Below are 56790 nucleotides of genomic sequence, written 5' to 3' on the forward strand. Positions count from 1 at the left end.
GGTGGCGGTGGCGGTGGCGGTGGCGGTGGCGGCAGCATGTCCATCACGCCTGCGCCCATCAACATCACGCTCAACGCCAACGGCATCAACGACCCGGTCAAGCTGGCGCGGCTGATGGAGCCGGAGCTGAAAAAGATTGCCGCGCTGGCGCGCTAGCCGTTCTGAGTTCTTAAAGCGTTTTACGTAGGCCTTGCGCTGGGCGGCGCGCACAGTGGCGATCATGACTTCCGTGCAACGCTTTTTCTCTGGCCGCAACAATCTTGCCCGCAGCGCAGCACTGTCTGCCAGCAGCGTGCGCGCCAGTACGGCCATTGAGCGCGTGGCGGCCCGTCGCGCTGGCGGTGGCCGGGTGCGGCTGGCGGGTGAGTACACCGGCCACGAGGCGGCGCAGGTCGAGGTAGAGATCGTCGCCGCAGGCGGCACGCCGCGCGCCTCGGTACCGCAGTTTGTTGGCGTGGGCAATGGCCAGCTGGCGGTGCAGTCGGTGCAGGCGGGTGCCGCGCTGCAAGAGCTGACCCTGACGCTGGCCGATTTGGGCGTGCCCACCGAGCACGCGCGGCTGGATGCCCGCGAGGTGCAGATTCGGGCCCGCGCCAGTGGCGCTGCGGGCAATGCCATCCGCATCACGGTGCTGCCCCAGTTCACCCGCACGCTGACCGATTGGGCTTTGCTGGCCGATTGGTCTGCCGGCACGGCGGTGCAAACCGGTAGCCAGTGGGACTTTGGCGGCTTGCCGCTGTCGGCCAAGGGGGAGTTGGACGCGGCCAGTGCGCGCATTCAGTTTGGTTTTGACCCGCAGGTGTACCGGCCGTGGCGCCAGTTCAAGGACGGTGCTTGGCAGTTTGGCGTCTCGCCAGCGCTGGAGCGCAACCAGTCCAAGGGCACGCCGGTGTATGCCGTGGTGGGCGGCTATCTGGTCACGGTGACCGATGGCGTGGCCACCGAAACCTATGGTGATGTGGGTGCTGGTCAGCCTGCCATTACCGCGTTTTACGATTTATTGGTGGCGTTGCAGTCGTCTGGCTTGGTGACTGTCGCCGGTGTGGTGGCCGCTGACCGCACGGTAGGCGGCCAAGCAGCGATAGATGTTCCGCTGCGCACGCAGGCGTGGTTAATGGCACTGGGCGGCAAGGTGCAGTTGGCCGATGTCACTGTGCCGCCGCTGGCACCGACGCAAAACGTGTTGGTGCGCTGCATCAATGCCGATGTGGTGGGGCGTGAGCGCTGGAGCGTGGCGGGCGATGTGTCGGGCGCGCTGGCCGTGGCCGCTACGGGTGTGCCTTACGACAGCGCAGCCGCGCGCTTTACGGTGCCGACGATTGACCCGGCTACGGTGGGTAGCGGTGAGTGGTCATTCAAATATGAACCCGCGCCGCGCCCTGACGACGTGGGCGTGCCCAGCGTGTGCGTGCGCCCCTTTAAGTTGGGCCGCAACGCCAAGCCGCGCACGGTGACTTTTACGTACCGCAAGCGCCCGCCTGCGGATTGCAAATGCAGCGATATGCCGACGCCAAAGCTGTCGCTGAAATGTTTGGGCATTGGCCCCGAAGGAGGTGATATGGCCCTTGAGCCAGAGTATCAAACGCGCCTGATGGCGATGTACCAATGGCGCCGGATATTTCTTGATAGCAATACCGCCTTTGGCGATCTGGGCGAGTCAGCCGGCCGCTACGGCTACATCAAGAGCCATGTGCGCGAGGTCGAAATAGCCAACGGCATCACTAGCGAGCTGGCGCAAGCGCTGTCTGAAATTTATGAGGTGCAGGCCGCGCGTGACCAGTGGGACTTGGAGCTTGCTGGCGTCATCTCCATGATGACGCCGCTCGAAGGCGTTGCTGGTAGCGTGCAAATCAATTTGGCAGCAGATGTGAGCATCGAGCGCACGGTGCATTCAATCACTGATCCGGGCGCGAGCGAGGCGCACACAGTGATCAGTGTGCAGGTTAACTCGCGTGGCAACAGCTTTACTGTGTCCTCTACGGACGAAACTGAGCTGAAAGAAGGCGAGCTCAAAGCCCAATACATTGCCCCGCTGTCGGACACTTCGGCAGTGGTGGGCATGGTCTCGGCCCGCATGGACTACGTGCGCACCATCGCAGGCATCGTCCCAAAATCTGATTCCAGCAGCGGTGACGCGGGCGGCTGCTGGATTGACCACGGAGACGACCATTGGTGGGTCGATACCGATGGCTACTACTTGCCCGCATTCACCAATCAGGCCTATATCAGCGCCCGGCGCAACACCGACACCGGCAAGGCCTACTCCACGATGGAGTTTGGCTTTGGCTTGGTGGTGGCTTGCCCCGACAGGCTGAAGGTGGGCGACAGCCTGACCATCCGCATCAGCCAAGTCGATACCGAGCGCCCCTACCAAGTGGGCGACGAGGCCATCATCCAGACCGTGGCCGCTGGCCCGGCGTGGCTGGCGGGCGGTGTCGATGGCACCGATGTGCAGACGTGGCGTGTGGCGGGTGCGGTGTCGGGCGCGCTGCCCGATTACGTCGTGCCCACCGATGGCACGGCCGCGCCGGTGTACACGGCGGCCGGTGTGGTGCTGCAACTGGCGCTGGGCGGTATTCCTTTTGTGCTGGGCGACAAGTTCAGTTTGGCGATGGAGGCCGGACAGTGGCGCTGGCGCAGTGGTGCCGGCGCTTGGTCTGCGCTGGCGGATATCGCGCCCGATGGTCAGGCGCTGCTGGCCGATGGGCTGGTGGCGTACTTTGAGCCGGGCGCTGCGCCGTCGTTTGTACCCGGCGATGCCTATCTATTTGACGTGCACCAGCCGTGGGCGGTCAGCCATCTGCAGGATGCGCAGGCCACGGCGTGGGGCTGGGCGGGCGATGGCGGCGCTTTGGTGATTGACTTGGGCAGCACGCAGCCGCTGGGCGGCGTGGCGCTGGCGCGCTATCAGCTGCCCAGCAGTGCCAATGTGGCACTGGAGCTGTCGCAAGACGGCGCGGTTTGGAGCCTGCCACTGGCGCTAGATGTCAGCCGACCGGTGTGCGTGAGCCTGTTCCAGCTTGCGCTGAGTGCAAGGTTCTTGCGCCTGAGCGTGGCCGGTGCCCCCGGCGGCAGCATCGGCTGGCTGTGGTGCGGCGAGCCGTTGGCCACCGAGCACCACGCCAGCACCTGCCAGCGCCGGCGGCGTTGGGCGGCCACGCGCGGCGCCGGGTTGAATGCGCCGGCGCTGTATGCCGGCGCGGGCGATGGCTGGCAGTTGGGCTGGGAGAGTGTGCTGCTGGATGCCGATGCCGACGCACTGGTGCAGTTGGTGGACTGGGCGCAGCAGCACGATGAGCCGCTGGTGTTTGTGCCGCACCACTTGCACCCCGCCGATGCGGCGCTGGTGCGCTGCGCGGCGGATGCGCTGGATGTGAGCGATGTGCATGAATACCAGCCCGACAACAGCGCGCACCGCCTGCTGTCGGCGACGCTGGAGATGGAGCCGGTGTACGCATGATGACGCCTTGGATAGAGATCGATGCCGGCGGCGATGGCTGCCAGGTCAACTTGGTGCAGCCGGGCGGTATGCCGCCGGATTTGGTGGGGCTGACACTGCCGGTACTGGCGGCTTTGTCGAGTATTCAGCGCCCGCTGTCGATTCCCGGTATTGCCGCTGCACCAACGAGCAGCATGGAGGCGACGCTGGACAACGCCAATGGCGCGCTGGCGTTGTTGTGGGGGCAACGCCCGCCGATGCGCCGTGCGGTGCGGGTGCTGACAGCCAAGGGTACGCTGTTTGATGGCATTGCGGTGGGCTTGCAAGCGGGCACGGAGCTGCGCCTGAGCCTAGAGGCTGGCGCAGACAGGCCGCTATCGGACAACGTGCCGCTGCGCACCAGCGCGGTGTGGGGTGGCTGGCGCGATGTGAAGGTGTTGCCGTGGGCGTGGGGACTGGTGACGCTGGAGCCTATCCAGTACAGCGACGATCAGCGGGTGTTCTTTTTGGCGGATCACCCGATTGCAGGTGTGGATGCGGTGCTGCGCGACGATGTTCCGACCAGCGCTTATCACTTCTATAACGGCGTGGACAGCACCGGGCGCGCGGTGGCTTTTGTGGAGCTGGCCATGCCGCTAGCTGAGGGCGAGCGGTTAGCGGTGACGCTGCGCGGGCGCATTCATCCCAATTTGGGACATTTGCTGCAAACCCCCGCAGAAATTTTGCATGACGTGTTGGCCCATTTGGCGCGTGCGCCAGTGCAGTGGACTGACTTGGATGACTACCGCACCGAGACAGCCCACATCGTGCTGGGCGGGCTGCTGGCGGACAACAGCATCAGCATTCGCGCGGCGGTCGATGGCTTGCTGCAATCGTGCGGCGGCGCTTGGGCGGCCGCTATGCCGGGTGTGGCCATCACGTGGCCGCCGCTGCCCGACGATGCGGCACCGGCGCTGCGCGTGGACAAGCTGACGGCTCAAGGTGTGCAGGCCAGCACCAGCGCCACCGGGCTGTACACGGCGCTGCGCGTGCTGTATGACTATGACCACGCCGCCCAGCGCTACCGCCGCGCCATCCAACTGCAGGCCAGCGACGCCATCAAAGACTACGGCCTGCTGGAGCTGGAGTGGCCCGCACCGTGGCTGCGCACGCCGCGCCAAGCCGAGGAGCTGGGCCAGCGGATGTTGGCTTGGCTGGCACGGCCGCGCTGGCGGGTGACGTGGCAGCAGCAGTTTGCCGATGTGGCCACCGGTGCGTGGGTGGAGCTGGCACATCCGCTGTCGCCGGTGCAGGGCCGCCATCGGCTGGTCAGCGCCGAGCTGGATTTGTCATCGGCCAGCCTGACTTGCACCGTAGAAGCGCCGGTAGGGCCGCCACCAGCGATTGAGACGATTCGGCTATCGACGGCGTTTGACCCAGTGATTCAGCCCGGCATCACGGTGGAGGTGGCCAATGGCGAGATCATCTTCACGGCGCGCGATGAGCAAGGCCGCCCACTGGCAGGGGCAAAAATCACGCTCAACGGTGGTGCTGCGCGCATTGCCGACAGCATTGGCCGGGTCTCGTTCCCGGTGCAGCGCGGCCGCCATGTGCTGCTGATTGAGGCCCAAGGCTACCCGCCCATGGAAACGGTGGTGGTGGTATGACCCAGCGGCGCAGATTTTTTGCAGCGACACCAGTGCAGACCGTTCCGGGTCAGACGGTGGCGGTGGAGGTGCAGATGCGGCGCAATGCTTTGGCCCCAGTGTCAGCCCCAGTCTCTGTGCCAACTACCGCCACATGGCTGCTGCCGCAGGCGTTTGCATTCATACCGCTGGAAGAAGTTGACTGGGCACTAGAGCCATCGCAGGAAGGCTTGCCTTTCTATGACTTCTGGCTCTATCACTACGAAAAAAATTTTGGGCTATCAGCACGGTGGAAAGGCACGCCTGGCACAACCAACGCATCGGGCAACCCACTGCCTATACCCGGGGCCGACTTTGTGTGCCACGAGGTTACTGCTTCGACTTATGAAAATCGTTTGCGAGGTTCAGGCGCCGTGTTTTTTGGGGTGCTGCAAGGCGCAACGCTCGCTGATGTCCATTGGAAGCTGATGTGGAACACGCCTTGGGCCGGGCCTGATTTGACCGAGCACGGACTTGATTCGGTCGAGTACGAGCTTGATTTCGACCCAGAAGATGCGCGCTACGCCGTTTCTTTGCACGGCTCTCGTGCCAGCACCTGGGGCAACATGGTGATGGTCATCTTGCATCCGACAGGCAGTGGTGGGATGAGGGTGGATATGACGCTCACGGCCACTGCGTATTCAGCGGGCGTCGAAGTAGCAAAGCTGTCCTTTGTTGCCCAAAAAGATGCTTTCTAAAGAAGCCCTGACAACTGTCAACGCCTCCAACAGCATGACGTCCTGGTTACCCCCATAAAAAGACGGGCGACTTGGCCAGGTGCTGTAACACCAGGCCAAGCCCCCAACGTGCAGGAATGAGCTGCAAGCCAGGCAAGACCCGCCACCCTGTACAGAGTGCGGTGAGCCTATCAGAATTTTCGTACAGAGAAACAGGCTTGCAAATATGGAAGAAATACGATGCGGCGCATGTGCCCGCAAGCTCGGCGAGGGTGTTTACACCCAGCTAACCATCAAATGCCCGCGCTGCGGGGTGATGAATTCACTGAGGGCCCAGAGCCCCACCCCCGAGCGCCACGGAGCGTCAAACGCAATTGGAGCCCATCATGGCACCCATCATTCCTTGGATCGGCGGCAAGCGCCGCCTCGCCGAGCTGCTCCTGAGCCGCTTCCCACCCCATAGCTGCTACGTCGAGGTCTTTGCCGGTGGCGCGGCCGTATTTTTCGCTCGCCATCCGGCCGAGGTCGAGGTGCTAAACGACGTCAACGGCGATCTGGTCAACCTCTACCGGGTGGTGACCCATCATCTGGAAGAGTTCGTGCGCCAGTTCAAGTGGGCATTGTCAAGCCGGCAGATCTTCAAATGGGCACAGGAGACGCGCTCAGAGACGCTGACCGATGTGCAGCGCGCGGCCCGCTTCTTCTACCTGCAACAGGAGTCGTTCGGTGGCCGCGTGTCTGGCCAGACTTGGGGCACCGCCACAACGGCACCGTCCATCAACTTGCTGCGCATTGAAGAGAACCTGAGTGCTGCACACCTGCGCTTGGCTGGCGGTACATATATAGAGCAGTTGGACTGGGCGGCGTATATCGACCGCTACGACCGCCCACACACCTTGTTCTATTTAGACCCGCCGTACTGGCAGACCGAGGGATACGGCGTGCCTTTCCCTTGGGAGCAGTACGAGCTGATGGCCAACAAGCTGCGCGCGATCAAGGGCAAGGCCGTCATCAGCATCAACGACCACCCCGCCATCCGGGAGTGCTTCGCTGGCTACGACATGGAGGCGCTCAAGATTGACTACACGGTAGGCGGTGGCGCCAACCGGGTTGAGCGCGGTGAGCTTGTGATCTACAACTGGGATCGGGAGGCGGAGCCAGCTGGGCTGTTCTGACGTTTTCCGCAATTCCTTTGCAAGCAGCGAAAGTAAACTGCGGCTTATTTATCTCAGCGCTGTAGCTTCAAATATCGCAGCGCGCTTCAGCTGCAGGCGAAGGATTAAACACCCCGCCCCACCCATGCCCCTGGCCGGGTGCGGATAATCAGCCCCCTATGAAAAAGCAGCGCATCGTGGTCGGCCTGTCTGGCGGGGTCGATTCCGCCGTCACGGCCCACCTTCTCAAGCAGCAGGGCCACGAAGTGGTCGGCATCTTCATGAAAAACTGGGAAGACGATGACGACAGCGAATATTGCTCGTCGAACATCGACTTTGTTGATGCGGCCGCCGTGGCCGATGTGATTGGCATCGAAATTGAGCACGTCAACTTTGCTAGCGAATACCGCGACCGTGTGTTTGCTGAATTCCTGCGCGAGTACCAGGCCGGGCGCACGCCCAACCCAGATGTCCTCTGTAACGCCGAGATCAAATTCAAGGCCTTTCTCGACCACGCCATGCGCCTGGGCGCTGAAAAAATTGCCACCGGCCATTACGCCCGTGTGCGCCAGAACACCGCTACCGGGCTGTTTGAATTGCTCAAGGGGCTGGACCCGTCCAAAGACCAGAGCTACTTTCTGCACCGCTTGAGCCAGGCACAGCTGGCCAAGACGCTGTTCCCGGTGGGCGAGCTGCATAAAACCGAGGTGCGCCGCATTGCGGCAGAAATCAATCTGCCCAATGCCAAAAAGAAGGACTCAACCGGCATCTGCTTCATTGGCGAGCGGCCGTTCCGCGAGTTTTTGAACCGCTACATCGCCCATGCGCCTGGCGCTATCCAGGACGAGCGCGGGCGCCAGCTCGGCAAGCACCTGGGCCTGAGTTTTTACACCCTGGGCCAGCGCCAAGGTTTGGGCATTGGCGGCGTCAAAGACAAGGGCGCGCAGCGCGGCGGCGGCGAGCACGCACCGTGGTTTGTCGCGCGCAAGGATCTGGAGAAAAACGTGCTGCGCGTGGTGCAGGGCCATGACCACCCTTGGCTGCTGTCACACCACTTGGTGGCGCAAGACGCCAGCTGGTGCGCCGGCCACGCACCCGCGCCGGGCGCGTACGCCGCCAAAACGCGCTATCGCCAACAAGACGCCGCCTGCACGCTGGCCACTGCGCCGGATGGCTTTGCGCTGCGCTTCCCCGACGCCCAATGGGCGGTGACGCCAGGGCAGAGCGCGGTGCTGTACGACGGTGAAGTGTGTCTGGGCGGTGGCGTGATTGCCAGCCTCGGCGCCCCGAGCGGCAGCTAACGCGGGCGGCCATTTCAATCGGCACAGGGCGCGGCAGCGCTTCCCGGCCCTTGCTCACTGCGCCGCGCCTCGATATAGATGCGGTTGATGCGCGGGTAGCGTGCGCCAATTTCACACTCGATGGCCTCGATCGTTCCCACGATGGTCTCGGCCGAGGTGCCAGCAAAAAATTCCACCTTCATAGCCAAAAACACCTCATCCCGACCGATATACATCGACAGCGGCGGTTGGGCGCGCGCCACCGAGGCGTGCGCTTGGGCCAGCGCCACGATGGCGTCGGCCGTATCACGTCGGATGCCTTCGCCAATCAGCAGGCCGTGCGATTCGCGCATCAGCAGCACCGCCACACTGGCCAGCAGCAAGCCAATGGCCACCGATGCTGCGCCGTCCAGCACCGGCATATCCAGCGCATGGCTGGCGAACACGCCCGCCGCAGCCAGCAGCAGGCCCAGCAGCGCGGCACCGTCCTCGGCCAGCACGGTGTAGACGGACGGGTCCTTGCTGGCGTGCAGCGAGCGCCAGAACGGCCGGCCTTCGGCTTCACTCTTGAACTGGCGCAGGGCAATGAAGAAGCTGGTGCCCTCAAACAGCGCGGCCGCGCCCAGCACTGCGTAGTTCCAGAACGGGTCGGTCAGGGGTTCGGGGTGCCGCATGTGCTGCACGCCCTCGTACAACGAGATGCCACCGCCCAGGCCAAAGACCAGCACGGCGACGATCAGACTCCAGAAATACAGTTCTTTGCCATGCCCGAACGGGTGGTCACGCGATGCCGGTTGTTTGCTGCGGTGCAGGGCGACCAGCAGCAGCAGGCCGTTGCCGGTGTCCACCGTGGAGTGCACCGCTTCGGACAGCATGGCCGAGCTGCCCGTCATGCCGGCGACGACGAACTTGGTGGTGGCAATGGCCACGTTGGCGGCGATGGCGCCATAAACGGCGGCTTTGGATTCGGCCATCAGACAAAACCTCCTGCGCTATTGCATGAATAGCTGCAGGCGCAGGCTGCACGCGCGCTGCAGGCCGTTTTGATACAAATCGGCCGACCGCCGCAGGACAGCGCCGATTTCCATCCAAAAAAAGTGTTTTTTCCGATTTAGAACGGAATGTCGTCGTCGATATCGTCAAAGCCCGAGCCGCCGGGTGCTGGCGGTGCTATCGGGGCAGGGGCTACGCGCTGCGCGGGCGCTGCATAAGCAGGCGCCGCTGGCGGGCGCTGCTGGGACGCAGACACAGCGGCGGGTGGTGCAGCGCGGCGGGGGGCATCGTAGCCACCGCCACCGCCTTGTTGACCGTAACCCGTTTGACCGCCGCTTGACTGACCATAACGGTCGTCGCCACCTCCTCCACCCATTTGATCACCGCCACCACCTGCGCGGCTGCCGAGCATTTGCATTTGATCCGCGCGAATCTCCGTGGTGTATTTCTCTACCCCTGCCTGATCGGTCCACTTGCGCGTGCGCAGGCTGCCTTCGACATACACCTGCGAGCCTTTGCGCAGGTACTGGCCGACGATTTCGGCCAAGCGGCCGTTGAACACCACGCGGTGCCATTCGGTGGCTTCGCGGGCGTCACCGGTCTGCTTGTCTTTCCACTTGTCGGTGGTGGCAATGGTGACGTTGGCCACCGCCTCGCCGCTGGGGAAAGTGCGCATTTCTGGGTCTTTGCCCAGGTTGCCGACGATGATGACTTTATTGATGGATGCCATGGCTTTACCTTGAAACAGGGTGGCGCTGGGTGCGCCAAACGGTTGATTGTGCCGCAAGCGCTGGCGCACTAGCGAGGTCTCAAAACGGCTTTGACGCAGCTTAATGCGGCGCGCGCCCGACCGGTTGCAGCGGCCAAGTGACGACCAGCCACAGCGCCGTCAGCGCCGCCGTGACGGCAAACAAGCCCGGCGCGCCGACCCATTTCAATAAAGCGCCGCCGAGCGCGCCACCGGCAAACAGGCCCAGCGATTGCAGCGTGTTGTACATGCCCAGCGCCGCGCCGCGCAAAGACGCCGGCGCCATGCGCGAGACCAAGCTGGGCTGGCTGGCTTCCAGCGCGTTAAAGCCACAAAAGAAGACAAACAGCAACAGGCCCAATGTCCACAGCCCCGGCGCCGGGCCACCGGCTGCCGCCCAGCTGACACCGCCCAGGCCCACTTGCACCAGCAGCACCAGCGCAATCGACAGCAGCAGCGCACCGCGCAAACGCCCCCGACGCTCGAAGGAAAAAATCGCGCCCATGAAGATGAACGACACCAGCACCGCCGGCAGATACACCTGCCAGTGCAGGTCTTTACCCAGGCCGGCGTGCACCAGCAGCGCTGGCACGGCCATCCACATGGCCATCTGCACGGTGTGCAGTACGAACACGCCCAGGTTCAGGCGCATCAGGTCAGCGTTCTTCCAGACATCGGCGATGCGCCCGCGCGGCGCATTTTTGTGCTGCGTCGGCTCGGCGGGCACCCACCAAACCACCACTGCCGCGCCCGCCAGCGCCAGCGCGCAAGTCAGCGTAAACAGTCCCGACAGACCGACATGCGCCACCAGCAGCGGCGCGGCCACCAGCGCTACGGCAAACATCAAACCGATGCTGCCGCCCACTAGCGCCATCGCCTTGGTGCGCACCACGTCGCGCGTCTGATCGGCCAGCAAAGCGGTGACAGCGGCAGACACCGCGCCCGCGCCTTGCAGCGCACGGCCCAGCAGCAGGCCAGTGAGCGAATCCGCCAGCGCCGCCACCAAGCTACCGGCCGCAAACACCAGCAGCCCCAGCACGATGACGCGCTTGCGGCCAAAGCGGTCGGACGCCATGCCCAGCGGCAATTGCAAGAAGGCTTGCGTCAGGCCATACATGCCCATCGCCAAGCCGACCAGCGCCGGGTCATCGCCACCGGGGTATTTGCGCGCTTCCAGGGCAAATACCGGCAGCACCAGGAACAGGCCCAACATGCGCAGGGCAAAGATCGACGCCAGCGAGAAGCTGGAGCGCCGCTCCAGCGGGGTCATGGCGGTGGCGGAGGAGGGCGCTGTTGCCGCGCCTGAGAAAGAGGGGGAAGAGTCCGACACAGTGGTGCGCTATGGCAAAGTAAAAAAAGGATTTTCACCCATTGCGTTGAACAGCCAGCAATCAAGGGCATACCGCTGGGCCTCGCGCCGCTTCCTGGGTCACGTCCCTAGCCTCTGTTCTATTGGCCAGCAGCCGCATCCAGCAAACGATCCACCCGCGCACATGCGGCGCTGGCCGATGTCGCATCGCTGCCCACATCAGATACCAGACCTGCCAAAACATTCCCATCGTGGATATCGGGTGCTGCACGGCCCAACTCTTCAGCGCGGGTCACAAAATAACGCGCCACCTTTTGACGGTTGTCCAACACCAAACGATCACTGCCCTCTGTACCGTCAAGGATGTTCATGGCAATCGAGGCCAGTGAATAGATCCCTGAAGCCAGTTTGGCCGTGTAAAAAACTGTACCCACCGCATCAGGCTCGCGTCCATACATCTGTTGATAGATATTGGCAATCAATTGCTCCCCCGCCATCTGGCCAAAGCGCTGCTGGAACTCCTGCGAGCGACCAAAAGCGTCGATGGTGCCGCCTACATATCGACGCTCGTTGGTCAAGTCAGTCACCCAATAAGCCAGCCCGCCCACGTCCGCCGGGCGGCCGTAATAGGCCAGGTACGCAGCCAGCACGCGCTCCTCATCGGCACTAAAGGCGCGCGCGCGGCAGGTGGTCACTGGTACGGTGCTGAACGTGGCCTGCACGGTCTCGTTGCTGCGCAGCGTGAGTGTGCAGGGCAACAGCCCCGAGCACGCACCCATCCAGCCGCTAAAGCGTGCACCCGGCTCAGGCTGGGGCGTGAGGGTGACGCTCTGGTCCTCGCTGTATTCCACCGTCGTGCTGCTGCCAAGCACGCCGACCACGCTGCCCGTCACCGAGCGCTGCACCGTGCCCGTGCCGCTAACCGTCACTTGCAGCCGCACTAGCGACGGGGGTGGGGGCGGAGGCGGCGGTGGCGCCGCCACCACTGCCGGACCACCCGGGTCATCGATGACGCTGTTGACTGTCAGGTCGTTGTCGCCCTCGCCACCATCCACGATGGTCAGCGTGATGGTGTTGCCACTGATGACCGCACCGCTGAACTCATACCAATGGTCGACCGGGTTGGCTGCCGTCTTGCCAAACTTGTAGTACTTGGTGCCTGCAGGCAGCGCTTGCGGATAGGTCAGTACCACGCTGGCGCTGGTACCCGCAGTACCTGTGACCAGCGTCAGATTTACCAGGCCGTGGGGCAAGTTCACGCCACTGGGGGCGCTGGTGCCGGTGCTGGCCACGGTGGCGGTGCTGGCATTTTGAATTACCCAGTTGTTGACACTTGGCTCCAGCACCAAGCCCAATCCTTGGCCCTGCTGCGCCCCCTGTGGAACGGTCAATCCGGTTTTTTCTTGCTGGAACAACGCCGCCGAAGTTTGGGGCGCATTCACGTTGGTCAGGCTGCACGCAGCTGCTTGGCCTGCACAAGCGCCCGTCCATTTCTGGAACACATAACCCGCGTTGGCCACCGTCGTACAAGCGGCACTGCTGCCCTCGCCCACACTGCTGGGCGTGCATGACACGGTGCCGCCCGCGCTGGGCTGGGCCGTGGCGGTGATGGCGTGGGCAATCAGCGCAAAACTGGCACTGACGGTGCAGTGGGCGGCCACCGCCCCGGTGGTGTAGGTGCTGCCCACCAGCGTGCCGCCGCAACCGCTCACACTGTCAATGCGGTACAGCACCGCTGGCGTGACGGTGAAGTTGGGTACAGCGTTGTAGGCCACGGTCTGCACCCCTGCCGGGGCAATGCTGCCGTTGGCCCCAGCGCTGGCCGTCACCTGGTACTGGCGCAGTGCACTGCACTGGGCGGTAGTGCCGCCGTTGCTGCCCGCACAATCCCAAGCGAAGGTGGCTGCTGCGCTGGTCACGCTGCTGGCCGTGCCCGGGCTGCACAAATTCATGCTGGGTGCAGTCAGCACAGCCACCCCATGGGCGCTGCCACAAATACCAGTGACTGGTACGGCTATGGGGGTGACGGCATTGGACGCTACCGATGCCCCACCCGTGCCCACGCTGTTGGTAGCCGTCACGGTGAAGGTGTAGGCCGTGCCGTTGGTCAGGCCGGTCACCGTGATGGGAGAACTGGTGCCCGTGCCAGTGAGGCCGCCGGGGCTGGATGTCACGGTGTAGCCAGTGATGGTCGCGCCGCCGGGGCTGGCGGGGGCGGTGAAGCTCACCGTGGCTTGCCCATTGCCCGCCGTGGCCGTTCCGATGGTGGGTGCGCCCGGCACCACAGCGTTCACCGCGAAAGTCTGGCTGACCTGCGCAGCGGCCAGAAAGCTGCCATCACCCACCTGGTCAGCGTTAATCGTGCAGCTGCCCACACTCACAAAGGTCAGCGCGCCGCCGGAGGTGATGGTGCATACGCCGGTAGTGGCAGACGTGAAGGTCGGCGTCAGTCCCGAGCTGGCAGTAGCTGTCAGCGTGGGGGTAGTACCAAAGTTCTGCGCGCCGGGGTTGTTAAAAGTGATGATTTGGCTGGCCTTGGGCGTGACGGCATTGGAAACACCTGATGCCCCACCCGTGCCCGCGCTGTTGGTAGCCGTCACGGTGAAGGTGTAGGCCGTGCCGTTGCTCAGGCCGGTCACCGTGATGGGAGAACTGGTGCCCGTGCCAGTGAGGCCGCCGGGGCTGGATGTCACGGTGTAGCCAGTGATGGTCGCGCCGCCGTTGCTGACCGGGGAGGTGAAAATCACGCTAGCCTGCGTATCGCCCGCTGTGGCGCTGACGCCGGTGGGTGCGCCGGGTGCAGTGATCGGTACGGCCATCGCTACCGAGTAGGCCCGTGCTCCGGTTGCGCTATTGGCATCGGTGGCAGTCACGGTGAAGTTGCTGGTGCCGCTAGCCGTTGGCGTGCCGCTGATAACGCCGCTGGAGGCGTTCAGGCTCAAACCAGCGGGCAGGCTGCCGGGAGTGATGGCGTAGCTGTAGGGCGCAGCGCCACCGCTGGCGCTGACAGTGGCGCTGTAGGCCACGCCCACGGTGCCACCACCCAATGTGGCAGGCGAGACGGCCAGCACCGGTGCACTCACGGTGAGCGTTACGGTGGCGGCTGCCGACGTACCGCCGGCGTTGGTGGCGGTGTAGGTAAAGCTGTCCGAACCGGAGTAACCCGCTGTGGGCGTGTACGTGATGCTGGTGCCGCTGGCCGTGGCCGTGCCATGGCTGGCGGCGCTGGACACGGCCACGCTGGTGGCAGCGCCGCCGCTGAGGTTCAGCGTGATCGAGTTGGCGCTGCTGTTGGCGGCCACGGTGGCACTGACAGCGCCAGCGGTGGGCGCGGGCAGCGCATAGGTGTAGCCGTTGGTCAACGTGGCGGTGCCGCCCGGCGTGGTGACGGCCACATTGACCGCACCTGCCGCATGGGCCGGGGTGGTGGCGGTAATTTGGGTGGCACTGTTGACCGTGACGTTGGTGGCTGCCGTGCCGCCAAACTGGACAGAGGTAGCACCGGTCAGGTTGGTGCCAGTCAGCGTGACCGATGTGCCACCTGCGGTGCTGCCGCTGCTGGGACTGACCGAAGTGAGGGTCGGAGTGGCTCCCGAGGCCGTGGAGTTGAACGTGAAAACGATGGTTCCATTGCCCAATTGGCCATTAGGGACATTGAAAGTCATCGTCTTGCCGCTGGCGCTTGCCGAGTAGCTCGCAGCGTTGCTGGCCGTTCCACCAATTCGCGTGATGCTCGTGATCTGGTTAAGCGTTCCACCGCTGAAAACAGCTTCGAATTGGGAAAGTTGCCATGAGAAGTCTCCACTCAAGGTCATAGTGACCGTTGAGGCTACCGGATCTACATCGAATAATGCATCGGTGAGTCCACTCAGGTCATGCTCTGTACCAGCGCCAACCGCTACCGCAGATAAGGCTGGCGAGCCGCCAACCGTAATCGCAACAGTGGCACCCACCGTACTGGCCTGCACGTTGACGCTAAATAGGCTAGCCAGAAAACCCAGAAACAGTGCAGCAGCCCAGCGGCGCATAAAGAAGCTCCAGCTTCTGTCTCGGTACGCCCAAGGCGTGGGAATAGTTGGTGACATGGTGGTTTTTCTTTTCAAAAACAATAGCTGCTAGCGCTTTCTGAATAAGGGCTAGCAGCAGATTTCATGCAGAAAATAGGCTCATGGCCGGACGGGGAATTCGCCGTTCAGGCAAATGCACAGGTTCAGCGCCAGATAGGGCTGCAGGTTGCTGTGCGGTTGGCCACCGCCCGGAAAAGGCGTCAACGCGGTGGGTGCCAGCGGGGTGTCCAGCGGAGCAGTCAGCGGCCCGGGCGCGTAGGTGGGTTGAGGCACCGTCCCAAAACCGGCGGGCTTGTTACCCACCGCCAGGAAATTGTCCGTGGGCGTATCTGCCGTGGCCTTGCCCACCAGCACCGCGATGGTGTGCCTATGCGGCGGCAGTTGCGCGGTCGTCAGGGTGACGGTGGCCGTGCCTGTCGCTTGGCCCACAGTGCGCGGCGTCAGACCGGGGCCACTGCCCTGGCCCATGGGCGCATGGCCCATCAGGTTGGGCAGCTTGAAGTTCTGGTTGGTCGTGCCGCCGTAGCGGTTGCCGATCACCGCGTACAGCGCTGGGTTCTGCTGCACCGTGATGCTCTGCCCGGTGCAAAAGGCCCAGTCCTGCGGGGCGTAGTCAAAGGCGAAGGCGCGGATTTCTCCGGTAAAGGGGTCTGCCATGATGTCTTCCTGAGGGGTTACTGGCGCGGGGGGAACAGGCCACTGATAGCGATGCACCAGTTCACGGCCAGCGAGGGCTGCATGTTCTGGTGCGGGGCACTGGCGCCGCTGGTGGATACGGCGGCGGTGTTGAGCGTGGTAGTGCCGGGCGCGGCGTAGGCGTTGGTGCCGGTGGGCAGGGTGGCCAGTGCGCCACCGGCGGGCGAGCTGGTGCTGGCGGCGGCGCTGGTGGCCAGCACCGTGTGGGTGTGCGGCGGCACCTGGGCGGCGTTGAGGGCGACGGTCTCTGAGCCCTCCTTGAGCCCCATGGCCATACCAGGGCCGTAGCACACGGGGGTGCGTCCGCGCAGGTCGGGCAGGTTGAATTTCTGGTTGAGCGTGCCGCCGTAGCGAGTGCCCAGCAGCGCGTACAGCGCCTGGTTTTGCTGCACATTCAACTCGCGCCCGTCGCAGGGCAACCAGCCATTGGGGATGCGACCAAAGGCAAAGGCACGGATTTCTCCGAGGAAGGGGTCCATGGCGTGTGCTCCTGTTTACGAAAAGTTGGGGTACATGCCCCACAGGCAGATGATGAAGCTGATGGGCATGGAGGGCATCACGTTGTTATGCGCCTGCGAGTAGCCCGGTGCGGGCTCCACGACATTGGAATCGAGCGAGGAACCCGAGGTAGCGGTGCCGGCGTAAAGCTTGAAGCCGCTGACGGTGCCAGGCACCATGCCCCCGAAGGGACTGTGGCTGGTGGCCGCACTGCCAACCGCAAAGGCGTGGCTGTGGGCAGGAAGGTTCGTTTCGGTCAGGGTGACAGCTTCCACCCCGGTCTGTTGGGCCAACGGGCGGTTGGTCAGCGCCGGGTTCTGGCCTTGGCCCATGCCGATGGCCAGGCGCCCGCGCAGGTCGGGCAGCTTGAAGTTGGTGCTCCCGTCACCGCCGTAGGTGGTGCCCAGCAGGCTGTAGAGCACCTCGTACTCGCTGATTTGCAGCGTGCGGCCATCGCACGGCGCCCAGTTCTCCGGGGCGTAGTCGCCCGCGAACATGCGGATTTCTCCGACATATGCGTCACTCATGGGGGGTGGTCTCCTCAGGGGGTGGTACCAGGCGGGTGAGAGTGGCCTGGTAGTGGATGGCCCCAGCCGCGCCGCCCATGACGGTGCCGAGGAACAACGGGAACCGGCCCAGCACAGGGTGGGCCAAGAGGTAGGTGGCATGTGCGGGGCAGCCAATGTCGGGCCCCGTGAAGTTGAGCGACAGGCTAAACGCAACCCGGCCCTGCCGGGCCGTGGCACGCTCCAGCCGCAGCGTGGCCAGCGGTGCGGTGCAACCGAGTTGGACGGGATCGTGCAGTTCGAAAGTGCTGCCCGCGCAGGCGGCGAAGGCATCCGACCCAGGCAGGCGCGGCGGCTGGGACGGGCGCTGCATATACAGGTACACGCCCCGGTCTTCGCGCACCTGTAGGCCCAGGCGCTCGTAGGCACCGAGGATGGGGTTGTTCTTTTCAACGTGCAGGCCCATGGGGATGCCGCAAGCGTCGGACTCTTCGGCCAGCGCACGCAGCAGGTGCCCACCCAGCCCCTGGCGCTGGTGCGCGGGCAGCAACGCGATGTCGATGATGCGAATTTCCGCCGGAATGCGATCCACATACAGACGCCCAGCGACTTCACCGCCGCGCAGCACGAGGCTGAATGTGGGGTTGGCATAGCCGCGTATGTATTGGGCGTGCTGCGCAGCGAATTGCTGGCAAACGAAGGCATCCCACTCGGGCCCGCTCCAGCCCAATTGCTGGCGCTCTGGCTCGCGCGTGGAAGCGAAGATAGCCAGCAATGCCTCCTCATCACCTGGTCGCAGGGGCCGCAGCGCAAGATCGGTGAATACGGGACAAGAAGCAGACATGGATGGTGGAGTGGATTGCTATTCGATGGGCCGTAACAACCAGCGCTTGCTGACTGGGTTTGCGCGGCCCAAAAAGGGCATACACGTAAATATATTAGTGGAATTGCAAGTTTTTGTGAACTATTAATTTGCACTATGTACAGCCTCCAGCACGCGTGGTAATTGCGCGGGATGTCGGTGCCGCGAAGCGCTGGCCTATCATGGTCAGTTCGACTTTTTCCGCGCTGCGCCGATGCCCGACACCCACCCCCCTCTTGACCCCCGCCCCGCCGAAGGCCGCCCACTGGCGCAGGCCCTGCGCGAGCAGCGCATCAGCATCCGTGGCGCACGCACGCACAACCTGAAGAACATCGACCTCGACATTCCGCGCAACCAGCTCGTCGTCATCACCGGGCTGTCGGGCTCGGGCAAGTCGAGTCTGGCGTTTGACACGCTGTACGCCGAAGGCCAGCGGCGCTATGTGGAGAGCCTGTCCACTTATGCGCGGCAGTTCTTGGGGCGACTGGACAAGCCCGATGTCGATTGGATCGAAGGCCTGTCACCGGCGATTGCCATCGAGCAAAAGGCCACCAGCCACAACCCGCGCTCGACCGTCGGCACGGTGACCGAGATCCACGACTACCTGCGCTTGCTGTATGCCCGCGCCGGCACGCCGTATTGCCCAGACCACCATCTGCCGCTGCAGTCGCAAACCGTCAGCCAGATGGTGGACACCGTGCTGGCCCTGCCCGAGGACACGCGCCTGATGGTTCTGGCCCCCGTGGCACGCGAGAAAAAAGGCGAGTTCACGGAACTGTTTACGCAGATGCAGGCGCGCGGCTATGTGCGCTTTCGGGTCGATGGTGCGGTGTATGCGCACGAAGACCTGCCGTCGCTGAAGAAAACCGAAAAGCACAACATCGATGTGGTGGTGGACCGCATCAAAGTCCGCACCGACGTACAGCAGCGCCTAGCCGAGAGCTTTGAAGCCGCCCTGCTGGTGGGCGGCCACGATGCCGGCGGGCGCGTGCTGGCCGTCGAGATGGACAGCGGCACCGAGCACCTGTTCAGCAGCCAATTTGCCTGTCCGCGGTGCAACTACGCCCTGCCGGCGCTGGAGCCGCGCCTGTTCTCGTTCAACTCGCCGCTGGGCGCCTGCCCGACCTGCGACGGCCTGGGCCAGAGCGATGTCTTCGATGCGGCGCGGGTGGTGGCCTTTCCGTCACTCAGTCTGGCTGCGGGCGCCATCAAAGGCTGGGACCGGCGCAACGCCTATTACTTCACGCTGCTGCAAAGCTTGGCGCAGCACTATGGTTTTGACATCGACGCGCCGTTTGAGGGGCTGCCAGAGCCGGTCAAAAACGCCGTGCTGCGCGGTTCAGGCGACGAAGCCATTGCCTTTAGCTACTTGGCCGACGGCGGCAAAGCGGTGGTCAAACAGCACCCGTTTGAAGGCATCTTGCCGAACATGGCGCGGCGCTACCGCGAGACCGATTCGACCGTGGTGCGCGACGATTTAGCGCGCCTGCGCAGCACCCAGCCTTGCCCCGATTGCCACGGCGCGCGCCTGCGCCGCGAAGCACGCCATGTATTTGTCGGCGAAGGCGCGCAAGCCAAAGCGATTTTTGACATCAGCCACGCCACGCTGAGCGAGGCGCACGCTTGGTTTGCCAGCCTGCAACTGCACGGTGCCAAAGCCGAGATTGCCGACAAAGTGGTGCGCGAAATCGCCACGCGCTTGCAGTTTTTGAACGACGTCGGCCTGAATTATTTGAGCTTGGACCGCAGCGCCGAAACGCTGTCCGGCGGCGAAGCCCAGCGCATCCGCTTGGCCTCGCAAATCGGCTCGGGCCTGACCGGGGTGATGTACGTGCTGGACGAACCCAGCATCGGCCTGCACCAGCGCGACAACGACCGCTTGATTGCCACGCTGCAACACCTGCGCGACATCGGCAACAGCGTCTTGGTGGTCGAGCACGACGAGGACATGATGCGCGCCGCCGACCACCTGATCGACATGGGGCCGGGCGCGGGCGTGCACGGCGGGCGGGTGATGGCGCAAGGCACCTACGATGAAGTGCGCGACAACCCAGCATCACCGACCGGCCAGTATTTGTCCGGTGCGCGCCGCATTGCCGTCCCCCAGCGGCGCACGCCGTGGCTGCCGGTATTGGCCGCACGAGCGCCCGTCAAAGCCGTTGGCAAATCGCGCTTTCCCGTCACCGAAGCCAGCCAAAAGCGCGCCGAACGCTTAGCCGAACACCATGCCCGCCAAGGCGATTTGCAAGCGCTGCGCGTCGTCGGCGCGACTGGGCACAACCTGCAAGATGTCAGCGTCGATTTTCCGGTGGGGCTGTTCACCTGCGTCACCGGCGTGTCGGGTTCCGGCAAAAGCACGCTGGTGAATGACACGCTGTACGCCGCCGTGGCGCGCCAGCTGTACCGCGCGCACGACGAGCCGGCCGAGCACGAAGAGATCGTCGGCATCGAGTATTTCGACAAAGTCATCAATGTTGACCAAAGCCCGATTGGCCGCACGCCGCGCAGCAACCCGGCCACCTACACCGGCCTGTTCACGCCGATCCGCGAGTTGATGGTCGAAGTCAACACCGCCAAAGAGCGCGGCTACGGCCCCGGGCGCTTCAGCTTCAACGTCGCCGGAGGGCGCTGCGAAGCCTGCCAGGGCGACGGCGTGGTGAAAGTGGAAATGCACTTTCTGCCCGACGTCTACGTGCCCTGCGACATCTGCCACGGCCAGCGCTACAACCGCGAAACGCTGGAAGTGCTGTGGAAGGGCAAGAACATCGCACAAATCCTCGATCTGACGGTGGAAGACGCAGCGGCCTTCTTCCAAGACGTGCCGACGATTGCCCGAAAATTGCAAACGCTGCTCGACGTCGGCCTGAGCTATATCCGCTTAGGCCAGAGCGCCACCACGCTGTCCGGCGGTGAAGCGCAGCGCGTGAAACTGGCGCAAGAACTGAGCAAACGCGACACCGGCCGCACGCTCTACATATTGGACGAGCCGACCACCGGCCTGCACTTTGCCGACATTGATTTGCTGCTCAAAGTGTTGCACCAGCTGCGCGACGCCGGCAACACCATCGTGGTGATTGAGCACAACCTCGACGTCATCAAAACTGCCGACTGGCTGATTGACATGGGCCCCGAAGGCGGCGCGGGCGGCGGCATGGTAGTGGCCACCGGCACACCGGAGCAAGTGGCAGCAAACCCGGCGAGTTACACCGGACGGTATTTGAGACAGTATTTGGCAAAAGAGAGCGCGATTTCGTAGGTTGGGTTGTACCCAACCCAACATCCCCAGCAAATAAAACCATAGCTGCTAGCGCACGCATCTAAATGGATTCAGGCAGATTTATATCTGAAACCGTTTAAATACGTGCGCTACCAGCTATCAAATTAATTTTTACCCTGCCCATGTGGCGAATGCAGTAGCCACCGCCTCCACCGGCAAAAACTTTTGCTCCAAGCGGCCTTTGTCCAGCGTGCGCAGGTGCTGCATCAGCGCGATTTCTGGCGGCTGCAGACCGTCTGGCGATGATTCGTTGGCCCGCACCGGCTCGGCCACGGCGCAATCGGCGTGGGCGTCGAAGGTGGCCCGATCCATCAGCAGCGCGTGCAACTGCGGCAGGTGGCGGCGGGCGGTAGCCAGCGTCGCCAAGCCCCACGTATCCACATCACCCCAATAAGCGACGTCGCACTGCTGCAACCACGGCGCGGCCAGCCACGACAGGTTCAGGCCACTGCCTAAAACGGCCATGGTGTCCGGCAGCGGCTGGGACAGACACAACTGCTGCAACTGGTGCAGGCTGCGTTCGTTTTCGACCAGCAAGATGCGCCGCGCCGGTAGCTGCGCGGTGCCCACTGCACGCGGCCCGGGCCGTCAGCGGTGACGGCTTTCCACGCTTGCAGGTGCTGGCGCAGCGCCGGGCCAGCATCACGAAAACTTTGGCTGCTGGGCGCGCCGATGTCCAGCAGCAACGGCCATGCGCCGGGGTTGGGCAACAGGTACGCCTCGCGCCAGTGGCTCGGCGAGTTGTTCGGGGGATCGCATCTATCTGAGGCTTATGCGGGGTCGGGTTCATGTTGGGTTGGGTACAACCCAACATCCAACGCTTAAAGGGCTAGCGGCTTTTTTGATGCTATCTGCTCCAATTTATCGCTGATGTCTTCCCAACTCAGGTTGGCCAGACTGGCTTGGCGGCCACGCCGGTGTACCAGCACGGCAGAGCGGGTGTGGTTGCGCAGCAGGCGCATCTCCTTATTGGGCGTGACATCGAGGTGAGCATCAACGGTGCCCGGCGCGAGGCCAGCAGCAGCCACGCCGGGTGCTGCTGGCGGGCGTGCAGGTATTTGTGGGTGCGTTGCTGGCTCAGGCTGGGCATGGCGTCGAACTCAGCTCATGAGCGCGATACGTTATGGGCTGTTATGCCTGCATACGCCAGGCGCTTAGCCCGCCACCGTCCAGCTTGAACACTGCCACCACGTCCACCAGGTCTTGGGCCCGGCCTTGCAGGCTGCCGGCGGCGGCGGCCATTTCTTCGACCAGAGAGGCGTTCTGCTGCGTCACCTGGTCCAAGTGCGTGACAGCTTCACCAACCTGGCCGACGCCCTGCGACTGCTCGCGGCTGGCGGAACTGATCTCACCCATGAGGTCAGTGACGCGGCGGATGGCGCTGACCACGTCGGTCATGGTGGTGCCGGCGCGGTCCACCAGCGCACTGCCTTGCTCGACGCGCTCGACACTGGCGTCAATCAGCTGCTTGATTTCGCGCGCGGCGGCGGCCGAACGGCCGGCCAGCGAGCGCACTTCCGAAGCCACCACGGCAAAGCCGCGCCCTTGTTCGCCGGCGCGCGCGGCTTCGACCGCAGCGTTGAGCGCCAAAATATTGGTTTGGAACGCGATGGAGTCGATGACGCTAATGATGTCGGCGATCTTGCTGGACGAGGCGTTGATGTCGCGCATGGTGTCCACCACCTGCGCCACCACTTGGCCGCCCTGCACCGCCACGGCACTGGCGTTCTCGGACAGCTGGTTGGCCTGGATGGCGCTGTCGGCGTTTTGCTTGACGGCGGCGCTGAGCTGCTCCATCGAGGCCGCGGTTTGCTCCAGCGAACTGGCCTGGCTCTCGGTGCGCGCTGACAGGTCAGTGTTGCCCTGGGCAATCTGCACGCTGGCCGCGGCCACGCCCTCGGCGCCGCTGCGCACGTTGCGCACCACTTGGGTCAGGTGCTCGCGCATATCTTGCAACCCGGCCAGCAACTGGCCGACTTCGTTGGTGCCATGCTTCAGCGGCGCGCCGGTCAGGTCGCCCCGCGCCACCGTGTGCGACAGCTCTACCGCTTGCGCCAGCGGTTGGGTGATGGAACGGACAAAAATCATCGCTGTTACCGAGGTCAGCAACAGCGTGGCCAGCAGCGCCAGCGCCACCCACAGCAACTCGCTTTGCAACTGGCTGACGCGGCCTTGCAAGGCCTGGTCGAGGCTGGTCATGGCCTGGCCGTTGAACGCATACAACGCATCAATGGTGCGCGTGAAGGCGTCGAAATATTCTTTCGGCGGCAGCTTGAACTCGGTCGCCGACATGATCTCGCGCTCGGCCAGTTGCAGCGTCTCGGCGATCTGGCCCTGCAGCGCTTGCTGCGGACTGGCCAGCGCACCGCGAAACGCCGCATTGTTCTTTTGCGCGTAATCGAAACTGCGAAACGCCTCGCCCTGCAACTCGGCCACGCGCTGCTGCAGCGACTGCATCACCCCTTTGCCCAAGGGCGGCAGTTCGCCCGCACTCAAAAATCCCACACCCTGGGCGCGCATGACGCCGAGTTTTTCTCCCAACATGGGCGCGTGTACCAACGACGCCATGATGAGGGCGTGGGTGTCGTCGTAGGGGTCGGTTTGCAGGCCATAGGCGCTGAGCAGGGCGCCGTTCAACTGCATGATGCTGGCGATCAGTTGCGTGTGCTGCGCAATGCTTTGCGGTGGCTGCAGTTGGCGTGCCGCCACCGATTGCTCCAGCGCGGCCCAAGTCTGGCGGGCCTGCGACCAGGTGGCCAACTGGGCAGAGGGGGTGGCCGGAACAGCCGCCAACTGGGCATCGACTTCTTGGATCGCCCGGCCCAGCGCATCACGCACCGGCGGGCGCGCGGCCGTGAGAGCAGCGTCGCCGCGCAACATGCCGACCGAAATGCCGCGGTGCACCTGCATCAGCTGCACCACTTTGTTCAACGCCAGCAGCGGCGCCGCGCCCTGCGCTTGCTGGCGCGCCTTGGCGACATCCCCCAGTGCACTGTTGACGTACAGCCAAGTCGGCAACAGGCTCATTAACAATCCGATAACGCCCAGGATGAGGAATTTTTGCAGCAGGCTGAGGCGATGAAGAGGGGACATGGGGCAGGAATGACAAAGAGGGACACGCAAGGTGCGAAAGCGCCAGCCGGTGGCTGAGCCCGTACTGCACGGCAGGCGCTCCGAGTAGCAGGGTATAAATCATGCCACTGTAAGGGGCCGGTCTCCCGTTAATCTTGATGAGCGTCAAGCCTGATATCCGCCATGACCCCTGTGCAGGTGCTCGTAATAATGCACCAGCACCCCTTGCCAACCTTTGTCTGCCCTGCCATGTCCTCCATCACTTTGCGCTTTCTTGCCCACCAAGCCGACTCGCTCTTGCACGGCAAGATCAACGGCGGCACCTTGTTGCGCTGGATGGACGAGGCCGGTTTTGCCTGCGCTTGCGCCTGGGCGCATGGCCCGTGTGTGACGGCCTTTGTCAGCAGCGCCACCTTTGCCCATGCGGTACACGCCGGCCAGTTGGTCGAGGTGCAAGCGCGCCTGGCCTACACCGGTACCACCAGCATGGCGCTGGCGATTGAAGTACACGCCAACGACCTGAGCAGCCAGCAGCAGCGCCTGGTGACGCACTGCGTGGCGGTGTATGTGGCGGTCGATGCCAACGCGCGCCCGACCCCGGTAGATACCTGGTGGCCGGAAACTCCCGGCGACGTGGCGCTGGCCCAGCGGGTAAAAAATCTCATCACCGCTGCCCGGGCCGCACAGTGATCGGTACCGACAAGCCGCACCGAGATCAAAAACAATAGCTTGAACCGCTTGCATTGATTGGTTTTCACAATTAAAACCATCGGAGATGCAAGACGGTACAGCGGATGTAGCTATCTTTTTAAATGAATCAACGCACTCAGAGCGGCCGTGCTGCTTGCAGCATGTCACGTGTTTTGAGCGCTTCGCGGCGTGCGGCGGCAGCGAAATCGGTGCCGTTGCTGGCGTACAAAATGGCGCGCGAGGAGTTGACGATGATCGGGCCGTCCGGGCGCCAGCCGGCTTTCACGGTGGCGGCGGCATCCCCCCCCTGCGCGCCGACCCCCGGAATGAGCAGCGGCACGGTAGGCGCCAAGGCGCGCACGCGCTCAATCTCCGCCGGATACGTCGCACCGACCACCAGCCCGAGCTGGCCATTTTTATTCCACGGCCCTTGCGCCAAGCGGGCGATGTGTTCGTACAGCAGCGGCTGGCCGTCCACGCTGGCCAGGCGCTGGTTCTGCAGATCGTCACCGCCGGGGTTGGAGGTGCGGCACAGCAAAAAAGCGCCCTTGCCGGGGTACTGCAGATACGGCTCGACCGAGTCAAACCCCATGAACGGCGACAGCGTGACGGCATCGGCGCCGTAGCGCTCGAAGGCTTCTTTGGCGTACTGCTCGGCCGTCGAGCCGATGTCGCCGCGCTTGGCGTCCAGAATCACCGGCACCTCGGGCGCGTTGGCGCGCAGGTGTTGCATCAGGCGCTCCAGTTGGTCTTCGGCGCCGTGCGCGGCAAAGTAGGCAATTTGCGGCTTGAAAGCGCACACCAGGTCGGCGGTAGCATCGACGATGGCGGCGCAGAAGTCGTAAATTTTGCGCGGATTGCCCTGCATCTGGGCAGGAAATCGCGTCGGCTCGGGGTCCAGCCCGACGCACAGCAGGGAGCTGTTGCGCGTGCTGGCGGTGTGCAGCATGTCAAGAAAGGTCATGCCGGCGATTTTAGAGGGACCGTGGAGCGGCTTTGTCAGGCGCCGCCGCGCTCGAAATGGAACACCGCCGTACCAGCGCGTGCATTGGGCAGAAAACGCACGGCGCGGCCATCCTGCAAACCAAAAGAATCCAGAATACGCAGCTGGTTTTTGTGCGCCAACACTTCAAAGTCTTTGTAGGTGCCGACGCGGATATTCGGCGTGTCGTACCACTGGTACGGCAGGCGCCGTGTCACCGGCATCCGGCCGCGCAGCACCGACAGGCGGTTGGGCCAATGGGCAAAGTTGGGAAAAGCGACGATGCCGGTGCGGCCAACCCGGGCCGTCTCGCGCAGCATCACTTCGGCGTTGCGCAGGTGCGGCAGCGTGTCGATCTGCAGCACCACGTCAAACGAGTCGTCCTCAAATAGCGCCAGCCCTTCGTCCAGATTGAGCTGCACCACGTTGACGCCACGGCGCACGCAGGCCAGCACATTGGCGTCGGAAATTTCCACGCCGTAGCCGCTGCAGGCCCGTTCGCGCTGCAGGTAGTCCAGCAAGGCACCATCGCCACAGCCCAGGTCGAGCACGCGCGCGCCTTCGGGCACCAGCGCAGCAATCGCTTGCATGGTGGTTTTTTCGGTCATGCCAGCTCCTGGGCAATGCTATTGAAATATGAGCTTATGACGCTGATGTAGCGGGCATCATCAAGCAAAAAGGCATCGTGTCCGTGCGGGGCGTCGATCTCGGCGTAGCTGACATCACGCTTATTGTCCAGCAGCGCCTTGACGATCTCGCGGCTGCGTTTCGGGCTGAAGCGCCAGTCGGTACTGAAGCTGACCAGCATGAATTTGGCCGTGGCCCGGGCCAGTGCCTGCGTCAGGTTGCCGCCATAGCGGCGCGCCGGGTCAAAGTAGTCCAGCGCGCGCGTGATCAGCAGATAGGTGTTGGCGTCAAAGTATTCACTGAACTTGTCGCCCTGGTAGCGCAGATAGCTCTCGATCTGGAATTCGGTTTCCTGCGTGCTGTAGAGATAGTCGCGCAGTTCTGGCGCAGCCGCTGCCACATCTGCGCCGGCACCTTGGAGCGGCGTCCGCGGTTTGAGGCTGCGGCCAAATTTCTCGTTCATCACGTCATCGCTCAAATACGTGATGTGGCCAATCATGCGGGCAATGCGCAGACCGCGCTTGGGCACCACGCCGTGCTGGTAGAAGTGGCCAGCATGAAAGTCCGGGTCGGTGACGATGGCGCGGCGGGCGACTTCGTTGAAGGCGATGTTCTCAGCCGTCAGGTTGGGCGCACTGGCGACGACAACGGCGTGGCGCACGCGATCCGGGTACTGCAGCGTCCACGACAGCGCCTGCATGCCGCCCAAGCTGCCCCCCAACACGGCGGCGAGTTGGGTGATGCCCAGCGCGTCGAGCAGCAGCGCCTGCGCATTGACCCAGTCTTCCACCGTAACGACAGGAAAGTCAGCGCCATAGACCTGGCCAGTGTCCGGGTGCTGGTGCATCGGCCCGGTGGAACCAAAACACGAGCCCAGATTGTTCACGCCAATGACGAAGAAACGATGGGTGTCGAGTGGCTTGCCCGGGCCAATCATGTTGTCCCACCAGCCTTCGCTTTTATCCTGGCCCGCATACACGCCGGCCACATGGTGCGAGGCGTTGAGCGCATGGCACACCAGCACAGCGTTGGAGCGGTCGGCATTCAGCGTGCCGTAGGTTTCAAAGGCCAGCGTGTAGTCGCGGATGGACGCGCCGCTTTGCAGCGCCAGCGGCTCAGGGAAATGCAGGAATTGGGGGGTGGCAATGAAAGACATAAAAAAACCCGGCAACGCTAAAAACGGGGCCGGGCGATTCTGTCAGGCGGTCTTTAGCAGGATTTATAAAGCGCCCGCAAGCTGTGGCAAATCGGCGCGTCGGTGACTATAGCAAAAGTGCGCAAACCCACACGTTCAGACCGAAACGGTCAGCGCCAATACGCCCAGCACCAGAAAAATCAGCGCCGATACCGCGTGCACCGTGCGCAACGGCACGCGCCGCGTGATGCGCTCGCCCAGCCAGACCACCGGCGCATTGGCCAGCATCATGCCCAGCGTGGTGCCCACGACCACCCACGCCCAAGCGCTGTATTGCGCCGCCAGCATGACGGTGGTGATTTGCGTCTTGTCGCCCATCTCGGCCAGAAAAAACGCCACCACCGTGGTGCCAAACACGCCCCAGCGCGGCGCCTGTCCCGCCTCTTCATCGTCCAGCTTGTCAGGGATCAGCATCCACAGCGCCATGGCAAGGAACGACACCCCCAGCACCCAGCGCAACACCTGGGGTCCGAGCCAAGTTGTCACCCAGGCGCCAGCGGCCCCGGCCAGCGCATGGTTCAGCACCGTAGCAACAAAAATGCCCAGAACAATTGGCCAGGGCTTGCGAAAACGCGCAGCCAGAACCAAGGCCAGCAGCTGGGTCTTGTCGCCCATTTCGGCGAGGGCAACAATAAACGTAGAGACGAGGAAGGCTTCCATGGGGCTTTTTTCTATCCGGCCGGACAGAGGTATGAACGCATTGACCGCACCCCGACGCCGGCCAGTGGACGGTGTGCGGTCAATGGTCTCGCCAGTCCAAAGACTGCAGTTGCCATGGAGCATGGGGCTCCAAGTGTGTTGACAGGCTGCCCCCTGCGCTGGCGCACGGGTCGGCTACTCCCCAAAGACGGCGCCATCATACCGGAGCAGGGTTTCCCCGAATACCAGCTGCAGCCCGGCCTTCCAGAGCTGACTTACGGATTCACTTTCCTGCAGGTAGTTGCAAAATAAATGTAAAACGGCTACTAAATTGACTCATAATGACCACGCTTTTCTACTTTTGTAGAGAAGCAGTTCAGTTAGCGGTGATTGGTCAGTTTCGCGTCTTTGAAGTCGTCACAGGTTTGTTGATTGCGTCGGACACTCCCATCGCGTTTTCATGTTTTTTCAGGAGTCCTTCATGGGCAACAAACTTTACGTGGGCAACCTGCCCTACACCTTCCGCGACAGCGACCTCGAGCAAACTTTCAGCCAGTACGGCTCGGTTTCCAGCGCCAAGGTCATGATGGAGCGCGATACCGGCCGCTCTAAGGGTTTCGGCTTTGTCGAAATGGGCAGCGATGCCGAAGCACAAGCCGCTATCCAAGGCGTGCATGGCCAAAACTTTGGCGGCCGTGACCTCGTGGTCAACGAAGCCCGTCCGATGGAGCCACGTGCTCCCCGCACCGGCGGCTACGGCGGCGGCGCTGGTGGTGGCGGTGGCGGCTACGGTGGTGGTGGCGGCGGCGGCGGTTACGGCGGCGGCGGTGGCGGCCGTAGCGGTGGCGGCGGTGGTGGTGGTTACGGCGGTGGCCGTAGCAGCTACTAAACCAGCTCCGTGCCTGCAGGCTTGACGTCTGCATTCACACAAAAAGGAACCTTCGGGTTCCTTTTTTTTTGCCTGCCACTCTGAATAACGCGGGCACTTTCCCGCTATCAACGCCCCTCTTTCGACACGCTTTTCTACACCAGTCACAGAAGGTGAAAGTCCTTGCTTTTTCCCCGGCCCAGAGGAAACATGCGGACTAGCAGCGTGATTTTGCCAAGGTGTTCTGCATCACTCGGCGCAGGTGTGTGCGGTGCAAATCAAGAGGGACAAAAGCACCATGCTGCCACCGTTCACGACCGCACTGATTTGCGGCCCACAGTCATGGAGAACATCGCTTGTATGGGCGATGGTCCTTTAGATGCACTGACTGCGCCAGTCGAACTCCATCGTTGAATCAAATATTTTGAGGAGTCCCTTCATGGGCAACAAACTGTATGTTGGCAACTTGCCCTATGGGGTGCGCGATCTGGATCTGCAACAGGCATTTGGTCAATTTGGCCAAGTCAACAGCGTCAAGGTGATGGTAGAGCACGATACCGGTCGATCCAAAGGCTTCGGTTTTGTCGAAATGGGCAGTGGTACCGAGGCACAAAATGCCATCCGGGGCATGAATGGCCAATCCATGGGTGGCCGCAACGTTGTCGTCAATGAAGCGCGGCCCATGGAAGCACGTCCACCACGCAGTGGAGCCGGCTTTGGTGGCGGCTACGGTGGTGCTAATGGTGGTGTCGGCTACGGCGCTGGACGCGGCGAAGGTGGCTATGGCGGCGGTCGCGGCAGCGAAGCCAGCCCAGGGGGTGGCTACAGCGGGGGTCGCAATGAAGGCGGTTTTCGCAGCCCCTACAGCAATGGCCAACGCGGCGGTGGCAGTCGCAGTCGCAGTGGTGGTGGTGGTGGTGGTGGTGGTGGTGGTGGTGGTGGTGGTGGTGGTGGTGGTGGTGGTGGCTACGATGGCGGCAACCGCTACTGAACGCCTGAAGCCTCTCCAAAAAAATTCCAGCCAGCCATTTTTGCTATATATTTAATAGCTATATACGCTTATATTGCAAAGGCTTGAAGGCATTTTCTTGTTTTTGAGCGCACCAGCAACGTGCCCTTACGGGGCAAAGTGCACATCGCTTTCGTCAACGCCCGGGCATCAGCATACCGCGCACCTTTCCGCGCAACTGCAGCACCTGTTCCAGGTTGTCATAAGCCATGGTATCGGCAGTGAACTGGTCACGCCCGCGTGTGATGACGACCGGCTGGTTGGAGCTGACCCGCTCGGTTTTCGGCCAGATATACAGGAATTCACTCCGAAACTCTAAACGCGGCAGCGCTCGCCCGCCGGCGGGCACCATGGCATCGCGCGTCACCACGGCGTTGCCAAACAGCTGCACTTCAGAGCCATCGGCATTGGTTAGCGCACGGTTGGCGGTGGCGTGGGTCAGGCGTCCGTTGGGGGCCAGCGAGCGCATCCGCGCCTGGTCAATGTCAAGCGTGTCCGTGTCCGGAAAATGGCGCGCCAGATCGCCCTGCACTTCACTTTGCAGGCGTCCGCTAGCATCAAAATTTTTGACTGAAAAATCAGTCATGAAATAGTCGGCTTCATGGCGGGGCGCAGCCACCACCGTGGGCGCCGCAGCTTGTGGGGCGTTGCGCACCAGCCACCATGTGCCCAGCGCCAACAGTCCCATCAGAATGACGGGCAGATACAGGGTCACCCCTTCCCAGCCCCGGCGCGCCAGGCTGGTCATGTGCAGTACGGCGCCAGCAGCGTGGCGTACTGGCCGCTGGCGACCAGCAGCAGATCACACAGCTGGCGTACGGCACCCTCGCCACCGCGTGCCGCAGTGATGTAGTGCGCCACGGCCAGCACCTCCTGCTGGGCGTTGGCCGGCGCGCAGGCCAGAGCACTGCGGCGCATCATGGGCAGGTCGGGCCAGTCATCGCCCATGGCAGCGGCCTGCGACCATTGCAAGCCCAGCGTGGTCAGAATTTGTTCGGCAGCGGGGCGCTTGTCTTCGGTACCGAACACCGCGTGCTCCACCCCCAGCGCACGCAGGCGCAAGCGCAACGGAGCCGAGTCGCGCCCGGTGATCACCGCCGGCGTGATGCCAGCCTTTTGCAGCAATTTGAGGCCATGGCCGTCCAACGTGTTGAAACGCTTGAGGGTTTCGCCGCTTTCACTGAAATAGATGCCGCCATCGGTCAGCACGCCATCGACATCAAAAAAGGCCACGCGCACCTCTTGCGCACGCAACAACAACTCAGGCTCAAATTGCAGAACTGGGATCATGGGGTGATTTTCAGATGACTTTGGCGCGCATCAGGTCGCCGATATGCACCATGCCGACCAGGTACGCATCGGCGTCGAGCACCAACACCCCGGTAATGCCGTGCGCTTCCATCAGGGCCGCAGCGTCAGCGGCCAACGCATCACAGGCAATGGTGCGCGGATGTGGATGCATGACCTGGACGGCGGTGACGCCGCGCAAATCGGCACCGGCTTCGATGCGGCGACGCAAATCACCATCGGTGAAGATGCCCAAAACCCGCTCCTGCGCATCTACCACGGCGGCAGCGCCCAGGCCTTTGGCACTCATTTCGCGCATCAACTCGCTGAAGCTGGCCTGTGCCAGTACGCGCGGCACTTGATCACCGGCCCGCATGATGTCGCTGACATGGGTGAGCAGCTTGCGCCCGAGCGCACCACCAGGGTGCGAACGGGCAAAATCCTCGGCCCGAAAGCCGCGTGCATCGAGCAAGGCGACGGCCAGTGCGTCGCCCAACGCCAGTTGCGCGGTGGTGCTGGCGGTGGGCGCCAGGTTGAGCGGGCAGGCTTCGCGCTCAACACTGCAGTCCAGTGCCACATCGGCGTGGCGTGCCAGCGTCGATTGCGCGTTTCCAGTAATGGCGATCAGCGGCGCCCCCAGGCGCTTGAGCACCGGCAGGATGGCGGTCAATTCGGCACTTTCGCCGCTGTTGGATATCGCCAGCACCACGTCTTGCGCCGTGACCATGCCCAGGTCGCCATGGCTGGCCTCAGCCGGGTGGACAAACATGGCCGGCGTACCGGTGGAGGCCAGCGTGGCCGCAATCTTGCGCCCGACATGGCCGCTTTTGCCCATGCCCATGACCACCACACGACCCGGTATCTGCAGTATTTTTTCTACCGCCTGGGCAAAGCGCGCGTCCAGACACTGGCCCAGTCTGAGCAGCGCAGCGGCTTCAATGGCAAAAGTTTCGCGCGCCAAGCGCAGGGCCTGGTCGGCGTCAAAAGGGGGCAAAACGCCGGCGGCAGGAGTCATGCGCTGATTCTATCGGCGCAGGCCCAGAGCTCCGCTAGCATTCAGGGATGTCCTCACTTGCCCTGACCCTGCTTTATCTGCTAGCTGCAGTGCTGGGTGTCGTTGTCTGCCGCAGCCTCAAACTCCCCCCCATGCTGGGCTATCTGGCTGCGGGCGTAATGATCGGACCCCACGCGCTGGCACTGGCACAAAACTCCGAAAGCGTACGCCACCTAGGCGAATTTGGCGTGGTCTTCCTGATGTTTGCCATTGGCCTGGAGTTCAGCCTCCCCAAATTGCGCGCCATGCGGCGCAATGTGTTTGGCCTGGGCTTGTTTCAGGTAGCCCTGACCATGGGCTTGGGCTTTGGCGGCACTTTGTTGCTCGCGGCATTTTTTGGTGGCGTCTGGGATGTGAGTTGGCAGACGGCGTTGGCGCTGTCAGGCACCCTGTCCATGAGCAGTACCGCCATTGTGGTCAAACTGATGGCCGAGCGGGCCGAGCTGGAAACCGATCATGGCCGGCGTATTTTGGGCATCTTGCTGTTCCAGGACTTGGCCGTGGTGCCGCTGCTGGTGCTGATTCCCGCATTGGGTTCATCGCCCGATCAGTTGCTGGCGGCGCTGGGCATGGCGCTGTTCAAAGCCGCAATCCTGGTGGCGGTACTGCTGACTGGCGGACAGGGCGTGATGCGCTGGTGGCTCACCTTGGTGGCGCGGCGCAAGAGCGAAGAGCTGTTCATGCTGAACCTGCTGCTGATCACACTAGGGCTGGCCTGGCTGACCGATCTGGCAGGTCTGAGCTTGGCACTGGGCGCCTTCATTGCCGGCGTGCTGGTGTCAGAAACCGAATATCGCCATCAGGTGGGTACCGATATCCGGCCCTTTCACGATGTGCTGCTGGGGCTGTTTTTCATCACCATCGGCATGATGCTGGACTGGCACATCCTGCTGGAGCAATGGGCACTGGTGCTGAGCCTGCTGCTGGTACCGCTGGTGCTCAAGACCGGCATCATTTTGCTGCTGGCACGGATGATGGGCGCCACCACCGGAGTAGCGATGCGCACCGGCCTGTATCTGGCGCAGGCCGGCGAATTTGGTTTTGTGCTGCTGTCGCTGACCCAGGACAACGGCTTGGTACGCCCAGCCCTGATGAATCCGATTTTGGCAGCGATGGTGCTGTCGATGCTGGCCACGCCGTTTTTGATCCTGTATAGCAACCAGATTGTGATGAAGCTGGTGGCCAGCGACTGGCTACACCAGTCGCTGCAGATGACCACCATTGCGCGCAAATCGATTGACAGCAGCAAGCATGTGATCATCTGCGGCTATGGCCGCTGCGGACAAAATTTGGCCCGTATGCTGGAGGCCGAAGGCATTCCGTACATGGCGCTCGACCTGGACCCCGACCGTGTGCGCCAAGCCGCTGCGGCGGGCGATTCCGTCGTCTACGGCGACGCCACGCGGCTGCAGGCGCTGGTGGCCGCCGGTCTGGTGCGGGCCAGCGCAGTGGCCTTGACCTACCGGGATGTTCCCGCCTCCCTCAAGGTGCTGGCCAATATCAGCTCCCACGCGCCCCATGTGCCGGTGGTGGTGCGCACCCAGGACGACACCTACCTCGACCGCCTGCAGGCTGCTGGCGCCACCGAAGTGGTGCCTGAAGCCATCGAGGGCTCATTGATGCTGGCGGGCCATGCGCTGGCACTGGTCGGCGTGCCGATGCGCCGCGTGATCCGGCTGCTGCAGGACCAGCGTGAAGCGCGCTACAAACTGCTGCGCGGGTATTTTCATGGTGCCGATGACGATACCGTCAACGAACGCGATCAGGCCCGCCTGTCCAGCGTCACGCTGCCCCCGGGGGCGCACACCCTGGGTCAGCCCCTGGGTGAGCTGGCCTTGCACGCCATGGGCGTGGAAGTGGTGAATCTGCGCCATGGCAATGGCCGCATGGCCACACCCAGCGACGACATGGTGCTGGCTGAGGGCGATACCTTGGTACTGTCGGGCTATCCCACCGCACTGGCAGTAGCGCAAGACAAGCTATTGCGGGGTTGAACGCAGACTGCCGCCGCTTGTCAGCGCCTGTTTACACTGGCGCTTTCCTCCGCACGCCGCCATGCAAAACCTCCGTATCAACGACTACCTTCGCCAGCACATCCGCACCGTACCCGACTGGCCCGTTCCGGGCGTGCAGTTTCGCGACATCACGCCGCTGCTGCAGAACCCCAAAGTGTTCCGGGTGCTGATCGATGCCTTTGTGCACCGCTACATGGACAGCGCATTGCGCCCGGACGTGGTCGCCGGGCTGGATGCACGCGGCTTCATTTTGGGCGCGGTGGTGGCCTACGAGCTCAATATCGGTTTTGTGCCGATCCGCAAGAAAGGCAAACTGCCCTTCACCACCGTAGCGGAAACTTACGAACTGGAATACGGCAGCGCCACCGTCGAGCTGCACGCCGACGCGGTCAAACCCGGCGACCGGGTGTTGCTGATTGACGACCTGATTGCCACCGGCGGCACCATGATGGCCGGACGCAAACTGCTGGAAAGGCTGGGCGCCACCGTCATGGAAGGCGCCGCCATTGTCGATCTACCCGAACTGGGGGGATCAGAGCGTCTGAAAGACAGTGGCTTGCCGCTGTTCACGCTGGTGGATTTCGCCGGCCATTAAGGGAATGCGACGCCCGTGCGCTTTACAACTCGCCGTACTGGGTATTGCTGAGACTTTGCGCCCGGCTGTCCTGTTCCGGCATCACCGTATCGGCGAAATCGCTGCTGGGCGCAGGACGACGCGGACCCGAGCGCTGCGGCACACCGGGCGTAGGAGCCGCCGGCGTGCGGGCGGCTGCAGCGGCGGCCAGGGCCTGTTTGAATGCAGCCACTTCATCCGCTTCGATGGGGTCAAAACGTGGCGCCACCAAACGCACCGGTGCGGCTGCTGCACTGGGGCGATCCAGGGGCGCAGGCATCGAAGGGCGCACCGCAACAGAACTGGGAGCAGGGCGTGCCACATCTGGCACGCGCGCGCCGGTCGCCGGGGAATGGTGCGCATGGGCAGCGGGCAAAGCGGTGACTTTTTGCGCAACACCGGCCCCCACCAACTCGTTGATGCGCCAGTACACGGCCGTGACAGCAATGTTGTAACGCGCTTTGGCTGTCTGGGCGATCAAGGTCTCGATCTCGCTCAAACGCACGGTCTCGCCACCAAATTCGCGCGCCAGATCCATCATCACCAAAAACTGCAGGCCGCGCGGATCCAGCGACAGCACCTTGAATTTATAACTAGCCGACAACACTCCCGCGCACACCATGGCATCGCGTACGACGATGTAGAGCAGTTCCCGCCGCTCCATGCGTTCGTTTTTGGTGGCTGCAGCCTGTTCGGGCACCGGGGACACGGGCGACGGCTTGTGGGTGCGACCCGGCTGGGAGACGGGCGCACCGGCATTCAATGGAGCTGAAGGCTGGGGCGACCGCCGCTTAACGGAGGGTTTGCGCATGAACCAGCTGAAAAATGACATGGCTTTCTTTCTGCGGACAACACAATGTAAATCCGAAAAGAGTGTACCGTGTGCTCCCCCCGCCGCCCCCTTCGACCACAGCGCCAACGCGTGCAGCCCACCGCAAGTGTCAGGTCGCCGCAACGCGGCGGCGACGATTGCTCAGCCGCCGGGCCAACACCGATCCGGCCGCCATCGCCAGTCCGAGGGCCAGCGCCGGCTGGCGATTACTCAACTCGGTAAAGCGCAACGTCGTCAAACCCCACAATTTGCTCGCTGCTGCCGCCTGCACCGAGGCACTGCGCGGGCGGTGCGAAAAAAACGCCCCTTCACCGACCACCGAACCACTGCCGACGATGGCCAGGCGCAAGCGCCCTTTGTCGTCTTCATAGTGGACGCTAAGGCTGCCACTTTCGATCAGATAGAGCGTGCGGTCACTGGCACCCCGGGTAAAAAGCACTTGCCCCGCCGCCAGCGGACACAACTGCAGATAAGGAAACAAGACACTCCATTGCGCGGGCGAGAACGGATCGCTCATGCGGTCTTCGGCACCGGCCTGGGCCAAGGTGCTGATCAGACCTTCAAGGGTTGCCTGGGTGGCGAAAGAGGGAACTGCATTCATAGGTGGCCAAAGCTAACGGGGTTGCGTGCGCCGCACAAGTACACCTTACTGCTACTTACAAAGCAGCGATACCAAGGCCGCCTATTTGCCGATGCAAAAACTGGAAAAAATCACGCCCAACAGGTCATCGGATGAAAATTCGCCGGTGATGGTGTTGAGGGCGTTTTGCGCCAGACGCAATTCTTCGGCCAGTAAATCCAGGGCCGGGCCAGCCCCATGCAACTGCCCGGCCGCCTCCATCAGGTGCGCATCCACCGCCTGCAGTGCCTGCACATGGCGGGCGCGGGCAATGAACACACCTTCGGGCGCTGACTGCCAGCCAGCCACTTGCAGCAGATTGCGGCGCAGGGCATCCAGTCCTTCGCCGGTACGCGCTGATAAACGCACGCTGCGGTCCACGGTGTCGTTTGCAGTTGGCTGCACAGTACGCTCCGCCGGCACGCAGTCGCTTTTATTCCAGACATCGATGATCGGTATTTTTTTTGAGATCTTTTCGGCCATAGCGCTTGCTATGCTTGCGTCAGCAGCTCTATATTCAATAGCATCCCAACGACTCAAGTCATGCAGAAACAGCACGGCATCGGCCCCGGTGATCTCATCCCAGGCGCGCGCAATGCCGATGCGCTCGACCTCGTCCTGGCTGTCGCGCAAGCCGGCAGTGTCGATCACATGCAGCGGCACTCCCTCGATCTGGATCGTCTGCTGCACCTTGTCGCGCGTGGTGCCGGCAATGGGGGTGACGATGGCCAGCTCGGCCCCGGCCAAAGCGTTGAGCAGCGAGCTTTTGCCGGCATTGGGCTGGCCAGCAATCACCACCTTGATGCCCTCGCGCAGCAGCGCGCCCTGTTGCGCCCGCTGCATCACCTGCGCCAGCGTTTGCTGCAAATGGGCTAACTGCCCGTGCGCGTCGGCCTTGCGCAAGAAATCGATTTCTTCTTCTGGAAAATCCAGTGTCGCCTCGACCAACATGCGCAAATGAATCAGCGCATCGCGCAACAGGTGAATCTGCCCAGAAAACTCCCCTGCCAGCGAGCGGCTGGCACTGCGCGCGGCGGCGGCGGTAGAAGCGTCGATCAAATCGGCAATCGCCTCGGCCTGGGCCAAGTCGATTTTGTCGTTGAGAAACGCCCGCTGGGTGAACTCGCCCGGCTCGGCGACGCGCAGGCCGGGCAGCACTTGCGCGCCGGCTTCTAAGCAGCGTGCCAACAGCAACTGCAACACCACCGGCCCGCCGTGGGCTTGCAGCTCCAGCACGTCTTCGCCGGTATAGGAATGCGGCGCCGGAAAGTGCAAGGCCAATCCTTGGTCAATCGGCTGGCCGTCGGCATCGCGAAACGGCAAATAAGTGGCTTCGCGCGGTTTCAGTGCGCGACCACACAGCAGCGCCACCAGCGGCCCCAGCGCCTTGCCAGAGATGCGCACAATGCCCACGCCGCCGCGCCCGGGCGCAGTGGCAATGGCGGCAATCGGATCGGAATGGCGGGACAGCATGGCTGGGTAGCTCCTTTATCAGTAGCTGCTAGCGCACGTAAATAGGGGCATTCAAATAGTTTTCTATCTGAATGCCCCTAGAAAACTGCGCTAGCAGCTCTTATTTCAATAGCGCTTTACTTAAACTTAGGCAGATTGAACTGCGGCGGCACGCCCATGCGGGTGTTGATGACCCACTGCTGCGCAATCGACAAGATGTTGTTGGTCAGCCAGTACATCACCAGACCGGCCGGGAAGAAGAAGAACATCACACTGAAAATCAGCGGCATGAACCACATCATTTTGGCCTGCATCGGGTCTGGCGGTGCGGGGTTCAGGGCCGTTTGCAGCAGCGAGCTGAGCGTCATCAGCACCGGCAGGATGAAGAACGGATCGGGCGAGGACAGGTCATGGATCCAGCCGATCCAGGGTGCGTTGCGCATTTCCACGCTCGACAGCAGCACCCAGTACAGCGCAATGAACACCGGAATCTGGATCACGATCGGGAAGCAACCGCCCATCGGGTTGACCTTCTCCTCACGGTAGATACGCATCATCTCCTGCTGCATGAGTTGGGGCTTGTCCTTGAGGCGCTCGCGCATCTCAGTGATCTTCGGATTGATGGCCTTCATCTTGGCCATGCTGGCGTAGGCCTTGGCGTTAAGCCAATAGAACAGGATTTTCAGCAGCAACACCAGACCCACAATGGCCCAGCCCCAGTTGCCCAGGAAGCTGTGGATTTTGTCGAGCAGCCAGTACAAAGGCTTGGCCAGAATGGTCAACCAGCCGTAGTCTTTGACCAGCTCCAAACCGGGCGTCAGCGACTCCAGGGTTTTTTCAATCTGCGGACCGGCGAACAGGCGTGCGTCCAACGTCTTGCTGGCACCGGGCGCCAAAGTGCCGACGGGCGTGATCATGCCGACCGAATACAGGTTGGCATCGACCTTGCGCATGAACAGGTCACGCTCGACGCCGTCGCCGAGCAACCAGGCCGAGGCAAAGTAGTGCTGCACCATGGCCACATAGCCATCGGTCGCAGACTTCTCGATATCAACCTTGCCTTCGCCAATTTTCTTGAATTCGACCTTCTGGTATTTCTTGTCGCTGGTGTAGACCGCCGGCCCGGTGAAGGTCGAGTAAATCGACGATTCGCCCGGTGGCTTGTTGCCGTCGCGCACCAATTGCAGGTACAGCTGCGGCGAGGCGCTGGCGCTGCCGGTGTTGATCACCTCATGCTGCACCGCCACCGCATAGGCGCCGCGCTGAATAGTCCAGGTCTTGACCAGCTTGACGCCGTCCATCTCGGGCGACTCAAAGCGCACGGTGAGGGTGTCTTCGCCGTCCTTGAATGCACGCGGCCCAGGCACCACGGTCATCACCGTCTTGTGATTGGGGAAGTTGCCGCCAATCAGGCCGGTCTGCGCCACATAAAAACGCTGGGCGCTCTCATCAAACAGTACAAAGTTCTGCGACTTGTCGGCCATGTCAGCGTATTTGAGCAGTTCGGCATGCGTCAGCGAGCCGCCTTCGCTGTCAAATGTCAGGCGCAGCACGTCGGTCGTCACCACCACCTGCTCGCGCGCCACGGGTGCGCGCTCGCCTTGTTGCGTGGGCACAGCAGAGGTCGAGGCCGAAGCCACAGGCGCTGGCACAGAAGCCGCACCCACGGGCTGCGCCGTGGCAGCCGGCGGTGCTGTTGTTGCCGTCGCCGTCGCGGGAGAAGGGAAGAAGGTGGCTTGCTTACCGTTGTGCACCTGCCATTTGTCCCATAACAGGACCATGGCAAAGCCAAATATCACCCACAAAATAGTGCGGCGGATGTCGTTCATGGAGACTTCTTTGGTGAGGAGGAGGGAGCGGCTGGATGCAAAAGCCGTGAAAACAGACGGGACGCGCGCGGTGCTTCGGCCGGCACCGGATCATGACCACCCGAGCACCAGGGCTGGCAACGCGCCAAGCGCGCCAGTGTCAGCCAAGTGCCAGCGCCAGCGCCATGCTGCTCCAGCGCCTGAATGGAGTAGACCGAGCAGGTGGGCTCAAAACGGCACGCCGAGCCCAGCCAGGGGCTGAGCAGCAAGCGGTAGCCCTTGACCAGGCCGATCAACCACCGGCGCATCATGACTGCGCACCCACTGGGGGTGCACTGCGCGGGGCTGCGCGGGCAAAAAGTTGCAGCAACTCGGCGCGCACCGCCTCTTTGAGGGCGTCCGAACTGGCGCTGACAAAGTGTTTACGGTCAAACGTGGCACGCAAACGCACCACATGGGCCGCAACCAGCAGTTGTGGCTCCAGCGCCGTCGCCACGCTGTAGATTTGCCGCTTGATGGCGTTGCGCGTCACCGCGCGGCGCGCCCAGCGCTTGGGTGCCATGGCGCCCAGCCACACCTCCGGCCCATGGAACAAAGGCTTGGCAGTGTGCGAGGCGATATCGGCCACTGGCAGTTCAGACTTTTTGGCACCAGACAACGACAAATGCGCTGCACTTTCGGCATCGAATGCCAAACGGTGCAACGCAAAATGGGCTGTACGGGCCACCGTTCCACCGGCCATCGTGGCCTGGAACTGCGCGCGGGTTTTTAGCCGCTGCATCAGGGCGCTCCTTCGGGAGTTTTCCGGTGCAAACCGGGGAGCGAGCCCAAGTCCGGTGGCCTTAGACGGCCAGGCGCTTACGGCCCTTGGCGCGGCGCGCGTTGATGACGGCACGGCCGCCACGGGTCTTCATGCGCACCAGAAAGCCATGGGTACGGGCGCGGCGCGTCTTGGAAGGTTGGTAAGTACGTTTCATTTGGGGTCCTTGAGGAGTTCAGTTCTGCCGCGCTAAAGCGCGGCCCGGGTCAAATCACCCTGAACACATTCAGGGAAACCGAAGATTATTGCAGGTTCAAGCCATCAAGGCAATGATCTACGCAAGACAATTGCCTAAAAAGCAGTGCAAAACACTGCGAACAGCTTGTGGATAACCCCTTGACAAGCTACAATTTCTGGCCTCGAACGTTCCTTTATCCACAAGAAAAAACACCGCATGACAGAGGAACTCTCCCGCAGCACTCCGCTTGGCGCCGATGCAGGCCAGGCACTGTGGCAGGCCTGCCTTGAACAACTGGCCCAGGACCTGCCCGCACAACAGTTCACCACCTGGATCAAGCCCTTGGTGGCACAGGTCACTGAAGATTTTTCACGCATCACTCTGTACGTTCCCAACCGCTTCACGTTGGACTGGATCCGCGCCCAATATGCGGGCCGCATTGCTGCGCTGCTGGAGTCGCTGTACGGCCAATCGTTGGTGTTGGAGTTAGCCCTCGCTCAGCGCACAAGCCCCGCGCGCACACACATCCCCTCCAGCCATGCGGCTACGCCTCCACCTGCTGAGTCGGTGCAGGCCGTCGACGACGGCAGCCGGGGCACGCTGCGCAATCGGCTCAATGCTGCGCTCACTTTTGACACGCTGGTCGAGGGCACAGCCAACCGCATGGCACGTGCTGCCGCCATGCACGTCGCCAGTATGCCGGGCCACCTGTACAACCCGCTGTTCATCTATGGCGGCGTCGGTTTGGGCAAGACACATTTGGTGCACGCGGTGGGCAATAAGCTATTGCAAGACCGGCCCGATGCCAAAGTTCTCTACATCCATGCCGAGCAATTTGTTTCGGATGTGGTTAAGGCTTACCAGCGCAAAACTTTTGACGAATTTAAAGAGCGCTACCACTCGCTCGATTTGCTGTTAATTGACGACGTGCAGTTTTTTGCCAACAAAGATCGCACGCAAGAAGAGTTTTTTAACGCCTTCGAAGCGCTGCTGGCCAAGAAGAGCCACATCGTCATGACCAGCGATACCTACCCCAAGGGCTTGGCCGACATCCACGAACGCCTGGTTTCGCGCTTTGACTCGGGTCTGACAGTCGCCATCGAACCGCCTGAGTTAGAGATGCGCGTCGCCATCCTGATCAACAAGGCGCGTGCCGAGAACGTCGATATGCCCGAAGAAGTAGCGTTTTTCGTCGCCAAAAACGTGCGCTCCAACGTGCGTGAGCTCGAAGGTGCGTTGCGCAAAATCCTGGCTTATTCGCGTTTCAACCAGAAGGAAATCTCCATCCAGCTGGCCCGCGAAGCGCTGCGTGATCTGCTCTCCATCCAGAACCGGCAAATCTCGGTGGAAAACATCCAGAAAACGGTGGCCGATTACTACAAGATCAAGGTCGCCGACATGTACAGCAAGAAACGCCCGGCCAGCATTGCCCGGCCGCGCCAGATTGCCATGTACTTGGCCAAAGAGCTGACGCAAAAAAGCCTGCCCGAGATCGGCGAGCTGTTTGGCGGGCGCGATCACACCACCGTGCTGCACGCCGTCCGCAAGATTTCTGCCGAACGTCTGCAGCTGACCGAGCTGAACCAGCAACTGCACGTGCTGGAGCAAACCCTCAAAGGGTAAAGAACCTGTTATCGCATGCCCGCGCCACTCCCAGCGAGCGGCTCAGCGGGCAAAATATCGGGCCGGGCGGCGCCCAGGCAACCCGCCTTGGCCACTGCCGCCCCACCCTACTGACACAAAAATAGACAAGAGGCTGACATGATCGTTTTGAAGGCACCCCAAGACAAAGTTCTCGCGGTTTTGCAATCGGTGGCCGGCATCGTCGAGCGCCGCCACACCCTGCCCATCCTGGCCAACGTCATGCTGCGCAAGACCGGCAACGCCTTGCAGTTCACCACCAGCGACCTGGAAATCCAGATCCGCACCACCGCCGAACTCGGTGGCGACACCGGCGACTTCACTACCACAGTGAATACGCGCAAGCTGATCGACATCCTGCGCTCTATGCCGTCGGATCAGACCGTGAGTCTGGAATCGAGCCAGGACAAGCTGCTGCTCAAAGGCGGCAAAAGCCGTTTCACGCTGCAGACACTGGCCGCTGAAGACTTTCCGCTGGTGCAAGAAGCCGCCAGCTTTGGTCCGACGTTCAGCGTGCCACAAAAGACGCTGAAAAGCCTGCTCGGCCAAGTGGCGTTTGCCATGGCGGTGCAGGACATTCGCTACTACCTGAACGGTATTTTGTTTGTCGCTGAAGGCCAGCAACTCAGCCTGGTCGCCACCGACGGCCACCGCCTGGCCTTTGCCAGCGCCACGCTGGACGTCGAAGTGCCCAAGCAGGAAGTCATCCTGCCGCGCAAGACGGTGATTGAGCTGCAGCGCCTGCTCAGTGATGCCGATGGCGCGATCGAAATGTGCTTTGCCAACAACCAAGCCAAGTTCAGTTTTGGCGCGATGGAATTCGTCACTAAACTGGTCGAGGGCAAGTTCCCCGACTACAACCGCGTGATCCCCAAGAACCACCACAACAGCATCACGCTGGGCCGCGCGCCGCTGCTGGCCAGCCTGCAACGCACCGCCATCATGACCAGCGACAAGTTCAAGGGCGTGCGCCTAAACCTCGAACCCGGCACCTTGCGCGTGGCCAGTAACAACGCCGAGCAAGAAGAAGCCGTGGACGAGCTCGACATCGACTACAGCGGTGACGCCATTGAGATCGGCTTCAACGTCACCTACCTGATCGACGCCCTGGCCAGCATGGCGCAAGACATGGTGAAAATCGACTTGGCCGATGGCAACAGCTCAGCGTTGATGACGATTCCGGGCAACGACAGCTTCAAGTACGTCGTCATGCCGATGCGCATTTAAGCGGCAATTACTATTATTTATATAGCTGCAAGCGCTTGTATTCATTGGGCTTGCGGCACTTTTGACTCATAAAACCTGCGAAGCTCCCGCTTCCCTGTCTTGCCAAGGCCGACCATGACCGCTGAAATTCAACTGCCCGAGCCCGAAGAAACTGGCAGCAATACCTCCGCCCAACCCAAGATCGACGCCCACCAGGTCGGCGCGAGCGAAGGCTATGGCGAAGGTGCCATCACGATCCTGGAAGGCCTGGAAGCGGTGCGCAAACGCCCCGGCATGTACATCGGCGATACCTCGGATGGCACCGGCCTGCACCACCTAGTGTTTGAAGTGGTGGACAATTCCATCGACGAAGCGCTGGCCGGCCACTGCGACGACATCGTCGTCACCATCCACTTTGACAACTCGATTTCCGTCACCGACAACGGCCGCGGCATTCCGACCGGCGTGAAGATGGACGACAAGCACGAGCCCAAGCGCTCCGCGTCCGAAATCGCGCTGACCGAACTGCACGCCGGCGGCAAGTTCAACCAAAACAGCTACAAAGTCTCGGGCGGCCTGCACGGCGTGGGCGTGTCCTGCGTCAATGCGCTGTCAAAAATGCTGCGCCTGACAGTGCGCCGCGACGGCAAGATGCACGTGCTGGAATTCAGCCGGGGCTTTGTGCAAAACCGCCTCATCGAAGTCGTCGATGGCGTGGAAGTCTCGCCGATGAAAGTGGCCGGTGCCACCGAAAAGCGCGGCACCGAAGTCCACTTTCTGCCCGACACCGACATCTTCAAAGAGAACAACGATTTCCACTACGAAATCCTGGCCAAGCGCCTGCGCGAACTCTCGTTTCTGAACAACGGCGTGCGTATCCGCCTCAAAGACGAGCGCACCGGCAAGGAAGACGATTTCTCGGGTGCGGGCGGCGTGCGCGGCTTTGTCGAGTTCATCAACAAGGGCAAGACCGTGTTGCACCCCAACTCGTTTTACGCCTCGGGCGAGCGTCCGGCTGAAACCTACGGCGGCATCCCCGGCACACACATCGGTGTCGAAGTGGCCATGCAATGGAACAGCGGCTACAACGAGCAAGTGCTGTGTTTCACCAACAACATTCCGCAGCGTGACGGTGGCACCCACCTGACCGGTCTGCGCGCCGCCATGACGCGCGTCATCAACAAGTACATCGAAGAACACGAGTTCGCCAAAAAGGCCAAGGTCGAAGTGACCGGGGACGACATGCGCGAAGGCCTGTGCTGCGTGCTGAGCGTCAAAGTGCCCGAGCCCAAATTCAGCAGCCAGACCAAAGACAAACTGGTGTCGAGCGAAGTGCGTGCGCCCGTCGAAGACATCGTCGGCAAGCTGCTCAGCGACTACCTACAAGAGCGCCCGGCCGACGCCAAAATCATCTGCGGCAAGATTGTTGAAGCCGCCCGCGCCCGTGAAGCTGCCCGCAAAGCGCGCGAAATGACACGCCGCAAAGGCGTGCTCGACGGCATGGGCCTGCCCGGCAAACTGGCCGACTGCCAGGAAAAAGACCCGGCGCTGTGCGAGATTTACATTGTCGAGGGTGACTCCGCCGGCGGCTCAGCCAAGCAAGGGCGCGACCGCAAGTTCCAGGCCATCCTGCCGCTGCGCGGCAAGATCTTGAACGTCGAAAAAGCCCGCTACGAAAAACTGCTGACCAGTAACGAAATTTTGGTGCTAATCACCGCTTTAGGCACCGGCATTGGCAAAGCCGGCGGCAGCACTGGCAACGACGACTTTGACGTCGCCAAGTTGCGCTACCACCGCATCATCATCATGACCGACGCTGACGTCGATGGCGCGCACATCCGCACCCTGCTGCTGACCTTCTTCTACCGCCAAATGCCCGAGCTGGTCGAGCGCGGCCACATCTACATCGCCCAGCCGCCGCTCTACAAAGTCAAGGCCGGCAAAGAAGAGCTGTACCTGAAAGACGCTTCAGCACTCGACGGCTTTTTGCTGCGCATCGCGCTGAAAGACGCCAGCATCGTCACCAGCACCGAGGCCGATGCCAACGTGCTGACCGGTCAAGCACTGGCCGACTTGGCACAAAAACACCAAGTGGCCGAGAGGGTAATTGCCCGCCTGTCCGGCTTCATGGACTTTGAAGCCCTGCGCGCCGTGGCCGATGGCATTTCGCTGAATTTAGACACCTTGCAAGACGCTGAGGCTAGCGCCGTGGTGCTCGAAGCCAAGCTGCGTGAGCTGAACATCACCGGCACCCCGGCTGAAGTGGCCGGCGAATTTGACGTGCGCACCGACAAACCGCTGCTGCGCATCAGCCGCCACCACCACGGCAACGTCAAAAGCAGCGTCATCACGCAAGACTTTGTGCGCGGAGCCGATTACGCCGCCCTGCACGAGGCCTCCGACACCTTCCGTGGTCTGCTGGGCGCCGGCGCCAAGGCGCTGCGCGGCGAAGGCGAGCGTCAGAAAGAAGAGAAAGTGGCCGACTTCCGCCAAGCCATGGCTTGGCTGATCTCGGAAGCCGAGCGCACCACCGCGCGCCAGCGCTACAAGGGTCTGGGCGAAATGAACCCGGCGCAACTGTGGGAAACCACCATGGATCCGACCGTGCGCCGCCTGCTGCGCGTGCAGATCGACGACGCCATCGAAGCCGACCGCGTCTTCACCATGCTGATGGGCGATGAGGTTGAGCCGCGGCGCGAATTCATTGAAGCCAACGCGCTGCGGGCGGGGAATATTGATATTTGAGACATTTTTCATTTTTCAACAAAAATGAAAACCACAAAAAATCGGTAAAAAAATCTGACGTCCGCACTGCGAGAACTCCTGCCAATGCCCAGCTTTGCTGGGCGTTTTCATTTCTGGCGGGCAATGGGACTAACGCTTGGCGCTGAGTGACAGAAAACGTCGTTTTTAACGCAACCTCAGGCGTGCTGTCTGCAGTAGTACGCCAAGCCTGGCCTTAGCGCCCCAGCGCATCCGGTATCTGCAGCACCAAATGGTCGATCAGTGCCCGCACCGCCGGCAGCAAGCCACGGCGGCTGGGGAAGACGAGATAGATGTCCTGCTCGGGCGTACTCCAGTCTCCCGCCACACGCACCAGCGTCCCGGCCTCCAGTGCGCGCCAGACGATGCGCAGCGGCAGCAAGGCAATGCCCACGCCGCCCACAGCCCCTTCAAACTGCACGGTGTAGTCCGAGCATAGCAAGCGCGGGCAGTGCGTGATGCGCACGCTTCGCCCGCCTGCAGCCATCAACGACCAGCTCTGAGCAGACCCCTCGTGCTGGCCGCCGATAGTATCGAGCACGGCGATCTGCGCCACATCGATCACTGGCGAGCAGCCTGCGAGGTACGCGGCGCTGGCGACCAGCACCATGTGCCCGGAGGCAATGCGCCGTGCCACCAGACCCGGGACTTCCAGACCGCTGTCGCGCACGCGCAAGGCGACGTCGATGCGCTCGTCGATGAGGTTAACGATGCGGTCGGTGGATTCAATCTCGACCCGCACCTTGGGGTATTGGCGCATGAAGCCGGCGACGATGCGCGCGACGTAGAACTGCGCCATCGCCACCGGGCAGGTCAGCCGCACGGTACCCGACGGAGCCGTACTCAGTTGCTCGACCGCCTGCTGGGCGGCCTCGGCCTCTACCAGCATGGCGGCGCAATGCGCATAGAAGGCGCGCCCGTCCTCGGTGAGTGACAAGCGACGCGTGCTGCGCTGGATTAGGCGCACGCCCAGACGATCTTCCAGCAGCGCGATGCGCCGGCTGAGTTTGGACTTGGTGACATGCGTCGCCCGTTCAGCGGCGCTGAAGCCGCCGTGCTCAACGATGAGGGCGAAGTAACGCAGGTCGTTCAAATCCATACAGACGTCTCATTTTTAGGACAAATCTTTGTCATTTTGCCGACTTATCAGCGATTGGCATCGCCGATATCTTTGCAGTCATTCTTCATTCCTTCAAGGAGCCCCCATGGAACCCCGCCTCAACTTCTATACCGCCAACCCTGACGTGATGAAAGTCCTCGGCGCGCTGGAGCAGCGCATCGCCAAGTCCGGCCTCGACAAGCCGCTGGTAGATCTGGTGCGGCTGCGCACCTCGCAGATCAATGGCTGCGCCTTTTGCCTCGACATGCATTTCACTGATGCGGTGAAAGGCGGCGAGCAGACACGTCGCCTAGCCACCCTGTCGGCCTGGCGCGAGACACCGTTCTTCAGCGACCGCGAACGCGCTGCGCTGGCGTGGACCGAAGCCGTCACGCTGGTAGCCGACACGCATGTGCCCGACGCGGTGTGGGAAGGCATCCGTCCGCATTTCACGCCCGAGGCGCTGGTGGATCTGACCCTGCTGGTGACCACCATCAACACCTGGAATCGCTTCGCTCTCGCGTTCCGAAAAATGCCCGTCTGAGCATCCGCCCTCTTCCCCGCATCGCACCACACCGAGCGCCACCATGCACCCACCCGTGTCGAACCGGCTGCTGTACGTCACGATTTTCGTGTTGTCGCTGACCGAGTTTCTCCAAGCCGGCATGACGGCCTTCGCTGCGGCGCCCCTGATGGGCAACCTAAGCCTGGGGCCGGAGGAATTCAGCCTGATTGCATCGGTGTACGCGAGCTTAGCCATCCTCGCCATCTCGCTGCAACGCTGGTGGGTCGAGCGCCTGGGCGGGCAGCACTTCATTCAGCTATCGGCGGTGGTGTCGGTAGCCGGTTCGCTGCTGTGCGCCACCAGCCACGATTTCAACGGATTTTTGCTGGGCCGCACCGTCATGGCGCTGGGCGGCGGCGCGTTCTTCACCGCCAGTCGCATGGTTCTCCAGCACCGGCTGGCGGGCCCCCAGCGCTTTGTGGGCATCCGCTGCCTCGCCTTCGGCTTGGCTATCGGCATCGCTGCCGCACCGTGGCTGGCGGCAGCAGCGGTAGCCGAAGGCCATTGGTCGGCGATGTACTGGTTGCTGGCAGCGCTGGGATTACTGGTGTTCGTGCTGGCAACACTGGCACTGAACGGTGGCCCGCGTGACGTACCGCAGCGCCGCTCGGCCGTGCAGCCCTGGCAGCAACTGTTGCTGGTGGGTGCCAGCTTTGGCCTGCTGTACGGGCTGCAGCGTCTGTACTACGACTTCTATGCCCACACGCTCGCGGTGCTGCTGACACTGCTCGGCGCGCTCGCCGGGCTGGCGTTGTACCTGCACCAGCAGCACTACCAAGCCGACCCGCTGCTGCGTGTGCGCGAGATGTGGAGCACGCGCTACCTGACCGGGCTGGGGCTGTTTGGCTTTGCCTACGTGATGCTGGGTGCCAACAACTACGCCGTGCCGGTCCTACTGGAACGCGCGCTGGGCTTTGGCTGGCAGACCTTGGGTCTGATCGAGGCGCTTAGTCTGAGCGCCGCCTTGCTGACTTGGCTGGTGATGTCTCGCCTGCTGCCGCGCCACCCCTCCCCGCGCAAATTTCTGGTGACCGGCTTCTGCGCGCTGGCGCTCTCTGGCACGCTGCTCACGCGCATCCACACCGGAGTAGATCTGTGGCGCCATGTGCTGCCAGCACTGGCACTTCAAAGCGTCTTTCTACTGACCGTGTTACCGGTATCGGCCATGCAGACGTTTCGCGGTGTCGAGCACGAAGAATCGGTGTTCTCCCATGCGCAGCAACTCAAAAACATGATGGCGCAAGCCGGCATTGCCATGGGCATCGCACTGGCGACGGTCGGCCAGCAATGGCGCAGCGCCGTGCACTACGAGGTGTTGGCCGCGCAGGTGAACCTGTACACGCCCCAGTTCACCGCGCTGGTGCAGCACCTGCAGCAGACCATGAGCGGCGCTCTACCCGCGCCTGAGGCCACTCAGTTGGCGCTGGCACAGGCAGCGCAACTGGTGGCACAACAGGCCACGCTACTCGCCACCATTGACCACTTCAGCCTGGTGGCGCTGCTGGGTGGGATGGGGATGCTGGTGGCTGCATTGCAGCGGGTGTTTCGTTGAACGGCGGCCTCGGCTCCTGACACGCGTTGATTCCTGGCCACACCGGACATTCATCCGGCATTCCCCACCGCAATCGCCCTGAATCCAGCCGAGATACGCGCATCCTGCGCCGCGCTGCGCCAAAAATTCCCCGCCAGTTGCTGCGCCAGCGGCCACACCGCGAGGGTGGCGGCGCTGGGCTGGAGCGGCGCGGCGGCAAAGTCGCGCGGGACGATTTCGCTGTGGATCGGCATATAGAGCATGGGCAGCATGTCGTAGGTGGGGGACAGCGCCCAATCGTCGTCCTGCAACACAAACGAAATGTTGCCGTAGTGCCGGTCGGTGTTGGCAATCAGCTGGCCGTAGGCTTCGAGCAGGCACAAATGGCGCGCATCAGTAGCGGTGATCAGGCCGCGCGCTTCCAGGCGCTGGGCGGTGGCGGCCCAGTTGTCGATGTCGCCGATGTACTGCGCGTTGTAAACCTGCAGCGACACCATGCCGATGCGCCCTGGCACACCGTTGTCGTTCAAGTCCACGGTGCGGTCAAAGCGTTCGGACTCCAGAAAGACCCGGCCGGCGTCGATGAACAACGCCGTGCGCGCGGCGGGCACGCCGGCTTCTGCCAAGGTGGTCAGCGCTAGGTGTTCGCACACCAGCAAATCGCGAATGCGCTGCTCTGCGGGCGAATCGCCCGCCGGCGAGAACTTGACGATGACGCTGCGCCCGGCGGTGCTGCAACAGAACTTGGGCTGCTCACCGCCGGCAGACGAACCGGCGTGCGTGCCCTGCATGGCGCGCTGTGCCAGCGCAGGGTAGTCGGCTGCCGAGGCAGCGCGCAGTGTACGTTCGGACACGCTGTGAAAGCGCTCAAACGAGGTCTCGCCGACCACCAAGTTGCCGGGCTGGTCTTCGCCGCACAACGTCAGGGCGCGCAGCACGTCGTCCTCACTCCATTGGCGCGGGTCGCTGCCCAATTGCAGCGTGGGGTGGCTGTGCGCAAAGGTGCGGCCAATGAAACCTTGCGGACGCATGTCGTCCAGAAACCAGGGCAGGCCGTCGTGCTGCTCGCTGACGCCGTCCACCTCGTCCACCCAAAAACCGCCGCCGGCCAGCGCCAGCATGCGGCCAAACGGCGCTGGCTGGCCGTGGGCATCAACACGTGCCAGGGCAATCTCAGAGCCGACCCCCGCCACTTGGCGCACCAGCACATAGCGCTGCGTGCGCGCCGCGCCGACCTTGCGCACCTGCCCCGCAGCCAGCAGCGGCGCCAGCGCCCGCGACACGCTGGGTTGGCTCACACCGAGCAGATCTTGCAGCTCAGCACTGCTGAGTACGCCGCCCTGGCGGCGCAGGGCTTGCAGGGCTTTGCTGGAGAGGTCTACGGAGGACATGGTGGCTATTTTTGAATGGGTTTTTATATGTAAATTTTTAGCAAATTCAATGGCTTAACCAATAAATATATTATATATTGAATAGATATTCAAGAATTCCATCATTACAGCACATGTACTCCTGATTTAATAGCTAATAGCGCATATCTGGCGTGCGTTATAACTGTTTTTGGATGCATTCTGGTAACCCCGGTGCAATTTCGTTAAAGTAGCCGCCCCGCTCCTTTAATCCCCCCACCTCCCCCACTTCCCCATTACGGCGCCCCCATGACCAAAGACCTGGCTCGACAGAGCGAACTGAAAAAGATGGAACTGTGCGACGGCTGCGCCGGTATCCAGCGCAATTGGCGCCGCGCCCCCGGCCACCCTGAATTGGTGCAACGCGGCAACCGCAAAGAAGAGCGTGAGCACGGCCTGGTGACCGTCACCCGCTATGTCTGCGACCACTGCGGCACAGCCTGGGAATACGAAAACGACAAGACCAATCTGCACGCCGGTTGGTCCGTGGTCGGTCGATAACCCTGGCAAACAGGCTTGCCAGCGCAGGGTCTGGCGCGGCGGACGCGGCGCGCATACCATGGCCTGCGTTGCTGCGCGCAGCCCCTGGCTGCGCGGGGTTTCACCTTTCACCAAGGAACACGAACCATGACTGACCTGTCCCGCTTTCCCATCACACGCCAATGGCCGGCCCGGCACCCGGATCGGTTGCAGTTGTATGCGCTGCCCACGCCCAACGGCGTGAAGGCGTCGATCATGCTCGAAGAAATTGGCCTGCCCTACGAGCCGCACCGGGTCAGCTTTGAGCACCAAGAGCAGTTTTCATCCGCGTTCCTGTCGCTCAACCCGAACAACAAGATCCCCGCCATCATCGACCCCCACGGGCCGGACGGCGTGCCACTGCCCTTGTTCGAATCGGGTGCCATCCTGCTGTACCTGGCAGACAAGACCGGCCAGCTGTTGCCCAAGGCCGGCGCGGCGCGCTACGAAACCATCCAGTGGCTGATGTGGCAGGTGGGCGGCGTCGGTCCCATGTTTGGACAGTTGGGTTTCTTCCACAAATTTGCCGGAAAAAACTATGACGACAAGCGTCCGCGCGATCGCTACGCCGCCGAATGCAAGCGCCTGCTGACGGTGCTTGAGGCGCGCCTGCAAGGGCGCCGCTGGATCATGGGCGACGACTACAGCGTGGCCGACATTGCCACCCTGCCCTGGGTGCGCAACCTAGTGGGTTCTTACGACGCCGGCCATCTGGTGGACTTTGACCGCTTTGGCAACGTGTGCCGTGTGCTGGCCGCATGGGAGATGCGCCCGGCCGTGCAGCGCGGATTGACCATACCCGCCGCCGAATCCGACTGAACGCTTCACCATCTCGGGGCAAAATCGACCCATGAGCTGGAACCGAACCATTACCAACGATTTAACCGACGCTACGGCCTTGGTTGCGGATGCCAATAACGCTACCCGCAGCGTCATGTTGTCGCAATTGCGCGCGCTGGGTGTGCGCTCCATTCGGCAAGCCTCGCGCGCCAGCGATGCGCGCCGGCACCTGGAGGCGCAAACCTTCGACATCGTGCTGTGCGAGCAAAATTTTCCGCAAGAGTCCGTCACCGGGCAGGAATTGCTGGACGACTTGCGCCGCGGCGGCATGTTGCCGCTGGCGACCATTTTCATCATGGTCACGCCCGAGGCCTCATACAGCAAGGTGTCTGAAGCCGCTGAGTCGATGCTCGACTCTTACCTGCTCAAGCCCTTCACTGCCGCCCGCCTGCAAGATCGTATCTCGCAGGCACGCCAGCGCAAAGTGGCGCTACAGGACATCCACCAAGCGATTGAAGACCAAGAATTTACGCAAGCCGCCCGCCTATGCCTGATGCGCCTGAATGAGCGCGGCGCCTATTGGACGTACGCCGCGCGCGTCGGCGCCGAGCTGCTGCTGCGCCTGGGGCGCTTTGACATGGTGCAAAAGCTGTACGAATCGGTCTTGGCGACTGAAAAAGCCCCCTGGGCGCGCCTGGGTCTGGCGCGGGTGCAGTTGGAAATGGGCCAGCCACACAAGGCCAAGCCACTGCTGGAAGCGCTGCTGCTAGATGAGAACATTTATGCCGATGCCTACGACAACTTGGCACGCACGCTGATGGAGCTGGGCCAGTTTGACGAGGCCCTCCATGCCTACCAGATGTCTACCGAACTGACGCCCTCCTCCATCGCACGGCTGCAGCGCCACGGCATGTTGGCCTTCTATCTGGGCGACAAAGAAAAGGCTATCGGCTTACTGGAAGGCGCGGTGCGCCTGGGCCTGGGATCAAAGATGTTTGACGGCCAGACGCTGACGCTGCTGGGCATTGCCCGCTTTGACATTGACGAACCCAAGCAGCTGCGCCAATTTCTGCTCGACCAGCAGCGCATGTCCGAGCGCAACCCCGAGTCGGTGCGCCTGCGCCGCATGGTGCAAACGCTGCAAGTGCTGGATGCCTGCATAAGCATGGGTAAAGACAAGGCCAAGAGCCAAGACAAGAACAAAGGTGACGATAAAACAGAAGCTGAGCTCCAAGCCGAGACCCAAGCTCCGACGCTCGAAGCGCTGGCGGTGCTGACCAAGGCGATCTTGGAACCGGACTTTGATTTTGAAGCCGCCTGCAACCTGCTCTCAGTGCTGGCGCTGCTGCCCACCCGCAACGTCACCGTGCCTGACGCTGAGCACATCGTCCACAAGCTGGGTATGCGCTTTGCCACCTCGATGGCGATGTCAGAACTGCTGATGGGCGCAGCACGCAAAGACCCACGTTTTTGCGAATTGCTGGGCGAAAGTAACACCCATGTGCTGCAGCTGCTGGAACAGGCCCTCTCGCCCAGCCGCAACGGCGACCCGGGCAAAGCGGTCGAAACACTGTTCACCCAAGGACTGGCCAGTCTAAACGCCAAAGTGATTGAAACCGCGTGGCGCGTGCTGCAGCGCTACCAAGGCGACATCAGCAACGCTGCCGAACTGACCGCCAAAATCGAACCTTGGCGCGTCACGCTGGGCACGGCTTACAACAAACCAGTGCTGGGCGACCGCAATATGCGCCAGTCGGGCGGGGTCAGCCTGCGCGGCATGGATACGCCGCCCCTACAGCCGACCATGGCTGTAGCCAACGCCAGCACCTGACGGGCGCGGCGCCTGCTGCGCAACACACTGTTGCAGCGCTGGCACTTCTGCCAGCGCCTCTCGGACGCACCTCAGCGGGACGCTATTCGCCCACCCTTGCGCGTGCCCGGCCCTTGCCGGCATGTCGCCCTACTCTTCAGGAGCCCGCCATGACCGACCCCGTCTTGCACACCCAACCGCTGGGCCCTCAGTGGCCCACGCTCGACCCATTTTTGTTTTGTGCCCACCACGACGATGCCTATCCGGCCGGCAATGACGCCCTGGGCCCGGCCATGGCCCTGCAAGAGCGCCAAATCGGCAGCGACTTCAGCCGTAAGGATGGCTGGAGCATGTACCACGGCGACACCGTGCCAGGCTTTCCGGGCCACCCGCACCGTGGCTTTGAAACGGTTACGCTGGTGCGGCGCGGGCTGATCGACCACGCCGACTCGCTGGGAGCGATGGCGCGCTTTGGCGGCGGTGACGTCCAGTGGGTCACCGCTGGCAAAGGCATCGTGCACTCGGAAATGTTTCCGCTGCTGAACGCTAGCACGCCCAACCCATTGGAGCTGTTCCAGATCTGGTTGAACCTGCCAGCGCGGCAAAAAATGGTCGAGCCGCACTTCACGATGCTATGGAACGAGCGCATCCCGCGCCTGCAGCACCACGACGCGCACAACCGCACCACCACCGTGACGGTCATTGCCGGCGCCCTACCGGGGACCACGCCAGAACTGGCGCCGCTTCCGCCACCGCCCGAGTCCTGGGCGGCGCAGCCGCAGGCCGACGTGGCGATCTGGACGCTGCGCCTGGAGCCGGGCGCGCAGTGGCAGTTGCCCGCTGCACAGGGCGCAGACACACGGCGCATGTTGTATTTTTTTGTTGGCGACGGACTGCGCATCGACACATACGAGGTGCATGCGCACGCGGCGCTGGAATTGGTCGCCGGGCAAGACTGGTTGCTGACCAACACGGGCCGCACGGTGGCCGAATGCCTGCTGCTGCAAGGCCAGCCGATCGCTGAACCGGTGGCGCGATACGGTCCGTTTGTCATGAACAGCCAGGCCGAGATCGCGCAGGCGCTACAGGATTACCGTCGCACCGGCTTTGGCGGCTGGCCCTGGCCGCAGGACGATCCGGTGCATGGGAGCGTGGCTCGGCGCTTTGCCCGCTACCCCGGCCAGACGCAGGACGAGGTGCCTAGCTGACAACGTCAGCACCGCCCGGCGCTTGGGTGACAATAGTGCCCACCTTTTTTACGGCCCGAACCCACCATGAACATCACCCAAGATACCGCCGTCACTCTGTCCTACCAAGTCACCAGCCCGCAAGGCAAGCCGGTGGACAAAGGCGATTTGTCGTACCTCCACGGTGGCTACGAAAACATCTTCCCCAAGGTCGAAGCTGCACTGGAAGGCCAAGCCGTGGGCTTTGCCACCACGCTCGACCTGAGCGCCGCCGATGCCTTTGGCGAGCACGATCCGGCGCTGGTGCGCACTATTCCAAAAGCTGAGTTTCCACCGGGCGTGAAGGTCGGCGGTCGCATTCAGAGCGTCGGCAGCGACGGCCAGCCACAGGTGTTCAACGTCGTCAAAATCAAAGGCCCTGAAGTGCATCTGGACGGCAACCACCCGCTGGCCGGACAGGCGCTGCGCTTCAACTGCAAAGTAACCGGCGTGCGCGCTGCCTCAGCCGAAGAAGTCACGCACCGCCACGTCCACGGCGAGCATGGCCACCAGCATTGAGGTATGGATGCCTTGAGGCCTTGCTGCGCAGCCTCAATGGCTGCGCAGCAAGGCCTGGCGCAATAGGCGGGCGGCGCGGTCACGGATGTGCAACGGGCTGTGGCCCGGCGCCGGCACCACGGCGCGCCCTGCAGTGCAAGCGGCCAGAAAGTCGTTCAGGATGGGCGTGTCGTCCAGCGTGTTGGAACCCGGCGTATGGAACTCCGGATGCCACTGGGTGGCCGCAATATAGCTGCGCCCCGGGCTGGCGCGGCGACGAATGGCTTCGGGCACCACGTCGGGATGGCTGAAAGCCTCGATTTCAAAATTTGGTGCCAGGCGTTTGATGCCCTGGTGGTGGATGCTGTTGACACGCGCCCGCCGCCGCCCCGGGTACATCTGCGCCAGATGGGTGCCAGAGACAAACTCGATCTCATGGAAATTCTGATCATAGGTGGTGGCATTGCGGTGCTGCAGCGTGCCAGGACGCTGGGTTTCAATGTCCTGGTAGAGCGAGCCACCAAAGGCTACGTTGATCAGCTGCAAGCCCCGGCAAATGCCAAAAATCGGCTTGCCAGCCTGCGAAAACGCCTCGACCACCGCCAAGTCGTACAGGTCGCGCACCTGATCGCCCAGCCAAGCCTCGCGCAGCGGCGTCTCGCCATAGTTGCCCGGCCAGACATCGGCGCCGCCGTGCATCACCACGCCGTCGAGCCACTGCGCGTAATGCGCCAGCGTGACATCGCCACGCGCGGTGGCACCGGTGGGACATGGCACCATGACGACCATGGCACCAGCCGACATGATCCAGTG

General features: G+C 62.7%; 51 protein-coding genes (1 of these 51 only partly in view). 22 read left to right on the forward strand and 29 right to left on the reverse strand.

The features are described from left to right. The first annotated feature begins 220 nt into the window (after positions 1-220). The 6 genes from Q390_RS0101970 to mnmA all read left to right on the forward strand — a co-directional run bounded on the left by Q390_RS0101970 (position 221) and on the right by mnmA (position 8235). Positions 221-3460 (forward strand): hypothetical protein, encoded by a 3240-nt coding sequence (locus Q390_RS0101970; protein ID WP_156949803.1) that lies wholly within the window; start codon positions 221-223, stop codon positions 3458-3460. Further along, the gene (locus tag Q390_RS0101975) at positions 3460-5085 is read left to right on the forward strand and encodes a carboxypeptidase-like regulatory domain-containing protein (RefSeq protein WP_037472004.1); all 1626 of its coding nucleotides are present in this window, start codon (positions 3460-3462) and stop codon (positions 5083-5085) included. The genes Q390_RS0101970 and Q390_RS0101975 overlap by 1 nt, the downstream gene beginning before the upstream one ends. After that, positions 5082-5801 carry a hypothetical protein gene (locus Q390_RS0101980; RefSeq protein ID WP_156949804.1) on the forward strand — a complete coding sequence of 240 codons (720 nt, stop codon included), beginning with the start codon at positions 5082-5084 and terminating at the stop codon, positions 5799-5801. Before Q390_RS0101975 ends, Q390_RS0101980 begins: the two co-directional genes overlap by 4 nt. Before the next feature lie 205 nt (positions 5802-6006). Next, positions 6007-6243, forward strand: a complete 237-nt coding sequence (locus Q390_RS19320) for a Com family DNA-binding transcriptional regulator (protein ID WP_084153758.1) — start codon at positions 6007-6009, stop codon at positions 6241-6243. After that, positions 6164-6955 (forward strand): DNA adenine methylase, encoded by a 792-nt coding sequence (locus tag Q390_RS0101985; protein WP_156949818.1) that lies wholly within the window; start codon positions 6164-6166, stop codon positions 6953-6955. Before Q390_RS19320 ends, Q390_RS0101985 begins: the two co-directional genes overlap by 80 nt. A 158-nt stretch (positions 6956-7113) precedes the next feature. Continuing rightward, positions 7114-8235: a tRNA 2-thiouridine(34) synthase MnmA gene (gene mnmA, locus Q390_RS0101990; RefSeq protein ID WP_027994571.1), complete on the forward strand. Its 1122-nt coding sequence runs from the start codon at positions 7114-7116 to the stop codon at positions 8233-8235. Positions 8236-8249: 14 nt separating this feature from the next. On the opposite strand, the gene Q390_RS0101995 is transcribed toward mnmA, so the two are convergent. From Q390_RS0101995 to Q390_RS0102035, 8 genes are all read right to left on the reverse strand, one after another. Further along, entirely contained in the window at positions 8250-9188 is a 939-nt protein-coding gene (locus Q390_RS0101995) for a cation diffusion facilitator family transporter (protein ID WP_027994572.1), read from the reverse strand. A gap of 137 nt (positions 9189-9325) precedes the next feature. Beyond that, entirely contained in the window at positions 9326-9937 is a 612-nt protein-coding gene (gene ssb / locus Q390_RS0102005) for a single-stranded DNA-binding protein (RefSeq protein WP_027994573.1), read from the reverse strand. 100 nt (positions 9938-10037) lie between these two features. Continuing rightward, positions 10038-11225, reverse strand: coding sequence for an MFS transporter (locus Q390_RS0102010; RefSeq protein ID WP_027994574.1), 1188 nt, complete (start codon positions 11223-11225; stop codon positions 10038-10040). Between the two features lie 179 nt (positions 11226-11404). After that, the gene (locus Q390_RS18970) at positions 11405-14929 is read right to left on the reverse strand and encodes a choice-of-anchor U domain-containing protein (RefSeq protein ID WP_245606844.1); all 3525 of its coding nucleotides are present in this window, start codon (positions 14927-14929) and stop codon (positions 11405-11407) included. A 501-nt stretch (positions 14930-15430) separates the two neighbouring features. Continuing rightward, positions 15431-15988: a phage tail protein gene (locus Q390_RS0102020; protein WP_027994575.1), complete on the reverse strand. Its 558-nt coding sequence runs from the start codon at positions 15986-15988 to the stop codon at positions 15431-15433. A gap of 17 nt (positions 15989-16005) precedes the next feature. Continuing rightward, positions 16006-16506 (reverse strand): phage tail protein, encoded by a 501-nt coding sequence (locus tag Q390_RS0102025; RefSeq protein WP_027994576.1) that lies wholly within the window; start codon positions 16504-16506, stop codon positions 16006-16008. Between the two features lie 15 nt (positions 16507-16521). Beyond that, on the reverse strand, positions 16522-17052 hold the full coding sequence (locus Q390_RS0102030) for a phage tail protein (RefSeq protein ID WP_027994577.1): 531 nt from the start codon (positions 17050-17052) through the stop codon (positions 16522-16524). Beyond that, a complete protein-coding gene (locus Q390_RS0102035; protein ID WP_027994578.1) occupies positions 17045-17875 on the reverse strand; it encodes a GNAT family N-acetyltransferase in 831 nt (276 codons plus the stop codon). Before Q390_RS0102035 ends, Q390_RS0102030 begins: the two co-directional genes overlap by 8 nt. A 232-nt stretch (positions 17876-18107) precedes the next feature. On the opposite strand from Q390_RS0102035, the gene uvrA reads away from it, so the two are divergent. Continuing rightward, a complete protein-coding gene (uvrA, locus tag Q390_RS0102040; RefSeq protein ID WP_027994579.1) occupies positions 18108-21149 on the forward strand; it encodes an excinuclease ABC subunit UvrA in 3042 nt (1013 codons plus the stop codon). A gap of 132 nt (positions 21150-21281) precedes the next feature. Here uvrA and Q390_RS0102045 read toward each other — a convergent pair whose 3' ends face one another. The 4 genes from Q390_RS0102045 to Q390_RS0102055 form a co-directional block, all read right to left on the reverse strand. Beyond that, on the reverse strand, positions 21282-21740 hold the full coding sequence (locus Q390_RS0102045; RefSeq protein WP_027994580.1) for a DUF2220 domain-containing protein: 459 nt from the start codon (positions 21738-21740) through the stop codon (positions 21282-21284). Next, the gene (locus Q390_RS20680; RefSeq protein ID WP_084153733.1) at positions 21623-21880 is read right to left on the reverse strand and encodes a DUF3322 domain-containing protein; all 258 of its coding nucleotides are present in this window, start codon (positions 21878-21880) and stop codon (positions 21623-21625) included. The genes Q390_RS0102045 and Q390_RS20680 overlap by 118 nt, the downstream gene beginning before the upstream one ends. 111 nt (positions 21881-21991) lie before the next feature. Further along, on the reverse strand, positions 21992-22198 hold the full coding sequence (locus Q390_RS19815; protein WP_156949806.1) for a hypothetical protein: 207 nt from the start codon (positions 22196-22198) through the stop codon (positions 21992-21994). 103 nt (positions 22199-22301) lie between these two features. Next, positions 22302-24263 carry a methyl-accepting chemotaxis protein gene (locus Q390_RS0102055; protein ID WP_027994581.1) on the reverse strand — a complete coding sequence of 654 codons (1962 nt, stop codon included), beginning with the start codon at positions 24261-24263 and terminating at the stop codon, positions 22302-22304. Positions 24264-24491: 228 nt separating this feature from the next. Between Q390_RS0102055 and Q390_RS0102060 the strand changes: the two genes are divergently transcribed. Then, positions 24492-24932, forward strand: coding sequence for an acyl-CoA thioesterase (locus Q390_RS0102060; RefSeq protein ID WP_027994582.1), 441 nt, complete (start codon positions 24492-24494; stop codon positions 24930-24932). A 136-nt stretch (positions 24933-25068) separates the two neighbouring features. On the opposite strand, the gene pyrF is transcribed toward Q390_RS0102060, so the two are convergent. The 4 genes from pyrF to Q390_RS0102080 form a co-directional block, all read right to left on the reverse strand. Then, positions 25069-25896 (reverse strand): orotidine-5'-phosphate decarboxylase, encoded by an 828-nt coding sequence (gene pyrF, locus Q390_RS0102065; protein ID WP_027994583.1) that lies wholly within the window; start codon positions 25894-25896, stop codon positions 25069-25071. 35 nt (positions 25897-25931) lie between these two features. Continuing rightward, a complete protein-coding gene (metW, locus tag Q390_RS0102070) occupies positions 25932-26522 on the reverse strand; it encodes a methionine biosynthesis protein MetW (RefSeq protein WP_027994584.1) in 591 nt (196 codons plus the stop codon). After that, on the reverse strand, positions 26519-27697 hold the full coding sequence (gene metX, locus Q390_RS0102075; RefSeq protein ID WP_027994585.1) for a homoserine O-succinyltransferase MetX: 1179 nt from the start codon (positions 27695-27697) through the stop codon (positions 26519-26521). The genes metW and metX overlap by 4 nt, the downstream gene beginning before the upstream one ends. 135 nt (positions 27698-27832) lie before the next feature. Then, entirely contained in the window at positions 27833-28396 is a 564-nt protein-coding gene (locus tag Q390_RS0102080; RefSeq protein WP_027994586.1) for a TMEM165/GDT1 family protein, read from the reverse strand. A gap of 460 nt (positions 28397-28856) precedes the next feature. On the opposite strand from Q390_RS0102080, the gene Q390_RS0102085 reads away from it, so the two are divergent. Both Q390_RS0102085 and Q390_RS0102090 read left to right on the forward strand, forming a co-directional pair. Further along, positions 28857-29264 (forward strand): RNA recognition motif domain-containing protein, encoded by a 408-nt coding sequence (locus tag Q390_RS0102085; RefSeq protein WP_027994587.1) that lies wholly within the window; start codon positions 28857-28859, stop codon positions 29262-29264. Positions 29265-29682: 418 nt separating this feature from the next. Then, complete coding sequence (locus Q390_RS0102090; RefSeq protein WP_027994588.1) at positions 29683-30234, forward strand: RNA recognition motif domain-containing protein; 552 nt, start codon at positions 29683-29685, stop codon at positions 30232-30234. Positions 30235-30388: 154 nt separating this feature from the next. Here the strand turns inward: Q390_RS0102090 and lptC are convergent, their stop codons facing one another. The 3 genes from lptC to Q390_RS0102105 are packed head-to-tail and all read right to left on the reverse strand — an operon-like array spanning position 30389 to position 32554. Further along, complete coding sequence (lptC, locus tag Q390_RS0102095; RefSeq protein WP_027994589.1) at positions 30389-31000, reverse strand: LPS export ABC transporter periplasmic protein LptC; 612 nt, start codon at positions 30998-31000, stop codon at positions 30389-30391. Beyond that, positions 30997-31542 carry a KdsC family phosphatase gene (locus tag Q390_RS0102100; RefSeq protein WP_027994590.1) on the reverse strand — a complete coding sequence of 182 codons (546 nt, stop codon included), beginning with the start codon at positions 31540-31542 and terminating at the stop codon, positions 30997-30999. Before Q390_RS0102100 ends, lptC begins: the two co-directional genes overlap by 4 nt. Positions 31543-31552: 10 nt before the next feature. Further along, positions 31553-32554, reverse strand: coding sequence for a KpsF/GutQ family sugar-phosphate isomerase (locus Q390_RS0102105; protein WP_027994591.1), 1002 nt, complete (start codon positions 32552-32554; stop codon positions 31553-31555). A 47-nt stretch (positions 32555-32601) separates the two neighbouring features. Between Q390_RS0102105 and Q390_RS0102110 the strand changes: the two genes are divergently transcribed. Next, complete coding sequence (locus Q390_RS0102110; RefSeq protein WP_027994592.1) at positions 32602-34587, forward strand: monovalent cation:proton antiporter family protein; 1986 nt, start codon at positions 32602-32604, stop codon at positions 34585-34587. Positions 34588-34648: 61 nt separating this feature from the next. Further along, positions 34649-35203 (forward strand): adenine phosphoribosyltransferase, encoded by a 555-nt coding sequence (locus Q390_RS0102115; RefSeq protein ID WP_027994593.1) that lies wholly within the window; start codon positions 34649-34651, stop codon positions 35201-35203. 22 nt (positions 35204-35225) lie between these two features. Here the strand turns inward: Q390_RS0102115 and Q390_RS0102120 are convergent, their stop codons facing one another. From Q390_RS0102120 to rpmH, 7 genes are all read right to left on the reverse strand, one after another. Then, positions 35226-36053: a hypothetical protein gene (locus tag Q390_RS0102120; RefSeq protein ID WP_027994594.1), complete on the reverse strand. Its 828-nt coding sequence runs from the start codon at positions 36051-36053 to the stop codon at positions 35226-35228. 109 nt (positions 36054-36162) lie between these two features. Continuing rightward, positions 36163-36654: a Crp/Fnr family transcriptional regulator gene (locus Q390_RS0102125; protein WP_027994595.1), complete on the reverse strand. Its 492-nt coding sequence runs from the start codon at positions 36652-36654 to the stop codon at positions 36163-36165. A gap of 81 nt (positions 36655-36735) precedes the next feature. After that, the gene (gene mnmE / locus Q390_RS0102130; protein ID WP_027994596.1) at positions 36736-38145 is read right to left on the reverse strand and encodes a tRNA uridine-5-carboxymethylaminomethyl(34) synthesis GTPase MnmE; all 1410 of its coding nucleotides are present in this window, start codon (positions 38143-38145) and stop codon (positions 36736-36738) included. A 116-nt stretch (positions 38146-38261) separates the two neighbouring features. Next, positions 38262-39953 (reverse strand): membrane protein insertase YidC, encoded by a 1692-nt coding sequence (yidC, locus tag Q390_RS0102135; RefSeq protein WP_027994597.1) that lies wholly within the window; start codon positions 39951-39953, stop codon positions 38262-38264. Continuing rightward, positions 39950-40243 (reverse strand): membrane protein insertion efficiency factor YidD, encoded by a 294-nt coding sequence (yidD, locus tag Q390_RS0102140; protein ID WP_027994598.1) that lies wholly within the window; start codon positions 40241-40243, stop codon positions 39950-39952. Before yidD ends, yidC begins: the two co-directional genes overlap by 4 nt. After that, positions 40240-40713, reverse strand: coding sequence for a ribonuclease P protein component (locus Q390_RS0102145; RefSeq protein ID WP_027994599.1), 474 nt, complete (start codon positions 40711-40713; stop codon positions 40240-40242). The genes yidD and Q390_RS0102145 overlap by 4 nt, the downstream gene beginning before the upstream one ends. A 61-nt stretch (positions 40714-40774) precedes the next feature. Further along, positions 40775-40909, reverse strand: a complete 135-nt coding sequence (gene rpmH / locus Q390_RS0102150; RefSeq protein ID WP_005798102.1) for a 50S ribosomal protein L34 — start codon at positions 40907-40909, stop codon at positions 40775-40777. A 237-nt stretch (positions 40910-41146) separates the two neighbouring features. On the opposite strand from rpmH, the gene dnaA reads away from it, so the two are divergent. From dnaA to gyrB, 3 genes are all read left to right on the forward strand, one after another. Beyond that, on the forward strand, positions 41147-42553 hold the full coding sequence (dnaA, locus tag Q390_RS0102155; RefSeq protein WP_051602993.1) for a chromosomal replication initiator protein DnaA: 1407 nt from the start codon (positions 41147-41149) through the stop codon (positions 42551-42553). A gap of 138 nt (positions 42554-42691) precedes the next feature. Beyond that, positions 42692-43798 (forward strand): DNA polymerase III subunit beta, encoded by a 1107-nt coding sequence (dnaN, locus tag Q390_RS0102160; protein WP_027994601.1) that lies wholly within the window; start codon positions 42692-42694, stop codon positions 43796-43798. Between the two features lie 114 nt (positions 43799-43912). Beyond that, entirely contained in the window at positions 43913-46522 is a 2610-nt protein-coding gene (gyrB, locus tag Q390_RS0102165; protein ID WP_027994602.1) for a DNA topoisomerase (ATP-hydrolyzing) subunit B, read from the forward strand. Positions 46523-46736: 214 nt separating this feature from the next. Here the strand turns inward: gyrB and Q390_RS0102170 are convergent, their stop codons facing one another. Beyond that, the gene (locus Q390_RS0102170; protein WP_027994603.1) at positions 46737-47639 is read right to left on the reverse strand and encodes a LysR substrate-binding domain-containing protein; all 903 of its coding nucleotides are present in this window, start codon (positions 47637-47639) and stop codon (positions 46737-46739) included. 106 nt (positions 47640-47745) lie between these two features. On the opposite strand from Q390_RS0102170, the gene Q390_RS0102175 reads away from it, so the two are divergent. Continuing rightward, positions 47746-48183, forward strand: a complete 438-nt coding sequence (locus Q390_RS0102175) for a carboxymuconolactone decarboxylase family protein (RefSeq protein WP_027994604.1) — start codon at positions 47746-47748, stop codon at positions 48181-48183. Between the two features lie 43 nt (positions 48184-48226). After that, positions 48227-49756, forward strand: a complete 1530-nt coding sequence (locus tag Q390_RS0102180) for an MFS transporter (RefSeq protein WP_027994605.1) — start codon at positions 48227-48229, stop codon at positions 49754-49756. A gap of 50 nt (positions 49757-49806) precedes the next feature. Here the strand turns inward: Q390_RS0102180 and yjjJ are convergent, their stop codons facing one another. Continuing rightward, positions 49807-51126: a type II toxin-antitoxin system HipA family toxin YjjJ gene (gene yjjJ / locus Q390_RS0102185; protein WP_027994606.1), complete on the reverse strand. Its 1320-nt coding sequence runs from the start codon at positions 51124-51126 to the stop codon at positions 49807-49809. A gap of 267 nt (positions 51127-51393) precedes the next feature. Here yjjJ and Q390_RS0102190 point away from each other — a divergent pair, with 267 nt between their 5' ends. The 5 genes from Q390_RS0102190 (at position 51394) to Q390_RS0102210 (ending at position 55998) form a co-directional block, all read left to right on the forward strand. Next, complete coding sequence (locus tag Q390_RS0102190) at positions 51394-51645, forward strand: hypothetical protein (RefSeq protein ID WP_027994607.1); 252 nt, start codon at positions 51394-51396, stop codon at positions 51643-51645. A gap of 126 nt (positions 51646-51771) precedes the next feature. Then, positions 51772-52482 (forward strand): glutathione S-transferase N-terminal domain-containing protein, encoded by a 711-nt coding sequence (locus Q390_RS0102195; protein ID WP_027994608.1) that lies wholly within the window; start codon positions 51772-51774, stop codon positions 52480-52482. 31 nt (positions 52483-52513) lie between these two features. Next, positions 52514-54274 (forward strand): response regulator, encoded by a 1761-nt coding sequence (locus Q390_RS17255; protein WP_051602994.1) that lies wholly within the window; start codon positions 52514-52516, stop codon positions 54272-54274. Positions 54275-54423: 149 nt separating this feature from the next. Then, complete coding sequence (locus Q390_RS0102205) at positions 54424-55461, forward strand: pirin family protein (protein ID WP_027994609.1); 1038 nt, start codon at positions 54424-54426, stop codon at positions 55459-55461. A gap of 66 nt (positions 55462-55527) precedes the next feature. Then, positions 55528-55998, forward strand: a complete 471-nt coding sequence (locus Q390_RS0102210) for an FKBP-type peptidyl-prolyl cis-trans isomerase (protein ID WP_027994610.1) — start codon at positions 55528-55530, stop codon at positions 55996-55998. 33 nt (positions 55999-56031) lie between these two features. Here the strand turns inward: Q390_RS0102210 and Q390_RS0102215 are convergent, their stop codons facing one another. After that, positions 56032-56790, reverse strand: the 3' portion of a protein-coding gene (locus Q390_RS0102215; protein ID WP_027994611.1) for a gamma-glutamyl-gamma-aminobutyrate hydrolase family protein. 114 nt of this gene lie beyond the right edge of the window; only the last 759 of its 873 coding nucleotides appear in the window; its start codon lies beyond the right edge, outside the window; the stop codon is at positions 56032-56034.

It is taken from the genome of Simplicispira psychrophila DSM 11588 (genome assembly GCF_000688255.1).
Lineage (GTDB): Bacteria > Pseudomonadota > Gammaproteobacteria > Burkholderiales > Burkholderiaceae_C > Simplicispira > Simplicispira psychrophila.

Excerpts from the sequence above, each read along its gene's own strand:
- uvrA (WP_027994579.1), top strand. The coding sequence starts at position 18,108 with ATGCCCGACACCCACCCCCCTCTTGACCCCCGCCCCGCCGAAGGCCGC.
- metX (WP_027994585.1), bottom strand. The coding sequence starts at position 27,697 with ATGTCTTTCATTGCCACCCCCCAATTCCTGCATTTCCCTGAGCCGCTG.
- Q390_RS0102190 (WP_027994607.1), top strand. The coding sequence starts at position 51,394 with ATGACCAAAGACCTGGCTCGACAGAGCGAACTGAAAAAGATGGAACTG.
- Q390_RS0102010 (WP_027994574.1), bottom strand. The coding sequence starts at position 11,225 with ATGACCCCGCTGGAGCGGCGCTCCAGCTTCTCGCTGGCGTCGATCTTT.
- Q390_RS0102175 (WP_027994604.1), top strand. The coding sequence starts at position 47,746 with ATGGAACCCCGCCTCAACTTCTATACCGCCAACCCTGACGTGATGAAA.
- mnmA (WP_027994571.1), top strand. The coding sequence starts at position 7,114 with ATGAAAAAGCAGCGCATCGTGGTCGGCCTGTCTGGCGGGGTCGATTCC.
- Q390_RS0102120 (WP_027994594.1), bottom strand. The coding sequence starts at position 36,053 with ATGTCATTTTTCAGCTGGTTCATGCGCAAACCCTCCGTTAAGCGGCGG.
- Q390_RS0101970 (WP_156949803.1), top strand. The coding sequence starts at position 221 with ATGACTTCCGTGCAACGCTTTTTCTCTGGCCGCAACAATCTTGCCCGC.
- Q390_RS0102030 (WP_027994577.1), bottom strand. The coding sequence starts at position 17,052 with ATGAGTGACGCATATGTCGGAGAAATCCGCATGTTCGCGGGCGACTAC.
- Q390_RS0102125 (WP_027994595.1), bottom strand. The coding sequence starts at position 36,654 with ATGAATGCAGTTCCCTCTTTCGCCACCCAGGCAACCCTTGAAGGTCTG.
- Q390_RS18970 (WP_245606844.1), bottom strand. The coding sequence starts at position 14,929 with ATGACTTTCAATGTCCCTAATGGCCAATTGGGCAATGGAACCATCGTT.
- Q390_RS0102110 (WP_027994592.1), top strand. The coding sequence starts at position 32,602 with ATGTCCTCACTTGCCCTGACCCTGCTTTATCTGCTAGCTGCAGTGCTG.
- metW (WP_027994584.1), bottom strand. The coding sequence starts at position 26,522 with ATGACCGAAAAAACCACCATGCAAGCGATTGCTGCGCTGGTGCCCGAA.
- Q390_RS0102090 (WP_027994588.1), top strand. The coding sequence starts at position 29,683 with ATGGGCAACAAACTGTATGTTGGCAACTTGCCCTATGGGGTGCGCGAT.
- mnmE (WP_027994596.1), bottom strand. The coding sequence starts at position 38,145 with ATGCTGTCCCGCCATTCCGATCCGATTGCCGCCATTGCCACTGCGCCC.
- Q390_RS0101995 (WP_027994572.1), bottom strand. The coding sequence starts at position 9,188 with ATGGCCGAATCCAAAGCCGCCGTTTATGGCGCCATCGCCGCCAACGTG.
- lptC (WP_027994589.1), bottom strand. The coding sequence starts at position 31,000 with ATGACCAGCCTGGCGCGCCGGGGCTGGGAAGGGGTGACCCTGTATCTG.
- yidD (WP_027994598.1), bottom strand. The coding sequence starts at position 40,243 with ATGATGCGCCGGTGGTTGATCGGCCTGGTCAAGGGCTACCGCTTGCTG.
- Q390_RS0102195 (WP_027994608.1), top strand. The coding sequence starts at position 51,772 with ATGACTGACCTGTCCCGCTTTCCCATCACACGCCAATGGCCGGCCCGG.
- Q390_RS0102020 (WP_027994575.1), bottom strand. The coding sequence starts at position 15,988 with ATGGCAGACCCCTTTACCGGAGAAATCCGCGCCTTCGCCTTTGACTAC.
- Q390_RS0102100 (WP_027994590.1), bottom strand. The coding sequence starts at position 31,542 with ATGATCCCAGTTCTGCAATTTGAGCCTGAGTTGTTGTTGCGTGCGCAA.
- dnaA (WP_051602993.1), top strand. The coding sequence starts at position 41,147 with ATGACAGAGGAACTCTCCCGCAGCACTCCGCTTGGCGCCGATGCAGGC.
- Q390_RS0102210 (WP_027994610.1), top strand. The coding sequence starts at position 55,528 with ATGAACATCACCCAAGATACCGCCGTCACTCTGTCCTACCAAGTCACC.
- yjjJ (WP_027994606.1), bottom strand. The coding sequence starts at position 51,126 with ATGTCCTCCGTAGACCTCTCCAGCAAAGCCCTGCAAGCCCTGCGCCGC.
- Q390_RS0102115 (WP_027994593.1), top strand. The coding sequence starts at position 34,649 with ATGCAAAACCTCCGTATCAACGACTACCTTCGCCAGCACATCCGCACC.
- Q390_RS0101980 (WP_156949804.1), top strand. The coding sequence starts at position 5,082 with ATGACCCAGCGGCGCAGATTTTTTGCAGCGACACCAGTGCAGACCGTT.
- gyrB (WP_027994602.1), top strand. The coding sequence starts at position 43,913 with ATGACCGCTGAAATTCAACTGCCCGAGCCCGAAGAAACTGGCAGCAAT.
- ssb (WP_027994573.1), bottom strand. The coding sequence starts at position 9,937 with ATGGCATCCATCAATAAAGTCATCATCGTCGGCAACCTGGGCAAAGAC.
- Q390_RS0102080 (WP_027994586.1), bottom strand. The coding sequence starts at position 28,396 with ATGGAAGCCTTCCTCGTCTCTACGTTTATTGTTGCCCTCGCCGAAATG.
- Q390_RS0102180 (WP_027994605.1), top strand. The coding sequence starts at position 48,227 with ATGCACCCACCCGTGTCGAACCGGCTGCTGTACGTCACGATTTTCGTG.
- Q390_RS19320 (WP_084153758.1), top strand. The coding sequence starts at position 6,007 with ATGGAAGAAATACGATGCGGCGCATGTGCCCGCAAGCTCGGCGAGGGT.
- Q390_RS0102105 (WP_027994591.1), bottom strand. The coding sequence starts at position 32,554 with ATGACTCCTGCCGCCGGCGTTTTGCCCCCTTTTGACGCCGACCAGGCC.
- Q390_RS0101975 (WP_037472004.1), top strand. The coding sequence starts at position 3,460 with ATGACGCCTTGGATAGAGATCGATGCCGGCGGCGATGGCTGCCAGGTC.
- Q390_RS0102205 (WP_027994609.1), top strand. The coding sequence starts at position 54,424 with ATGACCGACCCCGTCTTGCACACCCAACCGCTGGGCCCTCAGTGGCCC.
- dnaN (WP_027994601.1), top strand. The coding sequence starts at position 42,692 with ATGATCGTTTTGAAGGCACCCCAAGACAAAGTTCTCGCGGTTTTGCAA.
- yidC (WP_027994597.1), bottom strand. The coding sequence starts at position 39,953 with ATGAACGACATCCGCCGCACTATTTTGTGGGTGATATTTGGCTTTGCC.
- Q390_RS0102085 (WP_027994587.1), top strand. The coding sequence starts at position 28,857 with ATGGGCAACAAACTTTACGTGGGCAACCTGCCCTACACCTTCCGCGAC.
- pyrF (WP_027994583.1), bottom strand. The coding sequence starts at position 25,896 with ATGACCTTTCTTGACATGCTGCACACCGCCAGCACGCGCAACAGCTCC.
- Q390_RS0102055 (WP_027994581.1), bottom strand. The coding sequence starts at position 24,263 with ATGTCCCCTCTTCATCGCCTCAGCCTGCTGCAAAAATTCCTCATCCTG.
- Q390_RS0102170 (WP_027994603.1), bottom strand. The coding sequence starts at position 47,639 with ATGGATTTGAACGACCTGCGTTACTTCGCCCTCATCGTTGAGCACGGC.
- Q390_RS17255 (WP_051602994.1), top strand. The coding sequence starts at position 52,514 with ATGAGCTGGAACCGAACCATTACCAACGATTTAACCGACGCTACGGCC.
- rpmH (WP_005798102.1), bottom strand. The coding sequence starts at position 40,909 with ATGAAACGTACTTACCAACCTTCCAAGACGCGCCGCGCCCGTACCCAT.
- Q390_RS0102035 (WP_027994578.1), bottom strand. The coding sequence starts at position 17,875 with ATGTCTGCTTCTTGTCCCGTATTCACCGATCTTGCGCTGCGGCCCCTG.
- Q390_RS0102025 (WP_027994576.1), bottom strand. The coding sequence starts at position 16,506 with ATGGACCCCTTCCTCGGAGAAATCCGTGCCTTTGCCTTTGGTCGCATC.
- Q390_RS0102145 (WP_027994599.1), bottom strand. The coding sequence starts at position 40,713 with ATGCAGCGGCTAAAAACCCGCGCGCAGTTCCAGGCCACGATGGCCGGT.
- Q390_RS0102060 (WP_027994582.1), top strand. The coding sequence starts at position 24,492 with ATGTCCTCCATCACTTTGCGCTTTCTTGCCCACCAAGCCGACTCGCTC.